Annotated in this window: 58 protein-coding genes and 1 tRNA gene (2 of these 59 running past the window's edge); 26 read left to right on the forward strand and 33 right to left on the reverse strand. The window is 68.8% G+C overall.

The window, feature by feature from the left end; genetic code table 11:
• The 7 genes from ACIBL3_RS05665 to lipB all read right to left on the reverse strand — a co-directional run.
• Nucleotides 1–1028, reverse strand: partial view of a CocE/NonD family hydrolase gene (locus ACIBL3_RS05665; protein ID WP_396351980.1) — the 5' portion only. Its footprint begins 928 nt before the window's first position; only the first 1028 of its 1956 coding nucleotides appear in the window; its start codon is at nt 1026–1028; its stop codon lies off the left edge, out of view.
• 95 nt (nt 1029–1123) lie between these two features.
• Nucleotides 1124–1753 carry a CoA transferase subunit B gene (locus ACIBL3_RS05670; RefSeq protein ID WP_396351981.1) on the reverse strand — a complete coding sequence of 210 codons (630 nt, stop codon included), beginning with the start codon at nt 1751–1753 and terminating at the stop codon, nt 1124–1126.
• A 1-nt stretch (nt 1754) separates the two neighbouring features.
• On the reverse strand, nt 1755–2543 hold the full coding sequence (locus ACIBL3_RS05675) for a CoA transferase subunit A (protein ID WP_396351982.1): 789 nt from the start codon (nt 2541–2543) through the stop codon (nt 1755–1757).
• A 134-nt stretch (nt 2544–2677) separates the two neighbouring features.
• Nucleotides 2678–3601 carry a tetratricopeptide repeat protein gene (locus tag ACIBL3_RS05680; protein WP_396351983.1) on the reverse strand — a complete coding sequence of 308 codons (924 nt, stop codon included), beginning with the start codon at nt 3599–3601 and terminating at the stop codon, nt 2678–2680.
• 43 nt (nt 3602–3644) lie between these two features.
• Complete coding sequence (locus ACIBL3_RS05685; protein ID WP_396351984.1) at nt 3645–4346, reverse strand: carbohydrate-binding family 9-like protein; 702 nt, start codon at nt 4344–4346, stop codon at nt 3645–3647.
• Nucleotides 4339–4815: a hypothetical protein gene (locus ACIBL3_RS05690; RefSeq protein ID WP_396351985.1), complete on the reverse strand. Its 477-nt coding sequence runs from the start codon at nt 4813–4815 to the stop codon at nt 4339–4341. Before ACIBL3_RS05690 ends, ACIBL3_RS05685 begins: the two co-directional genes overlap by 8 nt.
• 18 nt (nt 4816–4833) lie before the next feature.
• Nucleotides 4834–5463 carry a lipoyl(octanoyl) transferase LipB gene (gene lipB / locus ACIBL3_RS05695; RefSeq protein WP_396351986.1) on the reverse strand — a complete coding sequence of 210 codons (630 nt, stop codon included), beginning with the start codon at nt 5461–5463 and terminating at the stop codon, nt 4834–4836.
• Nucleotides 5464–5633: 170 nt separating this feature from the next.
• On the opposite strand from lipB, the gene ACIBL3_RS05700 reads away from it, so the two are divergent.
• From ACIBL3_RS05700 to ACIBL3_RS05715, 4 genes are read left to right on the forward strand one after another with little or no spacing between them, the layout of a single operon-like run.
• Nucleotides 5634–6893 (forward strand): extracellular solute-binding protein, encoded by a 1260-nt coding sequence (locus ACIBL3_RS05700; RefSeq protein ID WP_396351987.1) that lies wholly within the window; start codon nt 5634–5636, stop codon nt 6891–6893.
• Nucleotides 6894–6925: 32 nt separating this feature from the next.
• Nucleotides 6926–7882 (forward strand): carbohydrate ABC transporter permease, encoded by a 957-nt coding sequence (locus ACIBL3_RS05705; protein ID WP_396351988.1) that lies wholly within the window; start codon nt 6926–6928, stop codon nt 7880–7882.
• On the forward strand, nt 7882–8712 hold the full coding sequence (locus ACIBL3_RS05710) for a carbohydrate ABC transporter permease (protein ID WP_396351989.1): 831 nt from the start codon (nt 7882–7884) through the stop codon (nt 8710–8712). Before ACIBL3_RS05705 ends, ACIBL3_RS05710 begins: the two co-directional genes overlap by 1 nt.
• A 36-nt stretch (nt 8713–8748) precedes the next feature.
• The gene (locus ACIBL3_RS05715; protein WP_396351990.1) at nt 8749–9999 is read left to right on the forward strand and encodes an ABC transporter ATP-binding protein; all 1251 of its coding nucleotides are present in this window, start codon (nt 8749–8751) and stop codon (nt 9997–9999) included.
• Between the two features lie 89 nt (nt 10000–10088).
• On the opposite strand, the gene ACIBL3_RS05720 is transcribed toward ACIBL3_RS05715, so the two are convergent.
• Together ACIBL3_RS05720 and ACIBL3_RS05725 are read right to left on the reverse strand one after the other, a co-directional pair.
• Nucleotides 10089–10165: transfer RNA gene (locus tag ACIBL3_RS05720), tRNA-Pro, on the reverse strand.
• Between the two features lie 24 nt (nt 10166–10189).
• A complete protein-coding gene (locus ACIBL3_RS05725; RefSeq protein WP_396351991.1) occupies nt 10190–11134 on the reverse strand; it encodes a metallophosphoesterase in 945 nt (314 codons plus the stop codon).
• 26 nt (nt 11135–11160) lie between these two features.
• On the opposite strand from ACIBL3_RS05725, the gene ACIBL3_RS05730 reads away from it, so the two are divergent.
• Nucleotides 11161–11628, forward strand: coding sequence for a GatB/YqeY domain-containing protein (locus ACIBL3_RS05730; RefSeq protein ID WP_396351992.1), 468 nt, complete (start codon nt 11161–11163; stop codon nt 11626–11628).
• A 7-nt stretch (nt 11629–11635) separates the two neighbouring features.
• Nucleotides 11636–12004 carry a hypothetical protein gene (locus tag ACIBL3_RS05735; RefSeq protein WP_396351994.1) on the forward strand — a complete coding sequence of 123 codons (369 nt, stop codon included), beginning with the start codon at nt 11636–11638 and terminating at the stop codon, nt 12002–12004.
• A 37-nt stretch (nt 12005–12041) separates the two neighbouring features.
• Here the strand turns inward: ACIBL3_RS05735 and ACIBL3_RS05740 are convergent, their stop codons facing one another.
• The 4 genes from ACIBL3_RS05740 to ACIBL3_RS05755 form a co-directional block, all read right to left on the reverse strand.
• Nucleotides 12042–14438: a penicillin-binding protein gene (locus tag ACIBL3_RS05740; RefSeq protein WP_396351995.1), complete on the reverse strand. Its 2397-nt coding sequence runs from the start codon at nt 14436–14438 to the stop codon at nt 12042–12044.
• A gap of 142 nt (nt 14439–14580) precedes the next feature.
• Nucleotides 14581–16932 (reverse strand): endopeptidase La, encoded by a 2352-nt coding sequence (gene lon / locus ACIBL3_RS05745; protein WP_396351996.1) that lies wholly within the window; start codon nt 16930–16932, stop codon nt 14581–14583.
• A gap of 101 nt (nt 16933–17033) precedes the next feature.
• On the reverse strand, nt 17034–18155 hold the full coding sequence (locus ACIBL3_RS05750; protein ID WP_396351997.1) for an ArsA family ATPase: 1122 nt from the start codon (nt 18153–18155) through the stop codon (nt 17034–17036).
• Nucleotides 18152–19102: an ArsA-related P-loop ATPase gene (locus ACIBL3_RS05755; RefSeq protein WP_396351998.1), complete on the reverse strand. Its 951-nt coding sequence runs from the start codon at nt 19100–19102 to the stop codon at nt 18152–18154. The genes ACIBL3_RS05750 and ACIBL3_RS05755 overlap by 4 nt, the downstream gene beginning before the upstream one ends.
• Before the next feature lie 84 nt (nt 19103–19186).
• On the opposite strand from ACIBL3_RS05755, the gene ACIBL3_RS05760 reads away from it, so the two are divergent.
• From ACIBL3_RS05760 to ACIBL3_RS05775, 4 genes are read left to right on the forward strand one after another with little or no spacing between them, the layout of a single operon-like run.
• Nucleotides 19187–19348 (forward strand): hypothetical protein, encoded by a 162-nt coding sequence (locus tag ACIBL3_RS05760; protein ID WP_170284624.1) that lies wholly within the window; start codon nt 19187–19189, stop codon nt 19346–19348.
• Nucleotides 19345–19806 carry a RidA family protein gene (locus ACIBL3_RS05765; protein ID WP_396351999.1) on the forward strand — a complete coding sequence of 154 codons (462 nt, stop codon included), beginning with the start codon at nt 19345–19347 and terminating at the stop codon, nt 19804–19806. The genes ACIBL3_RS05760 and ACIBL3_RS05765 overlap by 4 nt, the downstream gene beginning before the upstream one ends.
• A 7-nt stretch (nt 19807–19813) precedes the next feature.
• Nucleotides 19814–20644: an NUDIX hydrolase gene (locus tag ACIBL3_RS05770; protein WP_396352000.1), complete on the forward strand. Its 831-nt coding sequence runs from the start codon at nt 19814–19816 to the stop codon at nt 20642–20644.
• A complete protein-coding gene (locus ACIBL3_RS05775; protein ID WP_396352001.1) occupies nt 20641–21402 on the forward strand; it encodes an MBL fold metallo-hydrolase in 762 nt (253 codons plus the stop codon). Before ACIBL3_RS05770 ends, ACIBL3_RS05775 begins: the two co-directional genes overlap by 4 nt.
• Here ACIBL3_RS05775 and ACIBL3_RS05780 read toward each other — a convergent pair.
• Entirely contained in the window at nt 21399–22076 is a 678-nt protein-coding gene (locus tag ACIBL3_RS05780) for a Crp/Fnr family transcriptional regulator (protein WP_360537801.1), read from the reverse strand. The two genes, ACIBL3_RS05775 and ACIBL3_RS05780, sit on opposite strands and share 4 nt — an antisense overlap.
• Nucleotides 22077–22209: 133 nt before the next feature.
• On the opposite strand from ACIBL3_RS05780, the gene nth reads away from it, so the two are divergent.
• From nth to ACIBL3_RS05810, 6 genes are read left to right on the forward strand one after another with little or no spacing between them, the layout of a single operon-like run.
• Complete coding sequence (nth, locus tag ACIBL3_RS05785) at nt 22210–22986, forward strand: endonuclease III (RefSeq protein WP_396352003.1); 777 nt, start codon at nt 22210–22212, stop codon at nt 22984–22986.
• Nucleotides 22983–23558, forward strand: coding sequence for a TlpA family protein disulfide reductase (locus ACIBL3_RS05790; RefSeq protein WP_396352005.1), 576 nt, complete (start codon nt 22983–22985; stop codon nt 23556–23558). The genes nth and ACIBL3_RS05790 overlap by 4 nt, the downstream gene beginning before the upstream one ends.
• Entirely contained in the window at nt 23555–24325 is a 771-nt protein-coding gene (locus ACIBL3_RS05795; protein ID WP_396352007.1) for an NUDIX hydrolase, read from the forward strand. The genes ACIBL3_RS05790 and ACIBL3_RS05795 overlap by 4 nt, the downstream gene beginning before the upstream one ends.
• On the forward strand, nt 24322–25494 hold the full coding sequence (locus ACIBL3_RS05800; protein ID WP_396352009.1) for a MarP family serine protease: 1173 nt from the start codon (nt 24322–24324) through the stop codon (nt 25492–25494). The genes ACIBL3_RS05795 and ACIBL3_RS05800 overlap by 4 nt, the downstream gene beginning before the upstream one ends.
• 38 nt (nt 25495–25532) lie before the next feature.
• Nucleotides 25533–26039, forward strand: a complete 507-nt coding sequence (locus ACIBL3_RS05805) for a SigE family RNA polymerase sigma factor (protein WP_396352010.1) — start codon at nt 25533–25535, stop codon at nt 26037–26039.
• Nucleotides 26039–26761, forward strand: a complete 723-nt coding sequence (locus tag ACIBL3_RS05810) for a hypothetical protein (protein ID WP_396352012.1) — start codon at nt 26039–26041, stop codon at nt 26759–26761. The genes ACIBL3_RS05805 and ACIBL3_RS05810 overlap by 1 nt, the downstream gene beginning before the upstream one ends.
• On the opposite strand, the gene ACIBL3_RS05815 is transcribed toward ACIBL3_RS05810, so the two are convergent.
• The 3 genes from ACIBL3_RS05815 to nhaA all read right to left on the reverse strand — a co-directional run bounded on the left by ACIBL3_RS05815 (nt 26718) and on the right by nhaA (nt 29351).
• Nucleotides 26718–27569 (reverse strand): alpha/beta fold hydrolase, encoded by an 852-nt coding sequence (locus ACIBL3_RS05815; RefSeq protein ID WP_396352013.1) that lies wholly within the window; start codon nt 27567–27569, stop codon nt 26718–26720. The genes ACIBL3_RS05810 and ACIBL3_RS05815 overlap by 44 nt on opposite strands.
• 53 nt (nt 27570–27622) lie before the next feature.
• Nucleotides 27623–28063, reverse strand: coding sequence for a phage holin family protein (locus ACIBL3_RS05820; protein ID WP_396352015.1), 441 nt, complete (start codon nt 28061–28063; stop codon nt 27623–27625).
• 73 nt (nt 28064–28136) lie between these two features.
• On the reverse strand, nt 28137–29351 hold the full coding sequence (gene nhaA, locus ACIBL3_RS05825; protein ID WP_396352017.1) for a Na+/H+ antiporter NhaA: 1215 nt from the start codon (nt 29349–29351) through the stop codon (nt 28137–28139).
• Between the two features lie 295 nt (nt 29352–29646).
• Between nhaA and ACIBL3_RS05830 the strand changes: the two genes are divergently transcribed.
• Together ACIBL3_RS05830 and ACIBL3_RS05835 are read left to right on the forward strand one after the other, a co-directional pair.
• Complete coding sequence (locus ACIBL3_RS05830; protein WP_396352018.1) at nt 29647–30093, forward strand: CBS domain-containing protein; 447 nt, start codon at nt 29647–29649, stop codon at nt 30091–30093.
• A 19-nt stretch (nt 30094–30112) separates the two neighbouring features.
• Nucleotides 30113–31402, forward strand: a complete 1290-nt coding sequence (locus tag ACIBL3_RS05835; protein WP_396352019.1) for an SLC13 family permease — start codon at nt 30113–30115, stop codon at nt 31400–31402.
• Here the strand turns inward: ACIBL3_RS05835 and ACIBL3_RS05840 are convergent.
• Entirely contained in the window at nt 31399–32352 is a 954-nt protein-coding gene (locus ACIBL3_RS05840) for a glutathione S-transferase family protein (RefSeq protein ID WP_396352021.1), read from the reverse strand. The genes ACIBL3_RS05835 and ACIBL3_RS05840 overlap by 4 nt on opposite strands.
• 208 nt (nt 32353–32560) lie before the next feature.
• On the opposite strand from ACIBL3_RS05840, the gene ACIBL3_RS05845 reads away from it, so the two are divergent.
• Nucleotides 32561–33319: a GntR family transcriptional regulator gene (locus ACIBL3_RS05845; protein ID WP_396352022.1), complete on the forward strand. Its 759-nt coding sequence runs from the start codon at nt 32561–32563 to the stop codon at nt 33317–33319.
• A gap of 16 nt (nt 33320–33335) precedes the next feature.
• On the opposite strand, the gene ACIBL3_RS05850 is transcribed toward ACIBL3_RS05845, so the two are convergent.
• Together ACIBL3_RS05850 and ACIBL3_RS05855 are read right to left on the reverse strand one after the other, a co-directional pair.
• Complete coding sequence (locus ACIBL3_RS05850; RefSeq protein WP_396352023.1) at nt 33336–33998, reverse strand: sugar isomerase domain-containing protein; 663 nt, start codon at nt 33996–33998, stop codon at nt 33336–33338.
• A 45-nt stretch (nt 33999–34043) separates the two neighbouring features.
• Nucleotides 34044–34640, reverse strand: coding sequence for an NAD(P)-dependent oxidoreductase (locus ACIBL3_RS05855; protein WP_396352024.1), 597 nt, complete (start codon nt 34638–34640; stop codon nt 34044–34046).
• A gap of 76 nt (nt 34641–34716) precedes the next feature.
• On the opposite strand from ACIBL3_RS05855, the gene ACIBL3_RS05860 reads away from it, so the two are divergent.
• A complete protein-coding gene (locus ACIBL3_RS05860; protein ID WP_396352026.1) occupies nt 34717–35070 on the forward strand; it encodes a winged helix-turn-helix transcriptional regulator in 354 nt (117 codons plus the stop codon).
• A 44-nt stretch (nt 35071–35114) separates the two neighbouring features.
• Nucleotides 35115–35561 carry a MarR family winged helix-turn-helix transcriptional regulator gene (locus tag ACIBL3_RS05865; protein ID WP_396352027.1) on the forward strand — a complete coding sequence of 149 codons (447 nt, stop codon included), beginning with the start codon at nt 35115–35117 and terminating at the stop codon, nt 35559–35561.
• Here the strand turns inward: ACIBL3_RS05865 and ACIBL3_RS05870 are convergent.
• Complete coding sequence (locus ACIBL3_RS05870; protein ID WP_396352029.1) at nt 35543–35695, reverse strand: hypothetical protein; 153 nt, start codon at nt 35693–35695, stop codon at nt 35543–35545. The genes ACIBL3_RS05865 and ACIBL3_RS05870 overlap by 19 nt on opposite strands.
• A gap of 239 nt (nt 35696–35934) precedes the next feature.
• Here ACIBL3_RS05870 and acs point away from each other — a divergent pair, with 239 nt between their 5' ends.
• From acs to ACIBL3_RS05885, 3 genes are all read left to right on the forward strand, one after another.
• Nucleotides 35935–37869 (forward strand): acetate--CoA ligase, encoded by a 1935-nt coding sequence (acs, locus tag ACIBL3_RS05875; RefSeq protein ID WP_396352308.1) that lies wholly within the window; start codon nt 35935–35937, stop codon nt 37867–37869.
• 931 nt (nt 37870–38800) lie between these two features.
• On the forward strand, nt 38801–38950 hold the full coding sequence (locus ACIBL3_RS05880) for a hypothetical protein (protein WP_396352030.1): 150 nt from the start codon (nt 38801–38803) through the stop codon (nt 38948–38950).
• A gap of 101 nt (nt 38951–39051) precedes the next feature.
• Nucleotides 39052–39498 carry a hypothetical protein gene (locus tag ACIBL3_RS05885; RefSeq protein ID WP_396352031.1) on the forward strand — a complete coding sequence of 149 codons (447 nt, stop codon included), beginning with the start codon at nt 39052–39054 and terminating at the stop codon, nt 39496–39498.
• Nucleotides 39499–39519: 21 nt separating this feature from the next.
• On the opposite strand, the gene ACIBL3_RS05890 is transcribed toward ACIBL3_RS05885, so the two are convergent.
• Nucleotides 39520–41064 (reverse strand): DUF222 domain-containing protein, encoded by a 1545-nt coding sequence (locus tag ACIBL3_RS05890; RefSeq protein WP_396352032.1) that lies wholly within the window; start codon nt 41062–41064, stop codon nt 39520–39522.
• A 203-nt stretch (nt 41065–41267) separates the two neighbouring features.
• Here ACIBL3_RS05890 and ACIBL3_RS05895 point away from each other — a divergent pair, with 203 nt between their 5' ends.
• The gene (locus tag ACIBL3_RS05895) at nt 41268–41684 is read left to right on the forward strand and encodes a MarR family winged helix-turn-helix transcriptional regulator (RefSeq protein ID WP_396352034.1); all 417 of its coding nucleotides are present in this window, start codon (nt 41268–41270) and stop codon (nt 41682–41684) included.
• A 28-nt stretch (nt 41685–41712) separates the two neighbouring features.
• Here the strand turns inward: ACIBL3_RS05895 and ACIBL3_RS05900 are convergent, their stop codons facing one another.
• Nucleotides 41713–42627 carry an SMP-30/gluconolactonase/LRE family protein gene (locus ACIBL3_RS05900; protein WP_396352035.1) on the reverse strand — a complete coding sequence of 305 codons (915 nt, stop codon included), beginning with the start codon at nt 42625–42627 and terminating at the stop codon, nt 41713–41715.
• A gap of 96 nt (nt 42628–42723) precedes the next feature.
• Between ACIBL3_RS05900 and ACIBL3_RS05905 the strand changes: the two genes are divergently transcribed.
• Complete coding sequence (locus ACIBL3_RS05905; protein WP_396352036.1) at nt 42724–43788, forward strand: ArsR/SmtB family transcription factor; 1065 nt, start codon at nt 42724–42726, stop codon at nt 43786–43788.
• 50 nt (nt 43789–43838) lie between these two features.
• Here ACIBL3_RS05905 and ACIBL3_RS05910 read toward each other — a convergent pair whose 3' ends face one another.
• The 10 genes from ACIBL3_RS05910 to ACIBL3_RS05955 form a co-directional block, all read right to left on the reverse strand.
• The gene (locus ACIBL3_RS05910) at nt 43839–44387 is read right to left on the reverse strand and encodes a hypothetical protein (protein ID WP_396352037.1); all 549 of its coding nucleotides are present in this window, start codon (nt 44385–44387) and stop codon (nt 43839–43841) included.
• Nucleotides 44388–44868: 481 nt separating this feature from the next.
• Complete coding sequence (locus ACIBL3_RS05915) at nt 44869–48474, reverse strand: discoidin domain-containing protein (RefSeq protein WP_396352038.1); 3606 nt, start codon at nt 48472–48474, stop codon at nt 44869–44871.
• A 253-nt stretch (nt 48475–48727) separates the two neighbouring features.
• Nucleotides 48728–48985, reverse strand: coding sequence for a hypothetical protein (locus ACIBL3_RS05920; protein ID WP_396352039.1), 258 nt, complete (start codon nt 48983–48985; stop codon nt 48728–48730).
• A gap of 29 nt (nt 48986–49014) precedes the next feature.
• On the reverse strand, nt 49015–50667 hold the full coding sequence (locus tag ACIBL3_RS05925; RefSeq protein ID WP_396352040.1) for a cation acetate symporter: 1653 nt from the start codon (nt 50665–50667) through the stop codon (nt 49015–49017).
• Nucleotides 50664–51005: a DUF485 domain-containing protein gene (locus ACIBL3_RS05930; protein ID WP_396352041.1), complete on the reverse strand. Its 342-nt coding sequence runs from the start codon at nt 51003–51005 to the stop codon at nt 50664–50666. The genes ACIBL3_RS05925 and ACIBL3_RS05930 overlap by 4 nt, the downstream gene beginning before the upstream one ends.
• Before the next feature lie 96 nt (nt 51006–51101).
• Nucleotides 51102–51965 (reverse strand): class I SAM-dependent methyltransferase, encoded by an 864-nt coding sequence (locus ACIBL3_RS05935; RefSeq protein WP_396352043.1) that lies wholly within the window; start codon nt 51963–51965, stop codon nt 51102–51104.
• 38 nt (nt 51966–52003) lie between these two features.
• Nucleotides 52004–52741 carry a cytidylyltransferase domain-containing protein gene (locus ACIBL3_RS05940; RefSeq protein ID WP_396352044.1) on the reverse strand — a complete coding sequence of 246 codons (738 nt, stop codon included), beginning with the start codon at nt 52739–52741 and terminating at the stop codon, nt 52004–52006.
• Entirely contained in the window at nt 52729–53544 is an 816-nt protein-coding gene (locus ACIBL3_RS05945) for a hypothetical protein (RefSeq protein ID WP_396352045.1), read from the reverse strand. The genes ACIBL3_RS05940 and ACIBL3_RS05945 overlap by 13 nt, the downstream gene beginning before the upstream one ends.
• Nucleotides 53544–54923, reverse strand: a complete 1380-nt coding sequence (locus ACIBL3_RS05950) for a hypothetical protein (RefSeq protein WP_396352046.1) — start codon at nt 54921–54923, stop codon at nt 53544–53546. Before ACIBL3_RS05950 ends, ACIBL3_RS05945 begins: the two co-directional genes overlap by 1 nt.
• 28 nt (nt 54924–54951) lie before the next feature.
• On the reverse strand, nt 54952–55048 hold the 3' end of the coding sequence (locus ACIBL3_RS05955) for a DegT/DnrJ/EryC1/StrS family aminotransferase (protein ID WP_396352047.1). 1028 nt of this gene lie beyond the right edge of the window; the window shows 97 of its 1125 coding nt (coding positions 1029–1125); the start codon falls outside the window, past its right edge — the gene reads right to left on this strand; it ends in the stop codon at nt 54952–54954.

Raw genomic sequence — 55048 nt, forward strand, 5'->3', positions numbered from 1 at the left:
TCGATGTGGACGTCCTGGTGCAGGAAGATCTTGCGCGGTACGCCGTTCTTCGCGAGCTCGTCCCACCACTCGCCGAAGTGGCGGGTCTTGACGTTCTCGTCGTTCAGCCCGTGGACGACGTACACGCTGGACTTCACGTTCGCGGCGTCGAGTCGGTAGTTCCGCGGGTCCCACCAGGCGCTGTAGTTGCCGTTGACCGAGTCGGACGCGGCCTCGAGCTCCTTGGTGAGTTCCGGACAGCGGGGACTGACGTCGTTGCTGACGTAGTCGTGCAGGAACCCGACGTACTTGCCCCAGAACGGGGTGCCGTAGCTGCGGGTGTAGTCGTACCAGCTGGAGATGGCCGCGATCGGCACGATGGTCTCGAGGCCGTCCACTCCGGTGCTGGCCACCGAGTTGGCGATGGTGCCGTTCCAGGAGACGCCGATCATGCCGGCCTTTCCGGTGGACCAGTCCGCCGTCGCCGGGGCGCCCGCGGGGGTGAAGCCCTTCGCTCGGCCGTTCAGCCAGTCGATGACCGCCTTGCCGCCGGCCACCTCGTAGTCACCGCCGACGTCGTCACAACCGGACGAGCGGAACGTACCGATCAGGTCCACGAACGCGACCGCGTAACCGCGGGGCACGAAGTAGTTGTCCAGCCAGGTGTTGAACACCTGGCGGGTGCCGTTCGCGTCGAAGTAGCTTGCCGGATTCGACGCGTAGTACGGGGAGGCCTGGATGATGACCGGCACGTCGACGCCGGCCTGTGCGGCCTCGCCCGGGCGGATGAGGTCGACCATCACCCGGTCGTTGACGCCGTTCTCGTCGGCGTCCACCGGCACCTCGACAGCGACCCGTTCGCGGATGGCGTTGTCGTACTCGTAGACAGGCGCCGTCTGGGTGCCGGTGACGAACGGCCGGCTGTCGGCGGGCTGGGCCGGCGGCGCTGCACTGGACGTGAGCGGGCCGAGAGCGATCGCGGCGAGAGCTGTGGCCGCTGTGGCGACCGCGATGGTTCGGCGTGGTCGTCGGGACGAGCTGAGCAGCATGGGCGGACTCCTGAGCTTGGCGGACACGCCCCGCGCGGTGGCGCAGGACGTGCCCGAACCCTAAGCCGAGTCCTCGAGCCGCACCAGAGTTGCGGTCACTGCTTGATCGGGGCGCCGGTCTTGGACTGGAGCTCGTCGAAGGTGACGCCGTCGGCGAGCTCGACCAGCTTCAGGCCGTCGTCGGTGACGTCCAGTACGGCGAGGTCGGTGATGATCCGGTTGACCACCCCGCGACCGGTGTACGGCAGGTCGCACTCTTCCAGGATCTTGTGCGAGCCGTCCTTGGCGACGTGCTCCATCAGCACGATCACCTTCTTGGCGCCGTGCACGAGGTCCATCGCGCCGCCCATGCCCTTGACCATCTTGCCGGGGATCATCCAGTTCGACAGGTCACCGGCGGCCGACACCTGCATCGCGCCCAGGATGGCCGCGTCGATCGCGCCGCCGCGGATCATCCCGAACGACAGCGCGGAGTCGAAGAACGAGGCCCCCGGCAACGTCGTGACGGTCTCCTTGCCGGCGTTGATCAGGTCCGGGTCCTCGTCACCCTCGACCGGGTACGGGCCGACGCCGAGGATGCCGTTCTCGGACTGCAGTACGACGGTGACGCCGTCCGGGATGTAGTTCGGCACCAGCGTCGGCAGGCCGATGCCGAGGTTCACGTAGGAGCCGTCCTCGAGCTCCGCGGCGGCGCGGGCGGCCATCTGCTCACGGGTGAGTGGCATCTCAGGCCTCCATCTTCTCGCGCTGGGCCTCGTAGGCCTCGCGGGGTTGCACGGTCCGCTTCTCGATCCGCTTCTCGATGTCCTTGCCGACCGCAACGACCCGCTGGACGTAGACACCGGGCAGGTGGATCTCGTCCGGGTCCAGCTCACCAGGCTGGACCAGCTCCTCGACCTGGGCGATGGTGACCCGGCCGGCCATCGCGGCCAGCGGGTTGAAGTTCCGCGCGCTCCGGTCGAAGACCAGGTTGCCGTGGGTGTCGCCCTTGAGCGCGTGCACCAGCCCGAAGTCGGTGGTGATCGAGTCCTCCAGCACGTACGTCGTACCGTTGATCTCCCGGGTCTCCTTCGGCTGCGACGCCTTCGCGACGGAGCCGTCGGCGTTGTACTTCTGCGGCAGCCCGCCCTCGGCGACCTGGGTGCCGACGCCGGCCAGGGTGAAGAAGGCCGCGATCCCGCAGCCGCCGGCCCGCAGCTTCTCGGCCAGCGTGCCCTGCGGGGTCAGTTCGACCTCGAGCTCACCGGACAGGAACTGCCGGGCGAACTCCTTGTTCTCCCCGACGTACGACGACGTCATCTTGGCGATCCGCTTGTCCGCGAGCAGGATGCCCAGGCCCCAGTCGTCGACACCGCAGTTGTTCGACACCACGCTGAGCCCGGTCACCCCCTTGTCGTGCAGGGCGCTGATCAGCTCCATCGGGTTGCCGCACAGCCCGAAGCCGCCGACCGCGAGGCTCGCGCCGTCGCCGATGTCGTCGACCGCTGCCTGCGGCGAGTCGTACGTCTTGTCCATCCGGCTGCTCCGTTGCAGTGTCGGGGGCTGGGTCGACTCGACTCTAACCAGCCAGCCGTGAGTCCGGCGAGACCCGCCTCCTGTGGTCGCTGCCACAGGTGTGTCGCCGTACCACAGGCGTGTGTGGCCTGGTGCTACGCGGACGCCTCGGAGTTGATCAGCAGGTTCAGCTCGTGCATCGCCTCGTAGCGGGCGTCTTCCAGATCGTCGGAGTCGCGGGACAGCACGACGGCCAGGTGTTCTCTGGCGGTCAGGAGGTCACCACAGCCGCGGGCGACCCGGGCCAGGCCGATGTGGGCGGCGGCAGCGGTTTCCGGCAGCTCGGCGTGCTCAGCCAACGCCAGCGCCCAGCTGAAGTCCTCGCCTGCCGCGTCCAGGTCGCCGTGCCGGCGGTAGAGCTCGCCGCGCTGGCACAGGAGCAGTCCGGACTCGTCGTCCGCCCGGAGCTTCTCGGCCAGCTCCAGAGCCTCGCTGATGACGTCGACAGGGTCGTCCACGATCTCTCTGAGCGCCGTCAGCGCCAAGAACATCCCCCAGCGGTCGTCGAGCATCCGGAAGCGTCCCAGCGCCGTACGGAGCGCCTGAGCGGCGTCGCCTGGAGTGGCGGACGTCAGCCCCGGATAACCGCGGCACAGCTCGACTGCTGCCCTGGTCCAGGCGTCACCGCCCTCGTTGCGCGCCAGGACCTCTTCGACGGCCGCGGTGGACTCGAACGGTCCGAATACCAGCGACCAGAGCAGCACGGTGACGGAGTACCGAAAGGGGCCAGTCGTCGCCTGCACGATCTGCTGGGCCAACTCCAGCTGCTCCTGCTCGGCAGAGCCGGCTCCGTGGAGTACGGCGAGCAGGTACTCCTCGTCCAGTCCGACAGGCACGCTCCGGCCCAGGATGCTCAGCACTCGCTCTGCGGCGGCGGCTGCCTCGTCCTGCAGGCCTTGGGACCACCAGTGACTCGAGTACTCGGCGACAAGCCGCAGCGCGGTACGGGGGTCGCTCTCACAGGCACGCTCGATCGCGCTCACGACCTCGTCGCCGTACCGGTCACCCCCTAGGTCCACGTACCTCATTGTCCCCCTGACCTGTTCACGCCCTGTCACGGGGTCAGAACCGGAGGATGCCCCAGCGGTCCGGACGGTGCATGTCGACCACGTACTGCGGTGACCAGACCCAGAAGCTCAGGTCGTCGCCCTTCACGTACGCGCCGTCGACCACCTCATGCGGCCACTGGCAGCGCATCAGGTTCATCCGCCACTCGTCACCCGGGTTCGGTGGGGTCGCCCGGCCCTCGTTGTACGTGGCCAGGTCGGCCCACGGTACGGCGAGCTCCACCGACCAGCCGGTGTCGGTGTCGGACGGGTCGTTCAGCGTGCCGTCGATGTGGATCGCGGTCCGCAGCCCGGGCAGGTTGGTCGGGTCCACCGGTACGCCGCCGTCGACGTACGGCTTCGGCAGGGTCAGCTCCCAGATCGTGCCGAGCGGGTTGATCTCGAACTCGTAGTAGTTCAGCCCGTCGCCGTCCGGGTCCAGGAACAGCTCGAAGTTGTTCTCCTCGAACAGCTTGGTGTTCTTCTCGGCCATCGTGGACCACACATGCGGTTCCTCGAGCAGACCGCCGACGTAGAGGTACTGGTCGTCGTACATCAGCTTCGCCCGGGTCCGGTACTGCGGGACCGGGCCGTCGCCGGCGATGTCGACGAACGGGGTCGTCCACGGCGCGATGTTCCACGCCGGGTCGGTCAGGGTCCCGTCCAGGGTGGGGGCGACCGGGGTACGCGGGCAGTCGTAGACGGGCAGGTCAGGCATCGGCACGCTCCAGGAGTCGGGCGACGAGGTTGGCGACCAGGAAGGTGATCGCGGTGAGCACCGGGACGACGGCCAGTGTCCACGGTGACGACAAGTTCTCGGTCAGGAACGCCAGTACGACGATCAGCATGAAGGCGACACCGAGGAACGCCACCACGCGCGGGTTGGGCATCGCGAGCCGGCTCAACGCGAGCCCGCCGAGCACCATGGTGACCGCCACGATCAGCACGAGCAGCGGGAGGCCGAGCGCGCCGCAGTTCGTGGTGTCGCGGATCCGCTCGCAGCTGCGCTCACTCACCCACACGAGCGCGATGGTCGCGAACCCGCACAGCAGCCCGACCACGGCGAGGATCAGGGTCGGTGGCAGCGGCGGAGCGTCGTACCGCCCTTCGTCCGCCTCATCCTCCTCAGCGGCCTCCAGCACGGCCTCCAGATCCTCCGGCATCCTGCCGTCGTCCTCCTGGCTCATTGCGGCAGGCTATCGGGATCAGACTGCGCCGAGGGAGTGGGCGATCGCGTCCCGTACGGCGGCGTCCGTGGGCGTCGGCACTCCGCGCTCGGCGGCGAGCTCGGCCAGCGAGACCATCGTGACATCGTGCAGGCCGCAACTCGTGAACGTGTGAAACACCGTCATGTCCGGGTCGACGTTCACCGAGAATCCGTGACTGGTCACCCCACGCCGGATCCGCATCCCGATCGAGCACAACTTCCGGTGGTCCTCGGTCCACACCCCGACCAGGCTGCTCGCCCCCTTCGGCGTGTCCCGCCGTACCAAGGGAAACCCCAGCGACCCGAGTGCCTCGATCAGCCCGTTCTCCACCCAGCGCACGATGTCCACCGGCCCACGGCGCTTCAGATCGATCACCAGGTACCCAACCAACTGCCCCGGCCCGTGGTACGTCGCAAACCCACCCCGATCCACCGCCACCGCCGGAATCCCCGCCGCCTCCGCCGGAAGGTCGTCCAGCACGGTCCGCGGCCCGTAGGTGATCACCGGTGGGTGACTCAACAGGAACAGCCGGTCCTCAGCTGTCCCTTCCACCCGTTCCCCGACCCAGCCACGCATCTCCTTGGCCGCGACCTCGTAGTCCACTTCACCCAGATCGACCCGCTGCATGCCGTCCAGCGTAGGCGGACGGTGGGTGACGAGAGCGGGTCTGGCGCAGGTGAGCGACCGGGTGGATCATCGGAGGTGACCACGTGGCAGCTCAAGGGGGCGATGTCATGGCTGGTCGGTGGATGTGCCGTACCGGAATGTCGAGAAGATTTCGGCGCAGCGTGAGCTGTGTGGCCGTGGCCGCACTGGCCCTACCGCTCCTTGTCGCGTGCGCGTCGGAGAGCGGCACGCCCACGCTCAACTGGTACATCAACCCTGACAACGGTGGACAGGCGAGGCTCGCGGAGAAGTGCGCGCCGGCGGGCGGCCCGTACCAGGTCGACATCCAGACGCTGCCGAACGACGCGTCCCAGCAGCGCGAGCAACTGGTCCGGCGGCTGGCCGCCAAGGACAGCTCGATCGACCTGATGAGCCTGGACCCGCCGTTCGTGGCCGAGTTCGCGAACGCCGGATTCCTGAAGCCGTTCAGCAAGCAGGACGAGGCGACGTTCACCGACGGCGTCCTGGAGGCACCGATCAAGACGGCGTACTGGAACAACCAGCTCGTCGCGGCGCCGTTCTGGGCGAACACCCAACTGCTCTGGTACCGCAAGTCGGCGGCCGCCGCTGCCGGAGTCAACCCGGCGGCGCCGGGCTTCACCTGGGACCAGATGATCAAGGCGGCCGAGGCCGAGCAGAAGGTCATCGCCGTTCAGGCCAACCGGTACGAGGGCTACATGGTCTGGATCAACGCCCTGGTCGTCTCGGCCGGCGGCGAGATCGTCGGCAACGTGCAGGCGGGCAAGAACGCGACGCCGGAGATCGCCTCACCGGCCGGTGACGCGGCGGCCGAGGTCGTCGGCAACCTGGCCCGATCGCCCGCGGCACCGCCGGCGATGTCAACGGCGACCGAGGAAGAGGCGCGCTCGGCCTTCCAGAGCGACCGCGGCGGGTTCATGGTCAACTGGCCGTACGTGTACGGCGCGGCCCAGGCCGACATCAAGGCCGGCGCGACCACGCAGGCCGTCGTCGACGACATCGGCTGGGCCCGGTACCCGCGGGTCGTCGCGGGGACGCCCAGCAAGCCGCCGCTCGGCGGGATCAACCTGGCCATCGGCAACTACACCAAGTACCCCGACCAGGCGCTGGCACTGGTCAAGTGCCTCACCTCGCTGCAAAGCAGCATCCAGTACATGGTCGACGCGGGGAACCCGGCCTCCAAGGCCGCGGCGTACGACGATCCCCAGGTCCGTAAGGCGTTCCCGATGTGGTCGCTGATCCGGGACTCGATCAACGACGCGGGTCCGCGGCCGATCACGCCGTACTACAACGACGTGTCCACCTCGGTCCAGATCACCTGGCATCCGTCCACCGACGTCAACTCTCCGACGACACCGGAGGAGACCTCGACGTTCATGGCCGAGGTTCTGAGCGGAGAACGGCTGCTCTGAGCTGAGCCGAGAATCGTCCCAGGGAGGGGCCGATGACCGTCAACGAACAACGTGGTACGGCGACGCTCCCGGCCACGACGCCGTCGGAGGCGCCGGTGCCGACGCGGATGTCGGACCGCACGCGGCACGAACGACGGCTCGGGTTGTGGCTGTCCGCGCCCGCCTTCATCGTGATGATCGTGGTGACCGCGTATCCACTGGTGTACGCGGTCGTCCTGTCGCTGTACAACTACCGTCTGACCGACCCGGAGGGACGCGATTTCGTCGGCTTGTCGAACTACGGGACCGTGCTGACCGACCCGGTCTGGTGGACCGACTTCCTGACCACCTTCATCATCACCGCGGTCAGCGTCGCGGTCGAACTCGTCCTCGGCTTCGCGTTCGCCTTCGTGATGTACCGGATCCTGCGCGGCCGCTCGCTGGTGCGCACCGGGATCCTGCTCCCGTACGGGATCATCACCGTGGTCTCGGCGTACATCTGGCGGTACGCGTTCCAGCTGGACTCGGGGTTCATCAACCAGTGGTTCGGGCTCGGTGACTTCAACTGGTTCGGCGAGCGCTGGTCCTCGTTGTTCGTCATCATCTTCTCCGAGATCTGGAAGACCACGCCGTTCATCTCGCTGCTGCTGCTCGCCGGGCTGGTCCAGGTGCCGTGGGACCTGCAGGAGGCGGCGTCCGTCGACGGCGCCACCGCGTGGCAGCGGCTCTGGAAGGTGACGCTGCCGAACATGAAGGCGGCCATCATGGTCGCGCTGCTGTTCCGCACGCTGGACGCCTGGCGGATCTTCGACAACCCGTTCATCATGACGGCCGGCGCGAACGATACAGAGACGTTGTCCTTCCTGGCCTACCGGCAGAACGTCACGCTGCTGAACCTCGGCGTGGGCTCGGCCATCTCGGTGCTGCTGTTCTTCACCGTGGTGATCATCGCGTTCATCTTCGTGAAGGGCTTCAGAACCGACCTCTCGCAGGTGAGGGGTGACAAGTGATGAACCGGAACGCGAAGTACTGGTGGACCGGCTGGGGCCTGCTCATCCTGGTCTGGGCACTGTTCCCGATGCTGTGGATGGTGTCGCTGTCGTTCAAGGACCCGGCCACGTTCCGCAGTGCGACGCCGACGTTCTTTCCCGAGGATTGGGTCTGGACGAACTACGACACCGTGTTCAACGACAGCCTGTTCACCAGCGCGCTGCGCAACTCGGTCGGCGTCGCGTTGATCGCGACCCTGCTGTCGGTCATCGTCGCGATGTTCGCGGCGTACGCGATCGCGCGGCTGGAGTTCCCGGGCAAGAAGCTGCTGCTGTCGATGGCGCTGGCGATCGCCATGTTCCCGCAGGCAGCGCTGGTCGGGCCGCTGTTCAACATGTGGCGCAACCTCGGCATCTACGACACCTGGGTCGGCCTGATCATCCCGTATCTCACCTTCGCGCTGCCGCTGTCGATCTGGACCATGTCGGCGTTCTTCCGGCAGATCCCGTGGGAGATGGAGCAGGCCGCCCAGGTGGACGGGGCGACCGCCTGGCAGGCGTTCCGCAAGGTCATCGTGCCGCTGGCCGCGCCCGGTGTGTTCACCACCACGATCCTGACGTTCTTCTTCTGCTGGAACGAGTTCCTGCTCGCGATCTCGCTCACCTCGACCGACCGGGCCCGGACGGTCCCGGCGGCGTTGTCGTTCTTCACCGGCGCCTCGCAGTTCCAGTCGCCGGTCACCGCGATCATGGCGGCCTCGGTGGTCGTCACCATCCCCGTCGTCATCCTGGTGCTGCTGTTCCAGCGCCGGATCGTCGCCGGTCTGACTGCTGGCGCCGTCAAGGGCTGAGCGCCCGGTGCCCGCGCAGGAAGGAGCTGTCCGACTGTGGCAACCATCAGTATGAAGAACATCGTCAAGCGGTACCCGGACGGGTTCCTGGCCGTCGACGACATCAGCATCGAGGTGGCCGACGGGGAGTTCATCATCCTGGTCGGACCGTCCGGCTGCGGTAAGTCGACGCTGCTGCGGATGATCGTCGGCCTGGAGGACATCACCGAAGGGGACATGCTGATCAACGGCGAGCGGGTCAACGAGAAGGCGCCCCGGGACCGGAACCTGGCGATGGTGTTCCAGAACTACGCGCTCTACCCGCACCTGAACGTGTTCGAGAACATCGCGTTCCCGCTCCGGCTGAAGAACATGCCGGACGCCGAGGTGACGGAACGGGTCGAGGACGCCGCCGCGGTGCTCGAGCTGACCGACAACCTGAAGCGCAAGCCGGCCAACCTGTCCGGCGGCCAGCGGCAGCGGGTCGCGATGGGCCGGGCGATCGTCCGCAAGGCCGACGCGTTCCTGTTCGACGAGCCGCTGTCGAACCTGGACGCGAAGCTGCGCGGCCAGATGCGGACCGAGATCTCCCGGATGCAGCGCAGGCTCGGGACCACGACCGTGTACGTCACCCACGACCAGACTGAGGCGATGACGCTCGGGGACCGGATCGCCGTACTGCGCAAGGGCGTCCTGCAGCAGATCGGGACCCCGCACCAGCTGTACGACTCTCCCGCGAACCTCTTCGTCGCCGGGTTCATCGGGTCGCCGCCGATGAACTTCATCCCGGGCCGGGTGAACGACGGCGCCATCGACACCCCGTTCGGTGACATCGCCGTCAGCGACCGGCTCGCTGGGACGGCCGGACACGACCTGGTCATCGTCGGCATTCGCCCGCAGCACTTCGAGGACGCCGCGGTCGTGGATGCCGAGGCCCGGGCCCGCGGAGAAACGTTCACAGCCAACGTGGACGTGACCGAGTGGCTCGGCAACGAGCTCTATGCCTACATCCCTTACGACGCGCCGAAGGATGTCACCCTGCAGCTGAAGGAGCTCCAGCGCGAGCTGGACAGCGAGCAGATGCGCACCCAGCTGGTCGTCGTCCTGGGCGCCCAGAGCAAGATCAAGGACGGCTCTGTGACGGACCTGTGGTTCGACAACGAACTGATCCACGTCTTCGACCCGGCCACCGGGGAGAACCTGACCCGGTACGCCCCCGAACCGGAGCTGGTCGAGTCGAAGCCGCCGTCGACCGAGCAGGTCACGAGTCCGGAGCCGCGAGCCACCGCCGAGCAGACGGAGAACTGAGTGCTCTCGAGCCCAGGCCGGTGACCTGAGCCGCGGAGGACTAGGCGGGAAACGCAAGAGAGGTCCCTCACCGAGGGACCTCTCTCACTTGGTCGGGCTGACAGGATTTGAACCTGCGACCTCTTCGTCCCGAACGAAGCGCGCTACCAAGCTGCGCCACAGCCCGAAGCCTCGGACAGCTTACATGCGCCTAGGGCTGGGACGAAATCGGGTTGATTCGGGGGACCAGAGTGAGCAGCGTGGCCTCCGGTCGGCAGGCGAAACGGACGGGCGCGTACGGCGACGTGCCGAGGCCGGCGGAGACGTGCAGAGCGGCCTGGCGGCCGTTGTGGCCCCACGTGGACAGGCCCTTCACCCGGGAGGTGTCCAGGTCGCAGTTGGTCACCAGAGCGCCGTACAGCGGCACCGACAGCTGGCCGCCGTGGGTGTGGCCGGCCAGGACCAGCGGGTAGCCGTCGCCGACGAAACCGTTCAGGACCCGCTGGTACGGCGCGTGCGTGACGCCGATCGAGAGGTCGGCCGACGGATCGATCTCGCCCGCGACCTCGTCGTACCGGTCGCGCCTGATGTGCGGGTCGTCGGTGCCGGCGAAGTCCAGCCGCAGGCCGTTCACCTTGAGGGTCGCCTTGGCGTTGTTCAGGTCGGTCCAGCCGGCGCCCGTGAAGGCACGGCGCATCTCCTCGTACGGCAGGTCCGGGCCGTGCGGCTTGTGCCGCTGCTTGTGCGCGGGCAGCAGGTACTTGCCCGGGTTCTTGAAGTGCGGCTTCCAGTAGTCGTTGGAGCCGAACACGAACACACCGGGCAGGTCGAGCAGGTCGCCGTACGCGCGAAGCAGCGGCCGGACCGCCCGTTCGTGCGCCAGGTTGTCGCCGGTGTTGACGATCAGGTCGGGCTCGAGCGCGGCCAGGTCGTTGACCCAGTTGATCTTGCGCTCCTGGGTCGGCATCAGGTGCAGGTCGGACAGGTGCAGGACCCGCAGCGGCGCGGTCCCTTCCGGGAGCACCGGGACCGTCACTCTGCGCAGCGTGAACCAGCGCACCTCGATGCCGGCCGCGTACGCGACGCAGGCGGCGCCGACGGCGCCGACGACCGCCGTGGCCTTGAGGGTGGTGGAGGCAAGCCCGCTCAAACTCATTTCACCAGCCTGCCACAATCATGGTCATGTCCAACTCCGGAATGAAGCAGCGGCTGCGCGACGACATGACCGCCGCCCTCAAGGCGCGTGACGAGATCCGCAAGTCCACCCTGCGGATGGCGCTCACCGCGGTCACCAAGGCGGAGGTGGCCGGCAAGGAGGCCCGCGAGCTCACCGACGCCGAGATCGTCGACGTCCTCGGCTCCGAGGCGAAGAAGCGCCGGGAGTCCGTGATCGCCTACCGCGAGGCCGGACGCGCCGAGCTCGCCGACAAGGAGCAGGCCGAGGCGGACATCCTCGCCGAGTACCTCCCCGAGCAGCTCACCGAGGAGGAGATCGTCGCCTTGGTCACCGAAACCATCGCGGCCACCGGCGCCGCCGACCTCGGCCCCCGCGGCATCGGCAAGGTCATGGGCGCCCTCCAACCCAAAGTCAAAGGCAAAGCCGACGGCGCCGTGGTCTCCGCCGAGGTCAAACGCCAACTCGGCGCCTGACGCCGACATGGCAGGCCCGGCCGGCACCAGAGATCCGGTCGCTGGTCGACAGCGCCGCACGCAGCTCGGCGGCTACCTGGCGATCGCGGTCATCGGCCTCGCGCTCGTCCTTCCTCTGCTGATCGGCGAATTGCTCGTCCGGCAGGTGGTCGGAAGCGCCCTGGACGCCCCCTGGGTCCCCTTCGGCGCGGATGCCGAAGGCAAGACGCAGCTGAGCATCCTGGTCGTGCTGTTCGTCGGGGTGCCCTTGCTGCTCGGCGCTCTGGTGATCAGCCGGGCTGTCGGTCGCCGCATCACCGCAGGCAGCTCCAGGGCCCTGCACTCTGTGGCCGCACTGGTCCTCGTACTGCTGCCGTTTCTCCTGTACCGCGCATGACGAAGGGCCTCGTCCGGGTCGGACGAGGCCCTTCGTTCTATCTGCCGCCGCAGTTGGGGTATTTCGGGTTCCATGGGGGGCAGTTGGGGTCGATTGTGGGTGGGTTGTTCGGGGGTTTGGTGGTGGCCGGGGGCTGGGTGGTGGTCGGCGCGGTGGGCTGGTTCTTCTTGCTGCCGTTGGAGATGTAGATGGTCACCTTCGAGCCCTCGGGTGCACCGTCGCGCTGGCGTGGGGTCGTGTAGGCGACGGTGCCGGCGGTCTCCTCCGAGTTGACGGTGCCGGGCGCGATCTCGACCTGGAAGCCCGCCTGGCGGAGCTTGTTGGCGGCGTCCTCGGGGTTCAGGCCGTTGACGAACGGGAGGTCCTTCACGTCACCGCGGACGGTCTTGTCCGACGGCGCGACGAACTTGGTCGTCGGGTACCCCTGCAGCGCCCACTCCATCGCGGTCATCCAGAGCGGTCCGGCGGTGCCGGATCCGGACGCGTCGGTCATCTTCTTGCCGTCGAGCGTCTGGCCGATCAGGTTCTTGTACGGCAGCGAGGCATCGGCGACAACCGAGGCCGCCGACAGTTTGCTCGAGTAACCGGCGTACCAGACCGCCTCGTTGTCGGTGATCGTTCCGGTCTTGCCGGCCAGGTCGCTGTTGCCGAACCTCAGTCGGCCTCCGGTGCCCTCGGGCGCCATCACTGCCTTCAGCACAGCGTTGACGCCGTCGGCCACCTCAGGAGCCAGCGCCTGCTTGCAGTCCGCGCCCGGAGTGCTGACCGCCTTGCCGGTCGGGCCCTTGATCGCGGTGACCACCCACGGGTTGCAGTACATGCCGCGCGCGGCGAAGGCGGCGTACGCGCCGGCCATCTGCAGCGGGGTGACGTAGCCGACGCCCAGGGTCATGGAGATGACCTGGTTGAGCGGAGCGCCGGACTGGGCGTCGTGCAGGCCGAGGGACTGGGCGATCTTCGCGATCGGGCAGAGACCGGTCTGCTGGGACAGCAGCAGGAAGTACGTGTTGGTCGACTTCTGCGCCGCCTGGATCATGGTCGGTTCCGGCACGTTGGTGGTCGAGTTCTTCGGGTTGTAGCTGTCGACCATCGTGGTGCCGTCGCAGGTGCTGAACTTCTTGCCGCCGAGGCTGATCGGGCTGGGCGAGTTGATCTTGTAGTTCAGCGGGAAGCCCTTCTGGATCGCCGCGGCGATCGTGAAGGCCTTCATCGTCGAGCCGTTCTGGAAGCCGCCGTACCCGCCGGACGCCTTGTCGGTGTTGAAGTTGTACGACGTCTGGTTCTTCTTGTTGCCGTACGGCTTGCTCTGCACCATCGCCTTCACCAGGCCGGTGCCTGGCTCGACGATGGTGATCGCCGCGACGGCCTGGTCGGTCGACTTGGAGTGCTCGTTGATCGACTTCTGCGCGGCGGCCTGGATCTTCGGGTCCAGCGAGGTGCGGATGGTCAGACCCGCGGTCTTCAGGAAGTTCGACCGGTCCGCCACGGTCTTGCCGAAGGCCGGGTTCTTCTCCAGCTCGGAGACGACGAACTCGCAGTAGAACGGGAACTTGCCGTTCGCGCAGCCGAGTTTGTTCGAGCTGACCTTGGCCGGGTCGATGACCGGGGTCTTGAGGGCCGCGTTGGCCTGGGCGACCGAGATGACCTTCAGCTCGAGCATCCGCTTGATGACCACGTCGCGGCGGTCCTGGGCGCGCTTCATGTTGTTGGTCGGGTCGTAGCCGGTCGGGTTCTTCACCAGGCCGGCCAGCAGCGCGGCCTGCGGCAGCGTCAGCTGGGACGCGTGCACCCGGAAGTAGTGCTGGGCGGCAGCCTCGATGCCCCAGGCGCCGTCACCGAAGTTGGCCAGGTTCAGGTACTTCTCGAGGATCTCGTTCTTCGAGTACTGCTTCTCGACCGCGATCGCGTACCGCAGCTCGGCGACCTTGCGCTGGTAGGTCTCGGCCGTCGCGGCCGCAACCTCCTCGGGGGTGTTCGCCTTCTCGACCAGGCTCATCTTCACGTACTGCTGGGTGATGCTCGATCCACCCTGCTGCACCGAACCTTCGGACTGGTTCCGCATCAGCGCGCGCAAGGTGCCCTTGAGGTCCAGCGCGCCGTGCACGTAGAAGCGGTCGTCCTCGATCGCGACGATCGCCTTCTGCATGATCGGCGCGACCTGGGTGAGCTTGACCGGCACCCGGTTCTGCTCGGCGAGGGTGGCGATCGGCGACCCGTCGGCGGCCAGGATGGTGCTCTTCTGCTTGAGCGGCACCTCGTCGAACTGCTGCGGCAGGTCCTGCAGCGTGTCGTGGGTCTTCTCGGTGGTGAAGCCGGCGAGACCGGCGAACGGGATGGCCAAACCGGCGGCCAACGCCCCCGACAACACGCTCACCCCGAGGAACAGGACCACCGATTGGACGACTCCCCGGTCGCCCTTCTCCCTGACGCGCATGATCATAGAGACTACGGGATCGGTCTGATGGATTACCGCGGCGAGTGTGACGTCGGTCACGCTCTGCGGCGCGTTCCCACGAAGTTCATCCGAAAGGATGAGGGCCCGGGAACAATGCCCGGGCCCTCGTGCCGTACGGCGATCAGGCGGCGTACTGGTGTGCCTCGACCTCAGCCGGTTCCAGCGCCAGGTCGAGCACCTCGCGGACGTCGCTGACCGGGTGCACTGTCAGCTCCGACAGCACCGACTCCGGCACGTCCTCCAGGTCCGGCTCGTTCCGCTTCGGGATCAGGATCGTGGTCAGCCCGGCCCGGTGTGCGGCGAGCAGCTTCTGCTTCACCCCACCGATCGGGAGCACCCGACCAGTAAGCGACACCTCACCGGTCATCGCGACCTCCGAGCGAACCGGTCGCCCGGACAGCAGCGACGCGAGCGCGGTCGTCATCGTGACACCCGCCGACGGTCCATCCTTCGGTACGGCGCCCGCCGGGACGTGGATGTGAGCGTTCCGCTCGGCCAGGTCGCCGACCGGGAGCCCCAGCTCCGCGCCGTGCGAGCGCAGGTACGACAGGGCGATCTGCGCCGACTCCTTCATCACGTCACCGAGCTGTCCGGTCAACGTGACTCCGGTCGGGCCGGTCTCCTTGTCGGCCAGCGACGCCTCGACGAAGAGCACGTCACCACCCGCACCGGTCACCGCCAACCCGGTCGCCACACCGGGAAGCGCCGTACGCTCGGCCGACTCCGGAGTGAACTTCGGGGAACCCAGGTACCCCTTCAGGTCACCCGAGCCGATCGTCAGCGAGCCCAGGTCGTCGCCCAGGGCAAGCTTTGCGGTCACCTTCCGCAGGACGCGGGCGATCGACCGCTCCAGCTGCCGTACGCCGGCCTCGCGCGTGTACTCGCCGGCCAGCAGCCGCAGCGCCGAGTCGTCGACGGTCACCTCGTCCGTCGTCAGGCCTGCCCGCTCCAGCTGACGCGGGAGCAGGTGGTCACGGGCGATGACGACCTTCTCGTCCTCGGTGTACCCGTCCAGCTGCACCAGCTCCATCCGGTCCAGCAGCGGCGCCGGGATGGAGTCCAGCACGTTCGCCGTGGCCAGGAAGACCACGTCGGACAGGTCCAGCTCGACCTCCAGGTAGTGGTCCCGGAAGGTGTGGTTCTGCGCGGGGTCCAGGACCTCCAGCAGCGCGGCCGTCGGGTCGCCCCGGTAGTCCGCACCCACCTTGTCGATCTCGTCCAGCAGTACGACGGGGTTCATCGAGCCGGCCTCGGTGATGGCCCGGACGATCCGGCCCGGCAGCGCGCCGACGTACGTCCGCCGGTGACCGCGGATCTCGGCCTCGTCCCGGACACCGCCCAGCGCGACCCGGACGAACTTCCGTCCCATCGCACGAGCCACGGACTCGCCCAGCGAGGTCTTACCCACACCAGGAGGACCGACCAGGGCCAGTACGGCGCCACTGCGGCGGCCACCGACCACTCCGAGACCACGGTCCGCGCGGCGACGCCGTACGGCGAGGTACTCGGTGATGCGCTCCTTCACGTCGTCCAGACCGGCGTGGTCCGCGTCCAGCACGGCCCGGGCCTCCCGGATGTCGTAGCTGTCCTCGGTCCGGTCGTTCCACGGCATCTCCAGCACCGTGTCCAGCCAGGTCCGGATCCAGCCGACCTCGGGGGACTGCTCGGCGGTCCGCTCCAGCTTGTCGACCTCGGCGAGCGCAGCCTTGTGCACGTGCTCGGGCAGGTCGGCGGCCTCGACGCGGGCCCGGTAGTCCTCTTCCTCGGACTCGGCCTTGCCGTCCAGCTCGGCCAGCTCCTTGCGGATCGCGGCCATCTGCTGGCGCAGCAGGAACTCCCGCTGCTGCTTCTCCATGCCCTCCTGGACGTCCTTCTGGATCGTCTCGGAGACCTCGAGCTCGGCCAGGTGGTCCTTGACCCAGCCGATCAGCTTCTCCAGCCGCTCGGAGACGTTCGCGTTCTCCACCAGCCAGGACTTCTGCTCGTTGGTCAGGTACGACGCGTAGCCGGCCAGGTCGGACAGCTCCGCCGGGTCGTCCACCTGCTTGATCGAGTCGATGACCTGGTATGCGCCGCGCCGCTGCAGCACAGAGGTCGTCAGGGTCTTGTACTCGCGGGCCAGCTCAGGGGAACGGGCGTCGGTGATCTCGTGCATCACCGTCGCGCCGACCCAGAGCGCGGCACCAGGACCGGCGGTCCCGGCGCCGATGCGGACCCGCTGGGTCCCGCGGATCACGGCCGCCTGGGCGCCGCCCGGCAGCCTGCCGATCTGCTCGATCTCACCGAGCGTCCCGGCCTTGGCATATCTCCCGTCCAGCCGCGGCACCAGCAGGACCTGGTCCTGGCCGGAAGCCTGCGCTGCGTCGATGGCCGCCCGGGCCTCGGTGTCGGCCAGCCGGACCGGCACGACCATTCCCGGCAGGACCACGGCGTCGTCCAGCGGCAGAACAGGAAGATTCAACGTATCGGTCACGCTGTCACACCCTTTTCAAGATTGAGTCTGACTGGCTCAACCATGGGTGTAAGCAAGTAATTCCCGGCGAGAACGGGCGTTCGCTCAGAGTGAAACGCCGGTCAGGCGGTCAGGAGGTCGCCGATCTGGCGTAGACCGGTCAGGTCGTGGATGTCGTCGGCCAGGGCGGGCACCTCGACGGTCGGGATCGAGCGGTGGCCGCGACGGAACCGGTCCGCCTGCTTGTGGTCGCTGACCACCTGCTGCATCTTGTCCGCGTGCAACCGCAGTACGGCGGCTGTCAGCGGCGACTTGTCCGCCTCCTCGAGCCGCTCGGCGGCCGCCAGTGCCCGCTCGGCCGACAGATCCGGCGCATGCGTGGTCGTCACCCGGTTCAGGACGACGCCGGCCAGCGGCATGCTCTCCTCACGCAACCGCTCGGTGAAGTACGACGCCTCCCGCAACGCGTCGTTCTGCGGAGCGGCCACCACCAGGAAGGCCGTGTGCGGCTCCCGCAGCAGCGCCACCGTCTGCTCGGCCCGCTGCCGGAAGCCACCGAACAACGTGTCGAAAGCAGCCACGAAGGTCTGTACGTCGGTCAGCACCTGAGCGCCGAGCACCTTGTTCAGCACCGACATCGCCATGTTGACGCCCGCCGACATCAACCGGAACGGCCCCCGAGCGGGCGCCAGCAGCAACCGCAGGAACCGGCCCTCCAGCAGTGAAGCCAGCCGCTCCGGCGCGTCCAGGAAGTCCAGCGCGGACCGCGACGGCGGCGTGTCCACCACGATCAGGTCCCAGTCACCCGATTGCACGGCCTGCTTGTGCAGCTGGCCGAGCTTCTCCATCGCCATGTACTCCTGCGTCCCCGCGAACGACGACGACAGCGCTTGGTAGAACGGGTTCGCCAGGATCTGCTCGGCCTTCTCCGGAGTTGCGTGAGCGAGCACGACCTCGTCGAAGGTCCGCTTCATGTCCAGCATCATCGCGTCCAGCCGGCCGCCGTTCGTGGCGTTCACCTGGGCGACGGCGCGCGGGGTGTTGTCGAGCTCGGTCAGCCCGAGCGACTGCGCCAGCCGCCGGGCCGGGTCGATCGTCAGTACGACGACCTTCCGCCCGCGCTCCGCGGCCCGTAGACCGAGGGCGGCAGCCGTCGTCGTCTTGCCGACCCCGCCCGCGCCGCAGGTCACGATGATGCGCGTCCCGGGATCGTCGATCAGCGCGTCAAGATCCAACGTGCTCACGCGCGCAACTCCTCGGCCAGGTCGAACAGGGCGCCTTGGTCGATTCCTTCGGGCAGCAGCGGCAACTGGGTGACCTGCTTGCCCAGGGCATCGATCCGGTCGCGGTTCTCGCGTTCCAGCCCGACCCGGACCGCATGGTCGTGCGCCTCCGCGGCCAGCGTCGCGACCATTGCCTTGCTGGAGGACGCACCGGCCGAGCGCAGGCCTTTGCTGAGCTCGGCAGCCGGCAGTTCTTCCTTCACCGCAAGGGCGAGCGCGTCGTCGTCCAGCGGGCTGTTGCGGACCATGTTCACGACGATCGACCCGATCCGCAGGTCGAGCGCCTCCAGTTGCTCGACCGCGTCCAGCGTCTCCTGGACCGGCATCTCCTCGAGCAGCGTGACCAGGTGGATCCGGGTCACGTCCGAGCGCAGCATGCCCATGATCGCGTCCGCCTGGTTCCGGATCGGCCCGACCTTGGCCAGGTCGGCGACCTCGTGGTTCACGTTCAGGAACGGCGCGATCCGGCCGGTCGGCGGTGCGTCCAGCACGACGGCGTCGTACGCGAGCCGCCCGTGCGACTTCCGCCGGGTCGCCTCGTAGACCTTGCCGGTCAGCAGTACGTCGCGCAGCCCCGGCGCGATCGTGGTGACGAAGTCGATCGCGCCCACCTTGTCGAGCGCTTTCCCGGCGCGGCCGAGGTGGTAGTACATGTCGAGGTACTCCAGCAGCGCGGCCTCGGCGTCCACGGCCAGCGCGTACACGTCGCCGCCGCCCGGACCGTGGGCGATCCGGCGTTCGACGTACGGCAGCGGCGGTACGTCGAACAGCTGAGCGATCCCCTGGCGGCCTTCGACCTCGACGAGCAGGACGCGCTTGCCCTGGTCGGCCAGGGAGAGTGCCATGGCAGCCGCAACAGTCGTCTTCCCGGTGCCACCTTTGCCGGTGACCACGTGCAGCCTCGCCATACGGTCCAGGGTAGGGCGTGGCCCAGAACACACCGTTCCTGACCGGGGCGGTGGGGCGGGGCAGGAATCGATACAGTCCCTGTCATGAAGAAGTTCGAGTACTTCACCGCGCCGCTGCTGGTCCACTCGACCAAGGAGATCCTGGACAACTTCGGCCAGGACGGCTGGGAGCTGGTCCAGGTCGTCCAGGGCCCGAACCCGGAGTCCCTGGTCGCCTACCTGAAGCGGGAGATCGAGGACAAATGAGCCACCCCGAGGAGAAGCTCGCCGAGCTCGGCCTGAAGCTGCCCGAGGTGGCCAAGCCGGTCGCCGCCTACGTCCCCGCCGTACGGACCGGGAACCTGGTCTACACGTCCGGCCAGCTGCCGCTGCGCGAGGGCACCCTGATCGCCACCGGCAAGGTCGGCGACGCCGTCACCGCCGAGGTCGCGAGCGAGTGCGCGCAGCAGTGCGCGCTGAACGCGCTGGCCGCGGTCAAGGCCGAGATCGGTGACCTCGCGAACGTGAAGCGGGTCGTCAAGGCGGTCGCGTTCATCGCGTCCACGTCCGACTTCACCGGGCAGCCGCAGGTCGCCAACGGCGCCTCGGAGCTGTTCGGCCAGGTGTTCGGCGAGGCCGGCCAGCACGCCCGGAGCGCGGTCGGCGTTCCGGTGCTGCCGCTCGACGCGCCGGTCGAGGTCGAGCTGATCGTCGAGGTCGCCTGACCTCCGCATGGTCCGCAACCTGAAGTCCGAGTTGCTGTCCGGCGGGATGGCGTCGGCCGCGCTGGAGTTCGCCCGCGAGGGCCGGACGCCCGCCGAGCCGCGTCCGGCCTCGACGGTGATCCTGCTCCGCGACACTGCCGCCGGACCGGAGGTCTACCTCCTCCGGCGGCAGCGGACGATGGCGTTCGCAGCCGGGATGACGGTCTTTCCGGGCGGCCGGGTGGACGCGACCGACTCGACCGTGGCCGACTCGTGGTCCGGTCCGGCGCCGAGGTGGTTTGCCGACCGGCTGGGGTGTGACGAGCAGACGGCGTCGGCGTACGTCGCTGCCGCCGTACGGGAGACGTTCGAGGAGTCGGGGGTGCTGCTGGCCGGTCCGTCCACGTCGTCTGTCGTCGGTGATACGACCGGCGACGACTGGGAGGCAGACCGGGTCGCACTGGAGGCGCGGGAGCTCGGTTTCGCGGACTTCTTGCACCGGCGCGGGCTGGTCCTGCGCGCGGACCTGCTGGGTCCGTGGGCGCACTGGATCACGCCGGAGTTCGAGCCCCGGCGCTACGACACCCGCTTCTTCGTCGCCGCGCTGCCTGCCGGGCAGGTCACCCGCGACGTGACCAGCGAGTCCGACCAGGTCGCCTGGATGCGCCCGGCGGACGCGGTCGCCGCGGTCGAGGCGGGCGACCTGCTGATGCTGCCGCCGACGTACGTGTGCTGCCGCGACCTCACGCCGTACGGCGACGTGGCGGAAATCCTCACCGCCGCCGCCGAACGCGAGATCCGCCCGGTCATGCCGACCATCCGCATCGACGGCGACCAGGCCTACCTGGAGACGACATGACCGAATTCGCGACGCTGGTGCGTGCGGACAACCCGGGCGTGATGACGCTGGACGGGACCAACACGTGGATCCTGCGGGCGCCAGAGGCGGACGAGTCGGTGGTCGTGGATCCTGGCCCGATGCTGGAGGACCACCTGCGGGCTGTGCTCGAGGCGGCCGGCAAGGTGGCCGTCGTACTGCTGACGCACAAGCACCCCGATCACTCGGAGGGTGCTGCGTGGTTCGCGAACCAGGCGGGCTGCGGGGTCCGGGCGGTGGACCCGGCGTTCCGGCTCCCCACCGATCACGCCCACGGCCTGAGTGAAGGTGACGTGATCACGGTCGGCGGTCTCCGCATCGAGGTCCTCCCGACACCCGGCCACACGATGGACTCGGTCTGCTTCTGGCTCCCGCAGGACGGCTCGCTGCTGACCGGCGACACCGTCCTCGGCCGCGGCACCTCGGTGGTCGCCCACCCGGACGGTGCCCTCGGCCCCTACCTGGACTCCCTGGACCGCCTCCTGGCCTTCGCCAACTCGGCCGCCGGCGTCGAGCGCCTGCTCCCCGGCCACGGTCCCGTCATCGACGACCCGACCGACGTCCTCAGCTTCTACATCGACCACCGCCAGGAACGCCTCAACCAGGTCCGAGCGGCGGTCGCGGCCGGCCACACCACACCGGAGGCGGTCGTCGAACACGTCTACTCCGACGTAGACCGCTCCCTCTGGCCCGCCGCCGAACGCTCAGTACGGGCCCAGCTGGACTACCTGAACGCCTAGCGGGCCCGTCGCTGGAGGCGGTCGACGTCCAGGAGTACGACGGAGCGCGGCTCGAGGCGGACCCAGCCGCGGGAGGCGAAGTCGGCGAGGGCCTTGTTGACGGTCTCGCGGGAGGCGCCGACCAGCTGGGCGAGCTCCTCCTGGGTCAGGTCGTGGTGCACGTGGACGCCGTCGTCGGCGGTCCGCCCGAAGCGGCTCGCCAGATCGAGCAGCGCCTTCGCGACCCGGCCCGGTACGTCGGAGAACACCAGGTCGGCCACCACGTCGGAGACCTTGCGCAGCCGGGAGGCCAGCTGAAGCAGCAGGCCGCGAGCCACCTCGGGGCGGCCGGCCAGCCAGCGCAGCAGCTCGTCGTGGGTCAGCGACATCATCGAGGCGTCGGTCACCGCGGTCACGGTCGCGGAGCGCGGACCCGGGTCGAACAGTGACAGCTCGCCGAACATCTGGCCCGGGCCGAGCACGGCGATCAGGTTCTCCCGGCCGTCGGCGGAGGTGCGGCCCAGCTTGACCTTGCCCTCGACCACGACGAACAGCCGGTCACCGGAGTCGCCCTCGTGGAACAGGACCTGGCCGCGGCGCAGCCGGTTCTCGGTCATCGACGCGGCCAGCGCGTCGGCCGCCTCGTCGTCGAGCTGACTGAACAGCGGTGCCTGTCGGAGCACTGCGGCATCCACTTTGGGCCTCCTCGGACCTTCGACCACGGCTTACGGGCGGGGTCCGGCCTCGCCCGGCACCGGGCCGTTACCACCCGGTTGCCCCAAAACCGTAGCCCCTCGGGTGTCGGCCCCGCCACGTAGGCTTGCCTCCATGCCATCCCAGCGTGTCGCGGAGCAGGTCGCCGGAGCCGTCGTCGAGGTGCCGTTGAAGCTGCCCCGCAAGGCCCCGGTCTACCCCGACGAGACCCACACCCAGTTGGTCCGCCGGGCCCGCAAGATGCACAAGGTGCTCACCGAGACGTATCCGGACGCTCACTGCGAGCTGGACTTCACCAACCCGCTCGAGTTGCTGGTGGCCACCATCCTGTCGGCCCAGACCACCGACGTGATGGTGAACAAGGTGACCCCGACCCTGTTCGCGAAATACCCGACCGCCCTGGCGTACGCGGAGGCCGATCGGGAGGAGCTGGAGGCGATCCTGAAGCCGACCGGCTTCTTCCGGGCCAAGACGAACAGCGTGATGAAGCTCGGCCAGGCCCTGGTCGACGACTACGACGGCGTCGTCCCGGGCAAGCTGGAGGAGCTGGTGAAGCTGCCCGGCACCGGCCGGAAGACGGCGAACGTGGTGCTCGGTAACGCCTTCGGGGTCCCCGGGATCACCGTCGACACCCACTTCGGCCGCCTGGTCCGCCGGTTCGGCTGGACCACCGAGGAGGACCCGGTCAAGGTCGAGCACCTGATCGGCGCGCTGTTCCCGAAGAAGGACTGGACGATGCTGTCGCACCGGCTGATCTTCCACGGCCGCCGCCGCTGCCACGCCAAGAAGCCGGCCTGCGGCGCCTGCCCGATCGCCCAGTGGTGCCCGTCGTACGGCGCCGGCCCGACCGACCCCGTGGTCGCCGCGAAACTGGTGAAGGTCCCGGCGTGAGACTCCGTACGACGCTCTGCACGACCAGCTGGCTCGCCGCCGGACTGGTCCTGGCGTCGTGCGGATCCCAGCCGGCCGACAGCTCCCAGCCATCGGCGTCCGGCAGCGCTGCCAAGGTCGCGGCCTGCCCGGCGACACCGTCCAAGCCCCCAGTCAGCAATGGCCTCCCGGACGTCAGCCTGCGGTGCCTCGGCGACGGTCCGGACATCCGTCTCGCCGACCTCCGCGGTCCGCTCGTGGTCAACGTCTGGGCCCAGTGGTGCGGTCCGTGCCGCGACGAAGCGCCGTACCTGGCGGCCCTCGCGAAGAGTGGGAAGGTGCCGATGCTCGGGATCGACTACGCCGACCCGCGGCCCGAGCTCGCGGTGAAGTTCGCGACCGAGGAAGGGCTGGCCTACCCGCATCTGGTCGATCAGGACAAGACGATCCAGCAGGCGCTGCGGATCGGCGGCCCGCCACTGACCGCTTTCGTCGACAAGGACGGCTCTGTCGTCTATGTGCATCGCGGTGTGCTCACCTCGCAGCAGCAGCTCGACCAGCTGGTGCAGGACAAGCTGGGAGTAGCACTGTGACCTTCGAGGATGTGGAGATTCCGGACTGGCTGAAGCCGCTGGCGAAGGCGTCCGAGGAGGTGGACCCGAACCAGCTGTCGAGGTTCCTGCCGCCGGACGATCCGTCGGTGCGCAAGTCCGCCGTCCTGATCTTGCTTGCTGACGGCAAGGACGGGCCGGAGGTGCTGCTCACCGAGCGGGCCTGGACGTTGCGCCGGCACGCCGGGCAGATGGCGTTCCCCGGCGGTGGCGTCGACCCGGAGGACGGGATCGGCGAACCGGGCCTGGTGCGGACCGCGTTGCGCGAGGCCGAGGAGGAGACCGGGCTGGACCCGTCCGGGGTGGTCCCGTTCGCGGTCTGGCCGGCGCTGTGGGTGCCGGTGAGCAACTTCGGAGTGTCACCGGTCCTGGGCTGGTGGCGGGAGCCGTCGCCGGTGGCGGTGGTCGACCCGGCCGAGGTCGCCTCGGTTCACACCGTGTCGGTGCACGCGCTGGCCGACCCGGCGAACCGGATCAGCTGCCTGCACCCGTCCGGCTTCACCGGACCGGCGTTCACCGTCGGTGACCTGTACATCTGGGGTTTCACCGCCGGTCTGCTGGACAAACTGCTCGTCCTGGGTGGCTGGTCGCGCGACTGGGACCCCTCGGTCGTCGTACCGTTGCCCGACCGGCTGGTCGAGGCGGCCTGGCGGAGTGAGGGACGGCGGCCGGAGGACGTCCGGCGGTTGACGGCCATCGAGCACGACCTCGGCCGGTCTGAGGGTGTCCAGTCGGAAGGTGTGGAGTGAGCAAGCTCGACTACGCGCTGCTGATCATCACCGGGCTGGTGGCGATCTCCGGGTACATCGAGGGGTTCGTGCTCGGCGCGTGCGCCACGCTGGGACTGCTCGGTGGCGCCGCGGTCGGCGTCTGGGTCGTGCCGCGGGTGCTGGACAACTTCTCGCCGAGCGTCTCGGTGTCGTTCGCGGCGCTGGTGCTGGTGGTGATCCTGGCCTCGATCGGCCGCACGATAGGCGCCGTACTCGGGTCGAGACTGCGCAACAAGATCTCCTGGACACCGGTGAAGGCGGTCGACGCGCTCGGCGGAGCCGCGCTGGCCGCGGTGTCGGTGCTGATCGTGTCCTGGGTGCTCGGCGTCGCGGTGAGCGGTGCGCGGATCCCGAGCGTGACGTCGGCGGTGCGCGGCTCGCAGGTGCTGGCGAAGGTCGACGAGGTGCTGCCGAACCGTGCCGACCAGGCGTTGCAGGCGTTCAACGACGTGGTCAACACCGATCTGTTCCCGCGGTTCCTCGACCCGTTCGTGCCGGAGCGGATCCGGGAGACGCAGCCGCCGGACGGCGAGATCTCCCGGCAGCCGGCGGTCCGGGCGGCGTACAGCCGGATCGCCAAGGTCACCGGAGTGGCGAACTGCTCGCGCGGTCTCGAGGGCAGCGGGTTCGTCTACGCGCCGCAGCGGGTGATGACGAATGCGCACGTGGTCGCCGGGGTCGGCGCGCCGCAGGTCGAGGTCGACGGGCAGTCGTACGAGGCGTCCGTGGTGGTGTTCGACCCCGAGGTCGACATCGCGGTGCTGTACGTCCCGAAGCTGGACACCAAGCCGCTGCCCTTCGACTTCACCGGCAAGGCGGACGACCCGGCGGTTGTCCTCGGCTACCCGGAGAACGGCCCGTTCGACTCCGAGCCGGCCCGGATCCGGTCCGAGGAGCGCCTCCGCGGCCCGGACATCTACGGCGACCGGACGGTCACCCGGGAGGCGTTCTCGATCTGGGCCTCGGTCCGCCCCGGCAACTCCGGCGGCCCGCTGCTGTCCACCAAGGGCACCGTGTACGGCGTGGTGTTCGCGGCTTCGGTCGAGGACAACCGCACCGGTTACGTGCTCACCGCCGAGCAGGTCTCCGACGACGCACGCGAAGGCGCGACCGCCACCCAGGAAGTTTCCACGAGAACCTGCACCTGACATGCAGCAGAACCGCGCCGCCGCCGCGTTCTAGGGATATGACGGTGACGACGGAGGGGACGTTGTCGTTCGACGAGTTGGTGGTCTCGACCGAGCGGCGGTTGCTGCGCCTCGGCCTGATGCTGACCGGTGGCGTGCACAGTGCCGAGGATCTGGTCCAGACGGTGTTCGCTCGCGCGCACCGCAAGTGGGACCGGATCCAGTCGTTGGACAACCCTGAGGCCTACCTGCGGACGATGGTGGTCAACGAGTTCCTCAGCTGGCGCCGCCTGCTGAAGAACAAGGAGCTGCCGGTCGCCGAGCCGGTCGACCTGCCCTCCACCGAGGACATCGGCGCCCGTCAGGCCCTCCAGGACGCCGCGTGGCGGCTGCTCGCGACATTGCCCCGGCAGCAACGCGCCGTACTGGTCCTGCGGTACTACGAAGACCTGCCGGACGCCGAGATCGCCGCCGTGCTCGGGTGCGCGCCCGGAACGGTCCGGTCCAACGCAGCCCGAGGGCTGGAGACACTGCGGAACACCCTGCCTGCTGAGGAGGAGCGCTGATGGCCAGGCTGACGGACGAAGAGCTCGAGCGCCTGCTCCGGGAAACCTTTGCGGACAAGGAGAACCTGGTCGACAGTTTGCCATCGGCAACCAAAAGCCGACGCCCGCTGGCCCCGATCCTGATGGCCGCGGCGGCGGTGCTCGTCGTCCTGGCCGGGACCTTGTACGGCGTGAGCCGCGACCGCGACGCGGGTCCGGTGGCGACCTCGGACCCGACCGGAACGGCGGAAGCCGGGGCGACCGCGGGTGCCTCCGAGAACGCCCAGGTCTGGGCGGCCGCGATCCTCGCGGGCGCCGAGCAGTACAAGCCGCCGCAGGGCTGGCAGTCGCTGGTCCTGCTGGATGAGGTCGTCATTGCCACCCAGGCGGAACGGTACAGCGCCGGTCGCACCTTCTCCGCGACGGACAAGAGCAAGGTCGTCGACCTGGTCGGCAAGAAGATCACCGTCGCCTGGAGCTCCACCCGGCCGAGCGTGGACACGTGCGCGGACCAGGCGATCGGGGAGGTCATGGTCGGTCGGGTGATCGACAAGGGTGACCACAAGGAGGTCGCGATCAGCATCGAGCGCGGGTGCGGCTACGGCGACTATGTGACCTACCGACTCGAGAAGCAGGGGGCCGCGTGGGTGGTGACCGGCACTGTCGGCCCTGTGCACCAGAAGATCCCGGCGAGCTGCGTCATGTCCGGAAAGACGCCAGCCAGTCCACGACCAACTTGTTGAACAGGTCCGGGACCTCTTCGTGGGGGAAGTGGCCGGCTGGGGTGAGGAACTCGTGCCGGAGCGGGGCCTTGACCAGGTGCGGAGGGGTCACCGCGGTCGGGGACACCGCTGGGTCCTGGGCGCCATGGATCTGGAGCACGGGTACGGCGACCGGCGTACGCATCCGGGCGGAGTACTTACGACCGTCAGGCCGGAGCCGGGAGCGCGCGAACCAGCGGTGGTACTCCAGCGCGCAGTGCGGTGCCGGCCACACCTGCAGGGCGGCGCGATACCGGCGGGAGGCCTCGGGGTCCGGGAACGTGCCACCGGGCGCGGACCAAGCGCGGAGCAGCCGCTCGATGTGGACGCCGTCGTGTGCGAGCAGGCGACGCTCGGGCAGGATCGGCAGCTGGAACCAGGCGGTGTGAGTCAGCGCTTTCGCCTGACCGGACCTGGCCAGCAGCAACGGGTGCGGTGCCGAGACAACCGCGAGTCCGCGGACCTGTCGCGGCGCGAGTACGGCTGCCGACCAGCCGACGAACCCGCCCCAGCCATGGCCGACGACGACGGCGTCCGTGGCCCCGAGGGATCGGATGACACCGGACACGTCCGCGGCCGTGGTGTAGGGGTCGTAACCACGGGGAGTCTTGTCGCTGGCGCCGTACCCGCGCAGGTCCATCGCGACGGCGCGGTACCCGGCCGCTGCGACGGTCGGCAACTGGTGGCGCCACGCCCACCAGAACTCAGGGAAGCCGTGCAGGAACAGCACCAGCGGTCCGTCCGCCGGCCCGCACTCCGCGACGTGGAACCGGGCCCCGTTGGCCGCCACCAGCGAGTGCGACCAGGGCCCATCGACCAGCAGGTCGACGACACCGGCCGGGCTCAGCGCCGCACGCTCTTCGGTTCGATCTGCTCGGTCTCGTCGCCCTTGCCGATCGCCTTGAGGACCTCGACCGACTCCTTCGAGGTCTCGATCGTGCGCTGCGGTCCCTTGGCCTTGCCGAGCGAGCGCTTGCCCAGCAGCACCAGCACCGCGGCGATCAGCAGGTAGACCACGGCGACGATCAGGAAGGCCAGCGCCGGGTGCAGCCCGAGGGCGGTGAGCCCGTACGCCGCGGCGATGGACAGCAGGATGATCGCCAGCAGGGCCAGGAAGGCAGCACCGCCGAACATGCCGGCGCCGGTCCCGGCCGCGACCGCGGTCTTCTTGAGCTCGGTCTTCGCCAGCTCGATCTCACCGCGGACCAGGCTGGACAGATCCTTACTGGCGTTCGCGACGAGCTGCCCGACCGTGGGCTCACTCCCGTTCGGCCCCATCGACATGGCACTCCTTCCGCTCCGTCCCTTGACACTACCGCCGTCCGCCCCGATCTACGGGTACCCCGACCCGGGGAGGTCAGTCGGCGTACTCGCGATTGCGCCGGAAGAGCAACACCGCCGCGATCATGGCGGCCAGCAACGACGCGACCAGTACGGCGGCCTTCGCCCGTTCGACCTGGGCGGCATCGTCGGCGAACGCCAGCTGGGCGATCAGCAGCGCGACGGTGAACCCGATGCCGGCCAGCACCGACACCGCGCCGACGTCCCGCCAGGACAGGTCGGAGTTCAGCTCGGCCCGGGTGAACCGCGCGGTCAGCCAGGACCCGCCGAACACGCCGAGCACCTTGCCGACCAGCAGCCCGGCGACCACCCCGAAGGCGACCGGGTCGGTCAGCATCTCCCGTACAGTGCTGCCACTCAACGTGACGCCCGCCGCGAACAGCGCGAACAGCGGTACGGCGACACCGGCGGACCACGGTCGGAGCCGGTGCTCGATCCGCTCGGCCGGCGCGTGCTCCTCGCCCGGGTCCGCGACCACCCGGGTGACCAGTCCGAGCGCGACCCCGGCGATGGTGGCGTGGATCCCGGACTCGTGCATGAACCACCAGGCCGCGATCGCGATCGGCACGTAGAGGAACGGCGTCCGGATCCGCCGGCGCTGCAACAGATACCAGACACCGATCAGCGCGACCGCGGCGAGCAGCTCGAGCAGGTGGAACCCGTGCGAGAAGAACACCGCGATCACCAGGATCGCGCCGAAGTCGTCGACCACCGCCAGCGTGAGCAGGAACGCCCGCAGGGCGCTCGGCAGCGACGAGCCGACGATCGCCAGGACGGCCAGGGCGAACGCGATGTCCGTTGCCGTCGGCACCGCCCAGCCCTCCGTCTTGCCGTTGTCCGCGCTGAGGTTCACCGCGAGGTAGATGATTGCCGGGAGCACCATTCCGGCCAGGGCCGCGACCACCGGCACGACCGCCTCGCTGAGCCGGGACAGCGTGCCGACCACGAGCTCGCGCTTCAGCTCGACGCCGGCCAGGAAGAAGAACAGCGTGAGCGCACCGTCGGAGGCCCAGGCTTCGACGGTCAGCGGCCCGACCTGTGCATCGCGCAGCTGGTGGTAGGCGTCCTGCCAGGGGGAGTTCGCCCAGACGAGGGCGACGACGGCGGCGGCGAGCAGCAGCAGGCCGCCGGTGGTCTCGGCGCGCAGGGTGTCGGCCAGAATCGCACGCTCGCGTCCCAGGATGCGCGGGAACGCACGCTTCTTCTGCCGGATCCGCGGGGTCTGGCTCATCGTCAGGCGCCCTTCGGTCGGGGTCGTTCGGACTCTTGCCGACCAGGCTTCCCGGCACACCCTCGCCACCCGGGCGGGGCGGCGGTTCCAACTCGCACGATTCTAGCGGTTGGTGTTTGCTCCGGCAGGTCCGTTTGCGGCAGGGTGGTGCCCGGTGCGCCGGGAAGTCTGGTCGGCATGCTCGCTCTCACGCCAGGAGCGGGCCTCGCTGCCGTTGTCCCGGGAGGCGCCGTGCTCTGTCAGAACCCTGTGAGAGACATCACCCGGTCCACCGCTCCCGGCGTACGCTGCAAGCGTGCACGGAGAGCAGATGGCCGAGGACTTCCCGGTGGTCAGCCTGGACGACGAGGCGCGGCAGGCGGTCGAGCTGCTGGCGTCCCGGCGGCTGCCCGGCCTGGTCGTGACCAGGCCCGACGGCAGCCCATACGCCGTACTCCCCGCCTCGCAGGTGGTCCGGTTCCTGGTGCCGAGCTACGTCCAGGACGACCCGTCGCTGGCCCGGGTGATCGACGAGTCGCTGGCCGACCGGGTCGCGGACAAGCTAGCCGGCGTGACGGTGCGCAAGCTGCTGCCGGACGAGCCGTCGGAGATCCCGGTGGTCAACCACGACGACACGATCCTGGAGATCGCCGCGATCATGGCCCGGCTCCGGTGCCCGCTGGTGGTCGTCACCCGCGACCGCGAGATCGTCGGCGCGATCACCGCCTCCCGCCTGCTCGAACTGGCCATCACGCCGCACTGAACCGGGTCGGGGTGGCCGCGTGACGGCCATCGCGATCATCGTCTTCATCGTCGCGTACGTGCTGATCGCGACCGAGTGGACGCACAAGCTACTAGCTGTGCTCGGCGGCGCCGGGGTGCTGCTCGCGCTCGGCGTGACCGACTCCGAGCACGCGTTCTACTCGCACGAGACCGGCGTCGACTGGGACGTGGTCTTCCTGCTCTTCGGCATGATGGTGATCGTCGGCGTGCTGCGCCGTACCGGCGTCTTCGAGTACATCGCGATCTGGGCGGCGAAGCGGGCCAAGGGATCACCGTTGCGCGTGATGGTCCTACTCACGCTGATCACCGCGACCGCGTCGGCGTTCCTCGACAACGTCACCACGGTGCTGCTGATCGCGCCGGTCACGCTGCTGGTCTGCGACCGGCTCGGCATCGACCCGATCCCGTTCCTGATCGCCGAGGTGATGGCGTCCAACATCGGCGGCGCGGCGACGCTGATCGGGGACCCTCCGAACATCATCATCGCCAGCCGGTCCGGGCTGACCTTCAACGACTTCCTGGCGCACATGGCGCCGCTCGTCGTGATCGTGATGATCGTGTTCACGCTGGTGCTGCCGCGGCTGTTCCGCGGCTCGTTCGAGGTCGATCCCGACCGCGTGAACGACGTCCTGCGGCTGAACGAGCGCGAGGCGATCGAGGACCGGGCGCTGCTGATCAAGTGCGGCGTCGTGCTGCTGTTCGTGTTCGCGGGCTTCATCGGTCACTCGGCCCTGCACATCGAGCCGTCGGTCGTCGCGCTGCTCGGCGCCGGCGTCCTGGTGCTGATCTCCAAGGTGCCGACGCGGCACTACATGTCGAGCGTCGAGTGGGAGACGCTGCTGTTCTTCGCCGGGCTGTTCGTGATGGTCGGCGCGCTGGTGAAGACCGGCGTGATCGCGGACCTGGCCGACCGGATCGGCGGGATCACCGGAGGGCGTGCGCTGCTCTCGGTGATGCTGATCCTGGTCGTCAGCGCGGTCCTGTCCGGCGTCATCGACAACATCCCGTACGTCGCCACGATGAGCCCGGTCGTGCTCGAGCTCACCAAGGGCATCGCCGATCCCCGGCATGCCGAGGCGCTGTGGTGGGCGCTCGCGATCGGCGCCGACTTCGGCGGCAACGCGACCGCGATCGGGGCGAGCGCCAACGTCGTCGTGATCGGCCTGGCGCTGCGGGCGGGCCACCCGATCAGCTTCTGGGCGTTCACCCGAAAGGGCGTGGTGATCACCGCGATCACGATCGCCGTCGCCGCGCCGTACCTGTGGATCCGGTACTTCCTGGTTGCCTAAGGCAAGGCTGTCCACGCGCGCGGGTCGGGGCCCTTGGGGACGATGCGGTTCGGGTTGATGGCGTCGTGGGTCAGGTAGTAGTGCCGCTTGATCTGGTCGAAGTCGACGGTCTCGCCGAACCCCGGGCGCTGGTAGAGGCGACGCGCGTACGACCACAGGTGCGGGAACTCGGTCAGCTTGTTGCGGTTGCACTTGAAGTGGCCGTGGTACACCGCGTCGAAGCGGACCAGGGTGGTGAACAGCCGGATGTCGACCTCGGTCAACGTGTCACCGAGCAGGTACTCGCGGTCCGCCAGCCGTTCCTCGAGTACGTCGAGCCGGTGGAACAGGGCGTCGTACGCCGCCTCGTACGCCTCCTGCGTGGTCGCGAAGCCGCAGCGGTAGACGCCGTTGTTCACGTCCCGGTAGATCTCGTCGATCAGCCGGTCCAACTCGGTGCGGTCGTCCGGGATCAGCCCGGGCGCGTCCGGGCGGTGGAACTCGGTCCACTCCGTCGAGAGGTCCAGCGTGATCTGCGGGTAGTCGTTGGTGACCACCAGCCCGGTGACGGTGTCGACGATCGCGGGCACCGTCACGCGGCCGTCGTACGACGGATCGGTGCGAAGGTACGCGTTCGACAGGAACTCGATCCCGAGCACCGGGTCGCGGTCGTCCGGGTCGAGGGTGAACCGCCAGCCGCGCTCGTCCCGGATCGGGTCGACAACCGCCAGGCTGATCGCGTCCTCCAGGCCGAGCAGTTTGCGGACGATCACCGAACGGTGCGCCCACGGACAGGCCAGGCTGACCACCAGCCGATACCGCCCGGCCTCGACCGGCCACCGCCCGTGCTCGTCCGGTCCCTCGCCCGGGCGGGCGCCGGAATCGCGCGTGATCCGGTCGGTGAACCTGTTGCCCTGCCGCTTCCATTCACCGCTCGGTGCGCTTTCCTTCACGAACTGTGCAGGGCTCATGACGTTCAAAGTACCCAGTTCCGGGAATCGCCCACGCAGCCCCGTCACTAGCAGTGTGACGGCGGCGGACGTTACAGTCTGGCTGACAAGGTCGTCCGCGCCAGCGGTGTCGCGGCAGGCCGGCACAACCGAACGATCAGGAGCAACGCCCCGGCTCGCGTCCCCCGGCAACCGGTTTGCCGGGCACATTCCCAGGGATACTGACCTCATGGCCCGCCCAAGGAACAACCCAGGCGACCTCGCCGAACTCCCGACGGAGCTTCGGACCGATCGGCCCAAGGGTGACCAGATCCGCGAGATTCTGGAGAAGCTCACCCGCTCGCTGGCCGTCGGGACCGTGCTGCCGTCCGAGCGCGTCCTCGCCGAGCGCTTCGGCGTGGCCCGGATGACGGTGCGGCAGGAGGTGGACCGGGTCGTCGCCGAGGGACTGGCCGCCCGCCGCCCTGGCGGCGGCACCTTCGTCGCCGAACCGCGACCGTCCCGGATGCTCGCCTCGTCGTTCAGCCAGGACATGATCAACCGCGGCATCAAGCCCGGCGCCAAGGTCCTCGAGCACCGGGTCGGCACCGCCGACGAGGACCTCGCCCGCGAGCTCGAGGAACCGGTCGGCACCCCCGTCCTGCACCTGACCCGCCTCCGCACCGCCGACGGCGAACCGATGGCCGTCGAACGCACCGCCCTGTCACTGCACCGCTACGCCGGCCTCGACGAGGTCGACTTCACCGAGAACTCCCTCTACAAGGAGCTCTCCTCCCGCTGGGGCGTCACTCTCGGCATGGTCTCCGCCTCGATCGTCGCCGCCCCACCGGACCCGGTCGACGCCGAACTCCTCGAGATCGACTCCGCCACCCCCTGCCTGATCATCACCTCAGCCCCCCGCACCGCCTCCGGCGAAGTCATCGAGTTCGGCCGCTCCGTCTACCGCTCCGACCGCTACGACATAACCGTCGCCTACCGAGCCACGTAGTACGTCCTGCGCGGGGCTAGACGTTCAGGCTGCGGAGGACGTTGGGGGAATCGCCGCGGGCGGCTAGTTGGGTGACTATTTCTACGGTCAGGGCTTGGGCTAGGAGGGCGCCGACGAGGGTTGAGGTTGCGCCGGTTCGTTCGGGACTGCCTTCGACTTCGATCAACGCGTCGCCGGGCTCGCCGCAGTTGTCGATGACGACGTCGGCGACCTCGAAGAGTCGCTGGCCACCAGGTGCTCGTGAGCTGACCGTCGTACTGTGCGCCAGCGACGTCAGCGCGATCACCTTCGCCCCCTTCGTCCGCGCCCCGACAGCGAACTCCACCGGTACGGCGTTCCGCCCGGAGTTCGACGCGATCAGTACGACGTCCCCCGCGCCGATGTCATTGGTCTGCAACAGCACATCGGCCATCCCCGGCAACCGCTCCAGCAACGAGCTCTTCAACAACCCCTCGTGCAACATCAGCCCCGGCTCGAGCACCGCCCGTACGTCCGCCAACCCACCCGCTCGCCCGTACAGCTCCTCTGCGATCAAGTGACTGTGCCCGGTCCCGAACACCCAGAACACCCGGGCATCCACCACCAACCCGGCCGCCTGCCTGATCGCATCGATCTGCGTCGACGCCGCCCGATCCGCGATCGCCAACGCCCGCCGCATGAACTCCTCAGCCCCAGTCATACCGCCGAACCTACCGGCGCCGGCCGCTCAAACCATGAAATCCGACTAGACCACTCCGACGGCCGCGCGGTGGTACGTCGGACGGTCGTACTCGTCCACGAGCGCGATCGCGAAGTCGGCGTACGAGGTCAACGCCCCCGGGTCGCCAGGAGCAACGCGATAGGTGCCGGTACGGCGGGGATCGGCGTGGTTGAAGTCGCCGGCGGGGGCGACCGACACCCAGTCGAGCGTGGACGCCGCGAAGGTGTCGAGCGCAGCCTGGTGAGCCAGGAAGAACGGCCGGTACTCCTGTGGATACCCGCCATTGTCCATCAGCGGCACACCGTCCGGACCAGGCAGGATCGACGCCAGACCAACCCAGATCAGCCGCGTCTCCCGGAGACCGTCGACCAACGCCTGCGCCGCCTTCGGGAAGAACACGGCCGGATCGGCGCCCCCGTCGTACACCGCCGCGATGACGGCGTCATGCCCGACGGCAAGCTCCGCGATCCGGCCCGCGTCCGTCACGTCCCCCGCAACCAGGCCGGCCCCGCCCTCCGTCGTACGCGCGACCGGAGTCACCTCATGGCCGCGGCGGCGGGCCTCCTCGACGGCGGCCCGACCGGCTCGCCCGCGGGCGCCGATGACCAGAATCTTGCCCATTGCAACCTCCTTGGTTTCGCTGATGCAGCGACGGTAGGAGGCGGCCTGGTTACCAGTTGGGTACTACGCTCCAGGCATGGAGGCGCTGCGGGCGGACATGTTCGAGGAGATCTGCCCGTCGTCGTTGCTGCCGTTCCGGATCGGTGGGGACAAGTGGGCTGCCCTGGTGATCGCGTGCCTGGAGGACGGTCCGCGCCGGTTCTCCGAGCTGCGTGTGCCGCTGGCCCGGGTGACGCCCAAGGTGCTGACCCAGACCCTGCGCAACCTGGAACGCGACGGCTTCGTACGACGGACGCAGTACGACGAACCGGTACGACGAGTCACGTACGAGCTCACCGACCTCGGCCGCAGCCTGCTCGAGCCGATGCGGCTCATGTGCGACTGGGCGAGCGACCACTGGGACGAGCTCCTCGACGCCCGCGAAGCCTAGAACCGGGCAAAATCGTAGGCCCTGCCAACGGTAGACTGCCGATCGTGGACGAGCAGACGCCGACCGTACTGTTGCAGACTCCCAGCTGGTTGCTGACCCAGAGTGCCGCCCACGCGGGCCGGATCGTGAGCGAGGCCTTCGCGAAGGCCGGCGCCCGCGGATACCACTTCCGCTTACTGGCGACCCTGGTCGAGTTCGGCCCGGCCAGTCAGGCCACTCTCAGCCGGCACACCGGCATCGACCGTAGCGACGTGGTTGCCGCCCTCAACGAGCTCACCGCCGGTGGGTACGTCGACCGCACACCGGACCCCGCCGACGCCCGCCGTAACGTGATCAGCCTCACGGCCGCGGGCCGCCGCCAGCACAAGCGCCTGACGGCCCTGGTCGCACAGGCCCAGGACGAGATCTTCGCCCCGCTCACCCCCACCGACCGGGCCCGCCTGACCACCCTGCTGACCCGCCTCCTGGCGCATCACCAGACCGGCAGCTGAGCCCGCGCAGCCTTCTGAGTACGACGGACGCGGTGCTCGCGGGCGTGGACGCGCCGCTTGGCCGCACGGGAGATCTTCCGCCGGGAATGGTCCGTGGTCTCGGCCGGCTGCTGACCCATCTGCATCGCGTTCACGTCTCTACCGATGCACGGCCGGCTCGATCGGTTCCGTCGTACGGTGGAAAAGTGCCGTTCGGCCGAAAATCCGCTCTGTTGAGCGCAGAACGGGGGCTGCTGGGCGATACGGCGGTTCCGCCCCGCGGGCCGCATTGGTAGAAAGGGGACCGGGCGCTCCAGCGCGCCGAAGCTAGCGAGGAGGAGTCCGCGACGTGACGAATGCAGAGTCACCCCAATCCGAAGCCTTGTCGAACCTGATGCACGAGGAGCGCCGGTTCGACCCGCCCGCCGACCTGGCCGCGAACGCCAACCTCAAGGCCGATGCCTACGAGCAGGCCGCGGCCGACTTCGAGGGGTTCTGGGCCGAGCAGGCCAAGCGGCTGACCTGGGCGGTCGAGCCGACCCAGACGCTGGACTGGAGCAACCCGCCGTTCGCCAAGTGGTACGCCGACGGCAAGCTGAACGCGGCGTACAACTGCGTCGACCGGCACGTCGAGAACGGCCTCGGCGACAAGGTCGCGTACTACTTCGAAGGTGAGCCGGGCGACACCCGCGAGATCACCTACGCCCAGCTCAAGGACGAGGTGAGCAGAGCGGCCAACGCGCTGCTCGAGCTCGGCGTCCAGGCCGGCGACCGGGTCGCGATCTACATGCCGATGATCCCCGAGACCGTGGTCGCGATGCTGGCCTGCGCCCGGGTCGGCGCCCCGCACACCGTCGTGTTCGGCGGCTTCTCCGCGGACGCGCTGAAGGGCCGGATCCAGGACTGCGACGCGCGCGTCGTGATCACCGCCGACGGCGGCTACCGCCGTGGCGCCCCGGCCGCGCTCAAGCCGGCTGTCGACGCGGCGCTCGAGGAGTGCCCCGACGTACGGAACGTCCTGGTGGTCCGCCGTACCGGTCAGGACACCAACATCGTCGAGGGCCGCGACCTGTGGTGGGACGACTTCGTCGGCAAGCAGTCGGCCGAGCACACCCCGGAGGCGTTCGACGCCGAGCACCCGCTGTACGTGATGTACACCTCCGGCACCACGGGCAAGCCGAAGGGCATCCTGCACACCACCGGCGGCTACCTCGTCGGTACGGCGTACTCCCAGTGGGGCGTGTTCGACCTCAAAGCCGACACCGACGTCTACTGGACCGCCGCCGACATCGGCTGGGTCACCGGCCACAGCTACATCGTGTACGGCGCCCTCGCGAACGCGACCACCTCCGTGCTGTACGAAGGCACCCCGGACACGCCGCACCAGGGCCGCTGGTGGGAGATCGTGCAGAAGTACAAGGTGTCGATCCTGTACTGCGCCCCGACCGCGATCCGGACCTTCATGAAGTGGGGCGCGGACATCCCGGCGAAGTTCGACCTGTCCTCGCTGCGCGTCATCGGGTCGGTCGGCGAGCCGATCAACCCGGAAGCGTACGTCTGGTACCGGGAGAACATCGGCGGCAACAACGCGCCGGTCGTCGACACCTGGTGGCAGACCGAGACCGGGATGCACATGATCTCGCCGCTGCCCGGCGTGACCGCGGGCAAGCCCGGCGCCGCGATGAAGGCGATCCCCGGCATCAGCGTCGACGTCGTCGACGATGCGGGCAATTCGGTGCCGGACGGCTCCGGCGGGTACCTCGTGATCACCAAGCCGTGGCCGGCGATGCTGCGCACGCTGTGGGGCGACGACCAGCGGTTCGTCGACACCTACTGGTCCCGCTGGCCGGGCATGTACTTCGCCGGTGACGGGGCGAAGAAGGACGAGGACGGCGACCTGTGGCTGCTCGGCCGGGTCGACGACGTGATGAACGTGTCCGGCCACCGGCTGTCCACCACCGAGATCGAGTCCGCACTCGTCTCGCACCCGAAGGTCGCCGAAGCCGCCGTCGTCGGCGCCTCCGACCCGACCACGGGTCAGGCGATCGCCGCCTTCGTCATCCTCCGCTCGGAGGCCGGCGACGGCGGACCGGACGTCGTCCAGGAACTCCGCAACCACGTCGCCAAGGAAATCGGCCCGATCGCCAAACCCCGCCAGATCATGGTCGTCGCCGAGCTCCCGAAAACCCGCTCCGGCAAAATCATGCGCCGCCTCCTCCGCGACGTCGCCGAAAACCGCGAAGTAGGCGACGTCACCACCCTCGCCGACTCCACCGTCATGGACCTCATCAAATCCAACCTAGCCTCCGGCAAATCCGACGAAGACTGACTCTCGTCCGTAGTCGAGCCCCCGGGAACCGCGAACTGGTCCCCGGGGGCTCGCGTATACACCCCACGCGCACTACGCAGCCGCTCCTCCTTCGCGCCTGCTACACCCGCTCTCACCCACCCGCACTTCAGCCGACTACCGCCGGCCCCAGCGGGCTAAACCTGCCGCCCTCCACCTGCCGTGCTTTCGCTCGGGAACCTGCGGCTGCCGCCCGTGGTGCTCGGACCTGCGGGCGTATCGCCGACGACTTGCGGGCTTGTCGCTCGTAATGTGGCGGGCTGTCGCTTAACCATGCGCGCTGCTTCCTCGCGACCTCCTGGCTAGCGTCGGCGACGCGCGGGCCGCCGCATCGCCCCATCCGACTACCGCGACCGCTTCCGCACCGCCTACGACACCCGCCACGACTGAAGGATCCCCGTCGCGCGCGCCGTGCGACGCGCCCGGCTCAGCGACGCCAGCGACCTCTTGCCCTCCGACATCGCCCGCACCTTCGACGACGTCCCGAATCCCGACGTCCTCCTCGCCCCCGGCGGCAACACCACCCGCCAGATGACCCGCGACGGCGCCCCGATCATCGACTGGATTCGCTCGGCGCACGACACACGACCTACACGACGTCCGCCTTCATAGGTGCCCTGTGGCCCGTGGCAGTTGGTGCCTTGCGTGGGCTGCGGGCGGTCGCATACGACGAGCTCCGCCGGTACGGCGCGGAGCCGAGCGAGCAGCGTGTGGTGTTCCGGGCACGATCGTCACCGATGCCGGCGTATCGGCCGGGATCGACCTGGCGCTGGGGGTTTGTCGCGAAGCTGGCCCGGCCGGGCATCGTGCGGTCCGCTCGGCTCCGGGTCGCGTGCGACGTGCTAGGTAGGTGCGGCGTGGAGCCGAGCGTGCAGTGTGTGGTGTTTCAGGACGGGTCGTCGCCGGTGCTGGAGTGTCGGCTGGGATCGAGTTGGCGTTGGAGGTTGTCGCGAAGCCGATCCGGCCGGGCATCGCGCGGTCTGCTGGGCTCGGGCTCGTGTGCGGTCCGCAACTGCCGTTCGACACCGGCTTGCCGGGCGAGGCGCGGCAGCGCGTGAAGTAGATGGAGGGCATCTGGTTGCGCGCTGGCAGTGGTCTAGGTTGCCGGCCTCGACGCCCGTGGTGCGCCGGGGCTGATCCTGGGGGATCGCTAGGCTGCCGGGCATGACTTTTGTCGTCGCGGTTGTGCATGTGGGGCTGGCGGCGGCTTGGGTGGGTGGGATGGCGTACTCGCTGTTCGTGGTTCGGCCGAAGTTGGTCAAGTTCTTCGGGCCGGACGAGGAAGGGCGTGAGGCGCTGACCACCGTGATTGCCTCGGGCAACCGGTGGAAGGTGGTCGGGCTGATTGCGGCGATCGCGCTGACCGGCGGTTTGCTTCTCGTGCTCGAGCCAGGACAGTGGTGGATCCACGCGGTGAAAGGCGTTCTGCTGCTCGCCGCGAGCGTGATCTTCTGGTACGTCTCCTGGCGTCACTGGCCGCACCGGGTCTTCGCCACCGCCGCCGAACTGCCCGCACTGCAGCGGCGTCTCGTCGTACTGGCCGGAGCCATGCTTGCGCTTATCGGGACCGCCTTCGCGCTCGGAGTCCTTGCCGCGCAGTTGAACAGGTAGCGCGATTCAGGTGCGACTCCGTCAGCGCACCCGGCCGCAGGGATGGGTGCCGCTATGGTCGACGCGGAACCGGAACCCGTGTGGGCTGGTCCACTCGATGGCACCGTCGGGCAGGCGAAGGTTCGTCCAGCCGCCGAAGGTTTTGGCGCGGTGATGGAGTCGACCTTGCGGTATGAGGTTGTCCGTGCTGGTTTGCCCTGATGGACCGGCGCGGTCGTAGGGCACGATGTGGTCTTGGTCCATCCGGGCGGTGGCCTCGGCGCTGCTGTAGGGGAACATGTCCACCGGGTGCCGCAGCCGGACTCTCTCCCGGATCCGGTCCGGGATCTCGTAGCTGTGAACGCTGATCTGATCGTGCAGATCGATGACGGGCTTGACCACGATCTGGTCGTGGCCGAGCAGTTCGCTCAGCTGACTGAGGAGCAGCGGTCCGAGTTCTTCGACACGCAGCACGCCGTTGCGCGAAGCAAGCGTCTTGTCGGTGAGGTGCACATACAGCGTGTGCCGGTTCGATCCGCGTCCGCTGCCGGCACCCAGCCCGTGGCTGTAGGTGTGCTGCTTGATGGCGGCAAGCCGCGCCGGGAGCGAGCCGGCCAGCATCCGCCGGGTGAACAAGTCTTCACCACCGCCGAGGTCATGCGCAACGGGCCCCTCGATGGATGAATGCCGCTCAACCGGCGCACCGTCCGCGCTGCCAGGTTGATCGCCGGGGACCGGGTCGTGGGCGAGATGGCGGGCGACCTCGAGGAGCTTGTGGGCGGCGGCCGGATCGGCGATCCAGCCCACGGCCTTCGCGCGCCGGGCATCGAGGGAATCGGTGTCGCCGAGGGCCTTCAAGGCGCAGGCGAGGTCGTCGACGGTCGCGTCGAACCGGATCACGTCACCGGCGGCGGCGCGGACCCAGAACCGTTTGGTGCCGTGGTCATCCGACGGTCCGACGAAGACGCCACGCTGCCTGGCGGTAGCTTCGGCGTCGGCCTTGGCGCGCTCGGGGTCAGCCTCCCACACTGCCGCCCTCACGATGCTCGCGAGCCTCGATGGAGTGACGGTGTTGACGATCCCGGCAATGCGGCGGTCCACGATCGCGGCCGCCTGCATCGACACCGACAGGCAGGCCTGAGCGACCTTGCGAGCCCGCCAGGGCATCGCGTTCCCGGCCAGCACCGCGGCCCAGATCCGCGGCAGCCGATGCCGTAGTGCCAGCGCCTCGCCGAGGAACGACGCCGCGGCGCCGGATGACATTCGCAACACTGCGCCGAGCTCGACCGGTGCGAACTCGGCTACGCCCGGACACCCCTCGCCGCCGTAGACCCGCAGTCGCTCCCGCCCGGGCAGCGGCTCACTGTCCTCGCCGCCGGCGAGGACTGCGTGGCGGTCGGCGTACGCGAGGGCCACCTCCAGCTTGCGGACCGCAGCACGTTCTTCGGCCAGGTCGAACTCCACCGCCGCGGACAGCAGATCCGCGGTGGTGAGCTCATCCAGGTCGCCTTCGAACATGTGTTCTATTCTATGGACACCAAGCGCTCCATCCAAATCGTCGCGACCCGCAGAAACCCTTATCCACAACGAGAAACATCACATCGAGTCGGCGGTGGAACTGATGCAGCGTGCATGGCGACCTGAGGCGTGGTGCGGCTGCAGGCGATTGTCGAGCGCAAGAAGACGCCGTACTCGCTGATCCCCGGCGGCTACCCGGAACAGGTCCTCGGGCTTAGGAGATCGGAAGGACCTGTGCCAGGATGGCGCTTCCTTCGGAGGAGGTGATCGCGATGGCACAAGAGACTCTGCAACTCCTGGTGGCCATGCACCGGATCGTCCGGCACCTGCGCCGGAGTCGTACCACCACGGTCCTGCACCCGACCCAGTTCCTGGCGCTGATGCTGATCGCCGACGAGCAACCGATCCGGATCGGTGAGATCGCGAGTCGCGTCCCGTGCTCACAGCCGACCGCGACCACCACGGTCGCGGCCCTCGAGGACGCCGGCCTGGTCCGCCGCGAACAGGACCCGGTCGACGGCCGGGCGACCGCGGTGGTGCTCACGAAGGCCGGCGCAGACATGGTCGAGGCCTCCGGACGGCAGGCTGCCGACGAGCTCGGCAAGCTCCTCCGCCGCCTCGACGACGCCGACCGCGACCTGGTCCTCCGGGCCGGCGTCGTCCTCGCCCGCATCGCCGACGACCTCTGACTCAGCGGTTCCGCTCCTCCGCGTCCATCTACCGCAGCCCCGGTACGGCGGACACCGTGTACGGCGGGATGCCCGGAGCCACATCCAGTTGGCTGTTGACCCAGAGCAGCCGACCGCGATCACGCGCGATGGTGGTCGGGGTCGCACCAGGTGCACCCGGCTCCGAGTCGGCGACGATCGTGGCCTTGGTGAGGTCCCGGTCGAGCACGGCCAGCCTCGCGACGTACTTGCCTCCGCCGGCGTTGTAGACGGCGTACAGGCGGCGTCCTTCCAGCAGATAGCCGTCGCCGGACAGCATGCCGTTGCTGACGTCGAGCGTGCTGACCTGCTTCGTCCGAAGGTCGATGCGGTACGTGACGTCCTGGCCCTGTTCGCCGACCAGGAGGGTTCTGCCATCGGTGACGATGCCGTTCAGGAAGTACGGCGTGGGCTGGATCTTGTCGCGGGTCAGCCAGGGCTCGAGCTCACCCAGGCCGTGACGGGTGAGCGGGGCGCGCCAGATCTGGTTGTGGGCCGAGTCGGTGACGTACACGGCGTCGCCGGCGAACGTGAAGTCGTTGAGGAATGAGCCGGCCGCGGCCGCACGTACGGCGAGCAGCTTGCCGTCGGCGTCGTACAGGAAGAGCTTGGAGGTACTCGCGCCGGCGACGAGGACCCGGCCCCAGCGGTCGACGTGGATGCCGGTGGCGGAGGTTCGGCCGTCCTTGCCTGCCGGGAGGAAAAGCTTGAGGCGTGGGTCTCGGGTGCTGCCGCGGTACACGGCGCCAGTGCCGACGCTGGTCACATAGATCGTGCCGTTGCGGGTGACCTCGATGCCTTCGAGCGTCTCGCCGGGGGTTGTGGAGACGACGTACTCCGTCGGGCGTTGGGGTACGGCGTGGGCCGCGGCGGGCTGCGTGGTTGCGGCGAGGGTGAGGACTGTGAGGGCTGCCAAGAGCTTCATCCGGCCAGCCTGCGGTGGCGGTGCTGGCAATCGCGACCGGATTCGGTCAGAACCGAAGAGGTCGGAGTGCTGACCTCGGCCAGGCACAATCGGGAGATGATCCGGATCCATTTCACGGCGGAGGACCTCGGCCGGGTGACCTTTCCCGCCGACCCGGAGCCGCTGTGGGAAGCTGCGCTCGCGGCACGTGCGCTGCGCGGGCGGGCGTTCGGCTCGGGCGGTCGCGCGCTCGGTGATCGGGTCGTCGGCGACTTGGTTGTGCCGCCGGTCGCGCGGCGGTGGCGGCGCGAGGCGGGGCGGCGTCTCCGTCCTTCGATGCGGCCGCTCTTCAAACTGATCGCGCCGGCTGGGCAGTTCCCCGACTTCCTGACGCCTGAGGTGCCGGCGCCCGGTCTCGAACCGGCCGTCGAGATCTTGATGAACACACCGGCGTCCGTCGTCCACGCTGAGCTGGCGCCGTGGCTTCCGCCCGAGGTCGACAAGTTCATGCAGGGCCTGCTCGCGGGGCGGGCCGGATCACGCCGGGCGCTGGGCAACGCCGTACGCGACTTTCATACCGACGTACTCGCGCCATCGTCGAGCGAACTCGAACGGCGGTATGCCGCGGATCTCGCCCTCAGAGCACGCACGATGCTGCACGGCGGGGTCGACGCTTTGCTCGACTCGCTCCACCCCGACATCGAGTGGTCCACTCCGGTCCTGACCACCTACGGCCTTGCCGCCGGCCCAACTGTCGACATCCACCTGAACGGCCGCGGCCTGCAGCTGTATCCGTCACCGTTGACCGCCGAGTGCCTGGCCCTGGATGCTCCCGACCGCCGCCCCGTCCTTGTCTACCCCTGCGCTGACCACCCCGCCGAAGACCTCGCCGACACCGACGCGTTGGCCGACCTCCTGGGCCGGACCCGAGCCACCGTCCTCCGCGCCCTCACCCACTCAGCCACCACCACCCAACTCTCCCGCCGCACCGGCATCTCCCTCCCCTCCACCTCCGACCACACCCGAATTCTCCGCAACGCCGGCCTCATCACCACCCACCGAACCAACGGCACCGCCCTCCACTCCCTGACCCCCACCGCCCACCACCTGTTGACCGGGGCAACCCGGGGCATCGCGGGGCAGATCCCCAAAACAGCAGCCACAACCCTCGACAACCGGTAAAGTTCTTCTTGCTTGCGGACAGAAGAGTCCCCTGAAGTGGACCCGGCAGCTCACCGGACGGTGGACGAGCCGGGTCTCGCGCTTTCTAGAGCTCCCGGACCTGACAGAACGGCGCTACCAGCCGTCGCCAGTGCGCGCCCCCGCGTCCACGCCCAAGCCACCGCGTCAGGTACCCACAGCAGGGGATCGAGCTTCGCCACCATCAGCTCCCAGCGCAGGTCGAAACATCCGTAGCGGTACTTCGCATCGTGCAAGGTCCGGCGGTCGTGCTCATGGGTCGACTCCTCTCGCTCGACAATCAAGCGCTCGGCGTCACCGGCCGAGTTCCGCACAATCGCCTCCAGGCATCTGGCCCGCTCGGCGAGAGTGTCCCGATCCGCCGGGTAGATGTCGACGAGCAGGTGAAAGCCTGCGATCACCTTGAGGATCTGCTTACGCCTGGCATCGGTCTCATGGTTGAAGTGCAGCCGCTCTTGCCCACGCAGCAGCAAACCGCGGAGGGCCTTACGGTGGACCGCGACATCGTCTGACGGGCACCGTGCGGCGGCCATCAGGAATCCTCGGGACTTGGTTTCGTCGACGAACACGTGGATCGGCATTTCCCCGCCCTGTTGAGTGGCAAGGTTCGACCTTTGCACGTGGGTAGGCGGGGCAACTGCTGTAACACCGGGGCATCTCGGGGCAGGTTGGGGCAGATTGCAAAAGCCGCAGACAATGCGTCCGAAGAGCCGCTACGTTTGTGGTGCCTCGGGATAGAAGAATCCCTCGGAAGTTGGCCCGGCAGTCGACCGGACGGGTCGGTGAGCCGGGTCCGCGAGTGTTAGGCACGGAATGGTGCCTGGAAGTGGCCCCGGCAGCTCACCGGACGGTGGACGAGCGGGGGCGGCTAAATGCCGGGCGACAGGAGTCCTTCGGAAGTTGGCCTGGCAGTTCACCGGACGGTGGGTGAGCTGGGGCGGCGGGTGTCAGGGGCAGGAGCTTCTGGGAGTTGGCGCGGTAGTCGTCCGGACGGTTGGTGAGCCGCGTCCGCGCACACAAGCAGGAGCCGCCGGGATGGTTTCTCGGCGGCTCCTGCGCTGGCTAGTTCTGGGTGAGGGTGAAGGTTGTTGTGGGGTTGTGGATGTTGGTGTGGTTGTTGGTGAGGGTCAGGTTGGTGAAGGTGGCGGTGCCTCGGGCGGGGCCTTCGCCTGGTTCGGGGAGTTCGTTGGCCCAGATGCCGTAGCCGGACTTGGCGTCGAAGGCGTCGCCGGATTTCTGGGCGCCCGAGATGCGGGTGTTGGTGAAGACCGTGTCCGCGACCGGGAACAACGGCTGCCCGCCCACGTAGTCGGTCTGGAACATGATTCCGGAGTACGTCGGATCGACGATGTCGAGATCACTCACCCGAATTCCCTGGAAGATCTTCGTGGCCGAGTAGATCCACAATGCGGGGAATGTCTGATTGCCCCAGAAATGCCCGCCCGCGCGTACCAGGCTGACATTCTCGAACCGCGTCGGCGGTGTCGCGCCGAAACCGTTCATCGGAATTCCGAAGTCCAGCGAGGAGATCGTCACCCCCGGATACGTGAGCATGTCCGCGGCGTACAAGTTCCGGAACACGTTGTTCGTCCCGCCGTACACCGCGAACCCGGCCGCCCGCCACGTCAGCGTCGCGGTCAGGTTCTCGAACACGTTGTCGCGGACCTCGCCGCCGCCGGAGTCGGTGGCGTTGAAGAGCGCGAAACTGTCGTCACCGGTCGCCCGGGCGTCGTTGTTGCTGACCAGGTTGCCGGCCGACCCGTTCGTCATGTTGATGCCGTCGGCAAACATGTTCCGGATCCGCGAGTTCCTGATCGTCGAGGAGTCGGTGTTGGCGCCCCAGTACAGGCAGACCATGTGCTCGACCCAGATGTTGTCGATCGTCATGTTCGCGGTGTTGGCGAAGTCGAACACCTTCCCGGGCCCGTCGATCCGGGACGTGTAGTTGCCGAAGTACGCGAACCCGGTGAACGTCGACCCGTTCGCCGAAGCCTCGCTCCGGAATCCCACATCGGTGTTGTCCTGCCCGGACGGCGCGTGGAACCGCGTGTACCAGGGACCGGCCCCGACCACCCGGACCGCCTTGCCGTACACCTGGAATTTCGACGACGTCTGGTAGTCGCCCGGCGGCAGGTACACGCCCTGCAGCGCGCCGTTCTGCCGCACCTGGTCGAGCGCGTTCTGCACGTCCTGATGCGTGAACCCGGTCGGCGTCACGTATCCGGTGCCCGGGTTCGCGACCGGCGCGACCTCCTCGGTGTCGATGAAGTCGAACGTGTACGTCGTACTGTTGGCCGGATCCTTCTGCAGCTTGACCTTCGTCCCCGCGGGGAACGTCGAGTCGAGCATGATGCCGGCCTCGTCGTAGATGTGCCGGGCCGGTCCGGAGCCGGGCGAGTTGTTCGGGCTCGCCTCCGCGCCGTACAGCCAGGCGTACCGCGAGGTCAGCGGCAACGCCTTGTGGAAGCTGCCGTTCACGTACACGTTGACGGTCGAGTTGATCCCACCGCCACCGGCTGAGTCCGGGATGGAGAACCGCGTGACGAGGGTGTTGGTCCGCGCCCGGGTGGTGAACTCGACGAACGAGCCGTTCGAGTTCAACGTGACCGCCCGACGGCCGGAGGCCTCGCCGGCCAGGTCGCCGATGGTCCGGTTCGGCCCGACCACCACCGCGCCGCCACCGACAGAGGCGTCCTCGGCCTCCAGGTGGTCGTACGGCATGTTCGCGCCGCGGCCCACGAAGAACGGCCGCTCGCTGGTGTTGTTCGCCCGCTTCACCGGCAGCTCGTTGGCGTCATCGGCGAGTACGACGCGCACCGAGTACCGCCCGTTGGCCGCCGTCCAGTTGCCGAGAGCAACCGCAGACGTCGTCGCACCGGCGGCGATCGCGCCGTTGTACGACCCGGTCAGCGTCGCCACAACCGTGCTGCCGTTCAGAAGAGTCAGCGTGATCCCGTGCGCACCTGACGCCGACGCCACACTGCCCTGGTTCTTCACCGCGACCGAGAAGGCGACGCTGTTCCCGGCTGACGGGTTGTTCGGCGTCCAGTTGACCGCCGCCGCCACCAGGTCGGAGCTTGCGACTGGAGTGACCACGAGCGGGCCGGAAGCGTTCGCCGTGTTGTTCGCGTCGTTCTGCTCGATGACCGTGTTCGACTCGTCGACCTTCGCGCTCAACGCGTAGCTTCCGGCGTCCCGGGTGCCGATCGAGGCGCTGACCGTGGCCGACGCCCCAGCCGCGAGGGCCCCGACGGCCGCCGTGCCGACCTTGGTCTGGCCTAGGTAGAAGTTCACCTCGGTCGCCGCGGACCCCGCCGTACCGGAGTTGCCGACCGTCGCCCGGACGGTGATCGGGTCGGTCTCGACAGGCGAGGTGGGCGTCCAGGTCACGGTGGACACGGTGAGGTCCGGGTTCGGCGCCGGCACGCCCATCACCTGCAGTTCGGCGACCTGCCCGGCGGGTGCACCGGTGTTGGCAGTGAAGCTCAGCCGTACGTCGGCCACCCGCGCACTGACCGGGATCGTGACACTGTTCCCGCTGCCCGGAGCGAAGTTGTACGACGCACTCGGTACGATCGTCGTGAACGCCGACGACCCCTGCTCCCGGCCGAGGATCGAGAACGTCTGTGTCCGCGCACCCCACACCGGATCCGGGTTCAGCCGGATCACGACCGAGCTGAGATCCGCGTTCGCGCCGAGCTCGGTGGTGAGCGTCGCGGGGTTGGCGTTGCCTTCCCAGTACGTCGTCACGTTGTCGTCGTTGGCGTTGGTCGCGACGAAGGTGTGCACGTACCCGGACGCGGTGATCGGCTTCCCGAGGGCGAGGTTGCTGCCAGGCCCTGAGTTGCCGCCGCGGGTCACCGTGTTGCTGTTCGCCGACTGATTGCCAGCGGCATCTTTCGCTCGGACGAAGTACGAGACCGACACGCTGGCCGGTTGGTTGTCGGTGTAGGTGAGGACGTTGCCGGCCAGGCTGGTCCGCAGTTCGCCGTTCGCGTACACGTCGTACCCGGTGACTCCGACGTTGTCCGTCGAGGCGGTCCAGGTCAGCCGGATCTGGCCGGCGGCGGGCTCGGTGAAGGCCAGGCTGCCCGGGGCGGTGGGAGCCTGGGTGTCGCCGCTCGCCGGTCCGTAGACCTCGAGCTCGGACAGTTGCCCGGCCGGCCAGCCGGTGTTCGCGGTGATCCGGATCCGGACGTACCGCGTGGTCGCGGTGCCGTAGTCGATCGTCACGGTGTTGCCCGGCGGGTTGAACGCGCGCGCCGCGGACGCGGAGAGGTCGGTGAAGTTCTGCCCGTCGGTGCTGCCCTGGACGGCGAGGGTCTGGGTACGGGCGCCCCAATCCGCGGTCGGCAGCTTGAGCACGACCTGGTTGGTGGCGACCGTCGAGCCGAGGTCCACCTGCACCCACTGCGGGAAGGCGTTGTTGGCGCTCTCCCAGTAGGTGCCCTGGTTGCCGTCGGTCACGTTCGACGCGACGTAGGTCTGGGTGACACTGCTGGCCGACGCGCTCTTGCCGGCGGCGAGGTTGGGTCCGGCCTGTACGGCGGCCGTCGCCGAGTCCGCCGGGGTTGCGCGGACGAGCGGACCGGCCGACAGCGCCAGGCCGGCGGCCAGCGCGGCGGCGAGCAGCCGCCTCGCTGAAAGTCGGGACTGCGGAAGTCTCATGGCCTCTCCTGGGTGGGCGGGTGAGAGTGACCGACGCGCACGTTCAGAACTTGCGTTGAGTTGCTCAGTTCTTGCGCGAGGCTGCCTCATTGTTACGGCACCCCAAACCCAGCGTCAACGGTTCGCGACGCCTGGTCGCCGAAACGAGGTCAGTGGCCGAGCAGCGAGAGGATCTCGGCCTTGGTCGTGGTCCACAGGTCTTCGCCGACCCGGACTGGGTCGGTGTTGGGGTGGTCGATCCCCGGCAGCGTGATCAGCTTGGCCGAGTCACCGAGCCGCTTCGCGCGATCGACGTACCGAGCAGGTCGGTCGAGGCGCCGAAGGCGACCACATTGGCCAGATCCAGGCGCCCGGTGTGGTTCGGGTGCTCCCCGTAGCGGTGTCGTTCGTCAGCGGTTCTGGGGGTGACCGAAGCCGACGGGTGCACACCCTGGCTGTCGGAGCGGCAGCCGGAAAGCAGTGCGGCGGCGGTCGCCGGGATCAACCCGAGGAACCGCCGCCGACTCTGCATTCCCGAAACGCTAGACCCGCCAGGGGTTATCAGTGCTTTGCCGGGCCCTCCGCTCCGGCGCCGGTGAGGGCGCGGACGGACAGCTCGTTGTAGCGGGCTTCGCTGGACCGGTCCTTGCCGAGGTACGTGCCGAGCACCCCGAACAGGAAGCCGAGCGGGATCGAGACGATGCCCGGGTTCGACAGCGGGAACCAGGCGAAGTCCGCATCGGGGATCATCGGCGTCGGCTTGCCCGACACGACCGGCGAGAAGATCACCAGGACGACGGCCGAGATCAGACCGCCGTAGATGCTCCACACCGCGCCGGAGGTGTTGAATCGCTTCCAGAACAGGTTGAACAGCAACGCCGGCAGGTTCGCCGACGCGGCGACCGCGAAGGCGAGTGCGACCAGGAACGCGATGTTCAGCTTCTGCGCCGGAATCGCCAGCCCGATCGCGACCGCTCCGATGACGAGCGCGGCGAACCGGGCCACCCGCAGCTCCTGCTGCTCGGTCGGCTTCTCCTTGGCCATCACGTTCGCGTACAGGTCGTGCGCGAACGACGAGGCCGACGTCAGGGTCAGCCCGGCGACCACCGCGAGGATGGTCGCGAAGGCGACCGCCGCGATCAGGGCGAGCAGGATCGAGCCACCCAGCGAGTCGGCGCCACCGCCGACGGACTCGGCCAGCAGCGGCGACGCCACGTTGCCCTTGGACGTCTCCACCGCGGAGCCCTTGCCGGTGTCGAGCAGCGCCGCCGCGCCGAACCCGAGCGCCAGCGTCATCAGGTAGAACGCGCCGATCAGGCCGATCGCCCACTGCACCGAGCGGCGCGCGGACCGCGAGTCCGGAACGGTGTAGAAGCGGATCAGGATGTGCGGCAGGCCCGCCGTACCGAGGACCAGGGCGAGGCCGAGGGACAGGAAGTCGATCTGGCCGACCAGGTCCTTGCCGTAGAGCAGGCCGGGCTGCAGGAACGCCTCGCCCTTGCCGGAGTTGTCCGCCGCGGCGCCGAGCAGGGAGGAGAGGTTGAAGTCGAACTTCAGCAGCACCAGGAAGGTGATCACGATCGTGCCGGACATCAGCAGCACGGCCTTGACGATCTGCACCCAGGTGGTGCCCTTCATGCCGCCGATCGTCACGTAGAGGATCATCAGCGCGCCGACCAGCACGATCACGCCGGCCTTCAGGCCCTCGCTCTTCACCCCGAGCAGCAGCCCGACGAGCAAGCCCGCGCCGACCATCTGGGCCAGCAGGTAGAAGATCGACACCACGATCGTCGAGGTCGCGGCCGCGGTCCGGACCGGCTTCTGCTTCATCCGGAACGCGAGTTGGTCGGCCATCGTGAACCGGCCCGAGTTCCGCAGCAGCTCGGCGACCAGCAGCAGCGCCACCAGCCAGGCCACCAGGAACCCGATCGAGTAGAGGAAGCCGTCGTACCCGTAGAGGGCGATCGACCCGGAGATGCCGAGGAACGAGGCCGCCGACATGTAGTCACCGGCGACCGCGAAGCCGTTCTGGGCGCCGCTGAAGGACCGCCCGCCGGCGTAGTAGTCGGCGGCGCTCTTGTTCTGCCGGGACGCCCACCAGGTGATGTACAGCGTCACGGCGACCACCGCGGTGAACAGCGAGATGGTCAGTGCCCGGTTGCCCGGCTCGGCGTCGGCGAGCGGGACCAGCAAGGGAATGCTCGAGACGTTCACCGGCGGCGCTCCCTCTTGTACTTGGCGTTCAGCCCGCTGGCGAGCGGATCCAGCTTCCGGTTCGCGAACCGGCCGTACAGGCCGGCGATCACGAACGTGGAGACGAACTGCAGCAGGCCGAAGATCAGCGCGACATTGACATGGCCCACCACCTGCTGGCCCATGAAGTCGCGCGCCCAGTTGTTGCAGGCGACGTAGGCCAGGTACCAGGCCATGAACGCGATGGTCCACGGCACGACGAAGTTCCGGTAGCGCCGCTTCAACTCGGTGAAGTCGGCCGCTTCGTGTACGGCCTCATACGCGCGGGAGTCCCGCTCGCGTACCACATCCTCGTCCATGAGTTCGAGTTCCCCTCGTACTTCGACACAAACACGTGCACGTTAGCCCCTGGTGGCGCATTTGTGACCTACCGCAACCAAAACGTTTTGCGGACTTCAGAGGTGCGGTGCCAGCGGGGCGTCGAGGGTACGGCGGTAGTTCGCCAGGTCACTGGGGCGAGTCCGGTAACAGCCGGTGAAATATGGCATCCGCAGCGGCTCCGGCGGTCGCGCTGTGTTGTCGTAGATGGCGTCGATCTGCTCGAGCACGGACTCGCGGCGAGACTCGGTGAGGACGGCGACCCGGGAGTGGGACAGGGCGAGTTGCCGCAGACCGGCGCGATCCAGGTCCTGCCAGTGCCGGAACCGGGCCGTCTCCACCCCCGCGAACAGGTCCGACTGCAGCAGGATGGGCATCGGGTCGAACTGGTCTCCGCCGAAGTCGTCGCCCATGATCGCGCGGTCCAGCCGCCGGACCCAGGGGACCACCCGGTCGGCGTCGTTCCAGAGCAGGCCGAGGACGCCGTTCGGCCGCAGCACCCGGGCGATCTCGGGCAGGGCGCGGGCGTGGTCGAACCAGTGGAACGCCTGGCCGACGATCACCGCGTCGACCGAGCCGTGCGCGAGCGGGATCGACTCGGCCGCGCCGACCATGGTGTCGATCCCGGGCCGGCGGCGGCAGATCGAGAGCATCTCCTCGGACGGGTCGACCGCGACCACGTCGTGGCCGAGCCCGGCCGCGACCGCGGCCAGCTTCCCGGTGCCGGCGCCGAGATCCAGGATCTGCAGCCGGCCGGGACCGAGGATCCAGGTCAGCGCCTCGGCGGGAAACGTCGGCCGGGCCGCGTCGTACGCGGCCGCGACGGCGCCGAAGGACTTCGCCCGGGCCGCGTCCATGGCCCGGCCGCCGTCGGCGCCGGCGCCGCCGTTCGGCGTGTCCGGGCCGGTCGACGGCGGAGGTGCTGGATCATCGGTGGTCATCACCGTAAATCATGCCGTAGCAGCAGCCTGCTGCGCTGTCACTCGCCGAGCTTCTTCTGCTCGATGTGTGCGTTGAGCGTGGCCAGGTCCGGTTGCGAGTCCAGCAGCGCGACCAGTTCGGCGCAGTTCAGCTTGTCCGCGGCGAAGTCCTCGATCAGGGCGCTGAGCAACTTCCGGTCGTCCTCGGTGTCCAGCGTGAGCCGGTACTGCGCGCCGCCGCCCGCCCAGGGCACGCTCACCAGCCGGATGTCGCCCGGCCGGTTCTGGTGCAGGTACGGCGTGACGTGCTCACGGTCGACCTGGAGCGTCGCCCGCTCGTCCGCCTCGAACAGCCGAGCCGTGGAGAACACCTCGTAGTCCATCCCCCGCGGGTGCGTGCGCTCCAGGCAGTTCGACAGGTAGACGCTCTTGTCGCCCTCGGCCCGGAACCGTTCGACGCCGGAGGCAACGATCTCCGGATCGATCAGCGGGCAGTCCGACGTCACCCGGACCACGCCGTCCAGCCCGTTCTCGCGGGCCGCGCCGGCGAACCGGCCGAGCACGTCGTCCTCGCTGCCCCGGAAGTACGCGATCCCGGCGCGCTCGGCCAGCCGGACGATCGGGTCGTCGTTGGCGTTCGTGGTCGTTGCCACGATCACCGGAAGCCCGGTCCGGCGCAACCGGTCGACGTGGTGCTCGAGGTAGGTCCGGCCGCCGGCCTCGAGCAGCACCTTGGCCGGCAGTCGGGTGCTGGTCGCCCGCGCCTGCGTGACGACGGCAACTTTCACAAATTCCACCGGAACATCTCCCGGATCTCGGCCGGGCAGGCGACGTGGTCGACTCCCAGCTCGGTGTCGGTGAACTCACGGGCGGTCGCGAGTGGGACGAACGGCTGGTCCATGTCGGGCCAGAGCCGCTTGATCCTGGCCTGGCCGCCGAACGAGGGGTGTTCGTTCTCCAGCACCATCGGGTCGCCGTAGACCCCGGGCTGCAGGCCGAGCGAGGCGCCGTACAGGACGGCGGAGCTGAGCCGGTTGGAGGCGACGCGCCGATGTTTGCGGAGCTCGCGCAGTTGTTTGACCAGGAACTTGGCGTCGGTACGGCGCCAGTGCAGCCCCCGGTAGCCGTGCGTGATGACCCGGAACCCGGCGTCCTTGTAGACGTTGCGGATCGCGGGTTTGTCGTACTCGTTCCAGTACAGGCAGACGGTCACCGGCCCAGTCTCGTGCTCGTTGATCGAGGCAACGATCCGGCCGTGGTCGCCGAGCACGTGCTGTCCTTCCCAGCCGTGGAACGGGTAGAAGATGGTGCCCTCGGCCCGTTTCGCCGGGGTCGCCAGCTCGGGGTGCACCTTCAGCAGGTACAGCCAGACCGAGCCGATCACCGAGTAGTTCCGCAGGCCCATCGCGTGGCCGCGCCGCCGGACACTGTCCGACCAGACGTACTTCGGCATCCCCGGCGCGAACGCGGTGCCGTGGGCGAACCCGTCCAGGATGTTCCAGCCGTGCTGGAGGTATCCCCAGATCCGCGGTGGCTTCGCGAGTCCGGCGTACGACGCCATGATGTTGGCGTGACCGTAGAAGTGGTTGGCGTGGTGCATCAGCGCCGTACCTTCCGCAGCACCCGCCGGACCCGGCGGCGGATCACCCGCGCCGGGTTCAGCACCGCGTGGCCGACCCGGTAGGGGAGCGACCGGCGGATCCCGCTGACCGTGCCCTCGAACAGGATCGCCCGCGCACTCGACGCGGCCAGCTCCTCGGACAGCCGTGCGACCGTCGCCAGTTGCTCGGCGCTGCCCAGTGGCCGAACCATCTCGACGGATTCCGGAAGCTCTTCCGGCACAGTGATTCCGGCCATCGAGGCGAGCCGCGCCGTGAGAGCACCCGCATCCCCACCGGCCGGCCATGGTTGCCGGGAGCCGCTTTCCAGCGTACGGCGGGCGAAGCGCGCCAGGTGCCCGACGACGTCGAGCTCCTGCGCTTCCCCGAACAGCCGGTACGACGACCCGTCGAGGATCACGTTGTCCGGGGAGCCGTTGCCACCGGCATTCAGCCAGGCCACGTACTCGGGGATGATCCGGCGCAGCGTCGCCTGATCATCCACGCGCAGGGCGGCGAGCAGGTGCTCCTCGAGCAGCACGCCCGGGCCGGTGGGGACCGTGTCGGTCGGCAGGGCGGCGGGTAGGTCGCCGGTGACGAAGTACCAGGCGGGTGCGAGCTCGACCGCCAGGCCGGCGTCAGCCGCGTCGAGAACGAGCCGATAGGGGTCCATCAGCGTCGGACCGGCGTTGCGCGCGGCAACGGTCCGGGCGGCGGCGACGGCGGCCAGTCCGTCGACCGTGTCGAGGGCGAGCTGGGAGTCGACCAAGGACGGGAACACCGCGTAGGTCTTGGTGACGCCCACGGCAGTCAGTGCTGCCTGCAACGGTTTGAGGCCGGCGGGGGCGCTGTCGGCGATATCGCGTCCCCAGTCCTCGTTGCGCGGGATCGCCGCGGCGATGGCGGGCTGGATCAAACGCTCGACACCGAAGGAGTTCGTGGCTCCGAGGAGCAGGCGACCTTGGGGCGCGAGCCGGTCTGACAGCGCCGTGAGTGCCTTCGCCCAGGCCAGTGTGGCTGTGTCGGGGCCGACGAGCCGTTCCAATCCGTCCAGCGCGACGACGACGTCGTACGTCTCGTCGGTGCTGAAGCGGTCGAGGGAGCCGCAGTGCACGTCACCCTTGGTGTCGGCGAGCAGCTCGGCGATCTCCTCGGCGTCCGGCGCGGACCGGACCAGGACGTCGACGGACGTCACGCGGCCGGCGATACCGGTGATCAGGTCGAGGGCGTGCGGGCCGGCGACCAGCACGGAGTCACCGGGGTGGAGGGCAGCGGTGAGCAGCGCCGCGGCGGCGGGTCCAGCGGCCGCGGGGCGGGCGTCGACCGGGTGCAGATCCGACCAGTTGAGCATCTCACCGCCGACCAAGATCGATCGGGTCACATCGGACACCTTAGTGCCCCACGAGACACTAACGAACCAGCTTCACCAAGGTCTCGATCACCCGGTCGACGTCGGCGTCGGCCAGGTCCGGGAAGAGCGGGAGGGACAGTTCTTCGGCGTAGAAC

The sequence above is a fragment of the Kribbella sp. NPDC050124 genome (genome assembly GCF_044460355.1).
Lineage (GTDB): Bacteria > Actinomycetota > Actinomycetes > Propionibacteriales > Kribbellaceae > Kribbella.

Coding starts and splice junctions, on each gene's coding strand:
- ACIBL3_RS05670 (WP_396351981.1), bottom strand. CDS start 1,753: ATGCCACTCACCCGTGAGCAGATGGCCGCCCGCGCCGCCGCGGAGCTC.
- ACIBL3_RS05675 (WP_396351982.1), bottom strand. CDS start 2,543: ATGGACAAGACGTACGACTCGCCGCAGGCAGCGGTCGACGACATCGGC.
- ACIBL3_RS05685 (WP_396351984.1), bottom strand. CDS start 4,346: ATGCCTGACCTGCCCGTCTACGACTGCCCGCGTACCCCGGTCGCCCCC.
- ACIBL3_RS05690 (WP_396351985.1), bottom strand. CDS start 4,815: ATGAGCCAGGAGGACGACGGCAGGATGCCGGAGGATCTGGAGGCCGTG.
- lipB (WP_396351986.1), bottom strand. CDS start 5,463: ATGCAGCGGGTCGATCTGGGTGAAGTGGACTACGAGGTCGCGGCCAAG.
- ACIBL3_RS05705 (WP_396351988.1), top strand. CDS start 6,926: ATGACCGTCAACGAACAACGTGGTACGGCGACGCTCCCGGCCACGACG.
- ACIBL3_RS05710 (WP_396351989.1), top strand. CDS start 7,882: ATGAACCGGAACGCGAAGTACTGGTGGACCGGCTGGGGCCTGCTCATC.
- ACIBL3_RS05725 (WP_396351991.1), bottom strand. CDS start 11,134: ATGAGTTTGAGCGGGCTTGCCTCCACCACCCTCAAGGCCACGGCGGTC.
- ACIBL3_RS05730 (WP_396351992.1), top strand. CDS start 11,161: ATGTCCAACTCCGGAATGAAGCAGCGGCTGCGCGACGACATGACCGCC.
- ACIBL3_RS05735 (WP_396351994.1), top strand. CDS start 11,636: ATGGCAGGCCCGGCCGGCACCAGAGATCCGGTCGCTGGTCGACAGCGC.
- ACIBL3_RS05740 (WP_396351995.1), bottom strand. CDS start 14,438: ATGCGCGTCAGGGAGAAGGGCGACCGGGGAGTCGTCCAATCGGTGGTC.
- ACIBL3_RS05755 (WP_396351998.1), bottom strand. CDS start 19,102: ATGGCGAGGCTGCACGTGGTCACCGGCAAAGGTGGCACCGGGAAGACG.
- ACIBL3_RS05760 (WP_170284624.1), top strand. CDS start 19,187: ATGAAGAAGTTCGAGTACTTCACCGCGCCGCTGCTGGTCCACTCGACC.
- ACIBL3_RS05765 (WP_396351999.1), top strand. CDS start 19,345: ATGAGCCACCCCGAGGAGAAGCTCGCCGAGCTCGGCCTGAAGCTGCCC.
- ACIBL3_RS05770 (WP_396352000.1), top strand. CDS start 19,814: ATGGTCCGCAACCTGAAGTCCGAGTTGCTGTCCGGCGGGATGGCGTCG.
- ACIBL3_RS05775 (WP_396352001.1), top strand. CDS start 20,641: ATGACCGAATTCGCGACGCTGGTGCGTGCGGACAACCCGGGCGTGATG.
- nth (WP_396352003.1), top strand. CDS start 22,210: ATGCCATCCCAGCGTGTCGCGGAGCAGGTCGCCGGAGCCGTCGTCGAG.
- ACIBL3_RS05805 (WP_396352010.1), top strand. CDS start 25,533: ATGACGGTGACGACGGAGGGGACGTTGTCGTTCGACGAGTTGGTGGTC.
- ACIBL3_RS05810 (WP_396352012.1), top strand. CDS start 26,039: ATGGCCAGGCTGACGGACGAAGAGCTCGAGCGCCTGCTCCGGGAAACC.
- ACIBL3_RS05820 (WP_396352015.1), bottom strand. CDS start 28,063: ATGTCGATGGGGCCGAACGGGAGTGAGCCCACGGTCGGGCAGCTCGTC.
- nhaA (WP_396352017.1), bottom strand. CDS start 29,351: ATGAGCCAGACCCCGCGGATCCGGCAGAAGAAGCGTGCGTTCCCGCGC.
- ACIBL3_RS05840 (WP_396352021.1), bottom strand. CDS start 32,352: ATGAGCCCTGCACAGTTCGTGAAGGAAAGCGCACCGAGCGGTGAATGG.
- ACIBL3_RS05845 (WP_396352022.1), top strand. CDS start 32,561: ATGGCCCGCCCAAGGAACAACCCAGGCGACCTCGCCGAACTCCCGACG.
- ACIBL3_RS05850 (WP_396352023.1), bottom strand. CDS start 33,998: ATGACTGGGGCTGAGGAGTTCATGCGGCGGGCGTTGGCGATCGCGGAT.
- ACIBL3_RS05855 (WP_396352024.1), bottom strand. CDS start 34,640: ATGGGCAAGATTCTGGTCATCGGCGCCCGCGGGCGAGCCGGTCGGGCC.
- ACIBL3_RS05860 (WP_396352026.1), top strand. CDS start 34,717: ATGGAGGCGCTGCGGGCGGACATGTTCGAGGAGATCTGCCCGTCGTCG.
- acs (WP_396352308.1), top strand. CDS start 35,935: ATGCACGAGGAGCGCCGGTTCGACCCGCCCGCCGACCTGGCCGCGAAC.
- ACIBL3_RS05885 (WP_396352031.1), top strand. CDS start 39,052: ATGACTTTTGTCGTCGCGGTTGTGCATGTGGGGCTGGCGGCGGCTTGG.
- ACIBL3_RS05895 (WP_396352034.1), top strand. CDS start 41,268: ATGGCACAAGAGACTCTGCAACTCCTGGTGGCCATGCACCGGATCGTC.
- ACIBL3_RS05900 (WP_396352035.1), bottom strand. CDS start 42,627: ATGAAGCTCTTGGCAGCCCTCACAGTCCTCACCCTCGCCGCAACCACG.
- ACIBL3_RS05905 (WP_396352036.1), top strand. CDS start 42,724: ATGATCCGGATCCATTTCACGGCGGAGGACCTCGGCCGGGTGACCTTT.
- ACIBL3_RS05910 (WP_396352037.1), bottom strand. CDS start 44,387: ATGCCGATCCACGTGTTCGTCGACGAAACCAAGTCCCGAGGATTCCTG.
- ACIBL3_RS05915 (WP_396352038.1), bottom strand. CDS start 48,474: ATGAGACTTCCGCAGTCCCGACTTTCAGCGAGGCGGCTGCTCGCCGCC.
- ACIBL3_RS05920 (WP_396352039.1), bottom strand. CDS start 48,985: ATGCAGAGTCGGCGGCGGTTCCTCGGGTTGATCCCGGCGACCGCCGCC.
- ACIBL3_RS05930 (WP_396352041.1), bottom strand. CDS start 51,005: ATGGACGAGGATGTGGTACGCGAGCGGGACTCCCGCGCGTATGAGGCC.
- ACIBL3_RS05935 (WP_396352043.1), bottom strand. CDS start 51,965: ATGACCACCGATGATCCAGCACCTCCGCCGTCGACCGGCCCGGACACG.
- ACIBL3_RS05945 (WP_396352045.1), bottom strand. CDS start 53,544: ATGCACCACGCCAACCACTTCTACGGTCACGCCAACATCATGGCGTCG.